Annotated in this window: 51 protein-coding genes and 1 pseudogene (2 of these 52 running past the window's edge); 41 read left to right on the top strand and 11 right to left on the bottom strand. The window is 51.5% G+C overall.

Features of this window, described 5'->3' with window-relative positions; translation table 11 throughout:
- Positions 1–57, bottom strand: partial view of an aspartate-semialdehyde dehydrogenase gene (gene asd / locus B5F98_RS00660; protein WP_087369193.1) — the start only. 1,032 nt of this gene lie to the left of the window's left edge; 57 of the gene's 1,089 nt are visible here — the first part of the coding sequence; its start codon is at positions 55–57; its stop codon lies off the left edge, out of view.
- A gap of 314 nt (positions 58–371) precedes the next feature.
- Here asd and queA point away from each other — a divergent pair, with 314 nt between their 5' ends.
- From queA to B5F98_RS00480, 36 genes and pseudogenes are all read left to right on the top strand, one after another.
- A complete protein-coding gene (queA, locus tag B5F98_RS00655) occupies positions 372–1,394 on the top strand; it encodes a tRNA preQ1(34) S-adenosylmethionine ribosyltransferase-isomerase QueA (protein ID WP_087369250.1) in 1,023 nt (340 codons plus the stop codon).
- Between the two features lie 23 nt (positions 1,395–1,417).
- Positions 1,418–2,551 (top strand): tRNA guanosine(34) transglycosylase Tgt, encoded by a 1,134-nt coding sequence (gene tgt, locus B5F98_RS00650; RefSeq protein WP_087369192.1) that lies wholly within the window; start codon positions 1,418–1,420, stop codon positions 2,549–2,551.
- A 101-nt stretch (positions 2,552–2,652) separates the two neighbouring features.
- Positions 2,653–2,970, top strand: coding sequence for a preprotein translocase subunit YajC (gene yajC / locus B5F98_RS00645; protein WP_242961565.1), 318 nt, complete (start codon positions 2,653–2,655; stop codon positions 2,968–2,970).
- 103 nt (positions 2,971–3,073) lie between these two features.
- On the top strand, positions 3,074–3,466 hold the full coding sequence (locus B5F98_RS00640; RefSeq protein WP_158099738.1) for a TIGR04086 family membrane protein: 393 nt from the start codon (positions 3,074–3,076) through the stop codon (positions 3,464–3,466).
- Positions 3,467–3,632: 166 nt separating this feature from the next.
- Positions 3,633–4,109, top strand: coding sequence for a transcription elongation factor GreA (gene greA / locus B5F98_RS00635; protein ID WP_087369190.1), 477 nt, complete (start codon positions 3,633–3,635; stop codon positions 4,107–4,109).
- A 36-nt stretch (positions 4,110–4,145) separates the two neighbouring features.
- The gene (lysS, locus tag B5F98_RS00630; protein WP_087369189.1) at positions 4,146–6,098 is read left to right on the top strand and encodes a lysine--tRNA ligase; all 1,953 of its coding nucleotides are present in this window, start codon (positions 4,146–4,148) and stop codon (positions 6,096–6,098) included.
- A gap of 682 nt (positions 6,099–6,780) precedes the next feature.
- A complete protein-coding gene (locus B5F98_RS00625) occupies positions 6,781–7,608 on the top strand; it encodes an AAA family ATPase (protein ID WP_087369188.1) in 828 nt (275 codons plus the stop codon).
- Positions 7,562–8,500, top strand: coding sequence for a ParB/RepB/Spo0J family partition protein (locus B5F98_RS00620; protein WP_242961564.1), 939 nt, complete (start codon positions 7,562–7,564; stop codon positions 8,498–8,500). The genes B5F98_RS00625 and B5F98_RS00620 overlap by 47 nt, the downstream gene beginning before the upstream one ends.
- Positions 8,501–8,842: 342 nt before the next feature.
- Positions 8,843–10,300 carry a SpaA isopeptide-forming pilin-related protein gene (locus B5F98_RS00615; protein WP_087369187.1) on the top strand — a complete coding sequence of 486 codons (1,458 nt, stop codon included), beginning with the start codon at positions 8,843–8,845 and terminating at the stop codon, positions 10,298–10,300.
- Positions 10,301–10,315: 15 nt separating this feature from the next.
- On the top strand, positions 10,316–12,256 hold the full coding sequence (locus B5F98_RS00610; RefSeq protein ID WP_087369186.1) for a SpaH/EbpB family LPXTG-anchored major pilin: 1,941 nt from the start codon (positions 10,316–10,318) through the stop codon (positions 12,254–12,256).
- A complete protein-coding gene (locus B5F98_RS00605) occupies positions 12,243–13,124 on the top strand; it encodes a class C sortase (protein WP_087369185.1) in 882 nt (293 codons plus the stop codon). Before B5F98_RS00610 ends, B5F98_RS00605 begins: the two co-directional genes overlap by 14 nt.
- 43 nt (positions 13,125–13,167) lie before the next feature.
- The gene (locus tag B5F98_RS00600) at positions 13,168–13,800 is read left to right on the top strand and encodes a DUF3267 domain-containing protein (RefSeq protein ID WP_087369184.1); all 633 of its coding nucleotides are present in this window, start codon (positions 13,168–13,170) and stop codon (positions 13,798–13,800) included.
- A gap of 393 nt (positions 13,801–14,193) precedes the next feature.
- On the top strand, positions 14,194–15,078 hold the full coding sequence (locus B5F98_RS00590; RefSeq protein WP_087369182.1) for a class C sortase: 885 nt from the start codon (positions 14,194–14,196) through the stop codon (positions 15,076–15,078).
- A gap of 79 nt (positions 15,079–15,157) precedes the next feature.
- Positions 15,158–15,712, top strand: a complete 555-nt coding sequence (locus tag B5F98_RS00585) for a hypothetical protein (protein ID WP_242961563.1) — start codon at positions 15,158–15,160, stop codon at positions 15,710–15,712.
- Positions 15,702–16,130, top strand: coding sequence for a hypothetical protein (locus B5F98_RS00580; protein ID WP_087369180.1), 429 nt, complete (start codon positions 15,702–15,704; stop codon positions 16,128–16,130). Before B5F98_RS00585 ends, B5F98_RS00580 begins: the two co-directional genes overlap by 11 nt.
- A 63-nt stretch (positions 16,131–16,193) precedes the next feature.
- Positions 16,194–17,201 (top strand): zincin-like metallopeptidase domain-containing protein, encoded by a 1,008-nt coding sequence (locus B5F98_RS00575; RefSeq protein ID WP_087369179.1) that lies wholly within the window; start codon positions 16,194–16,196, stop codon positions 17,199–17,201.
- 117 nt (positions 17,202–17,318) lie between these two features.
- Entirely contained in the window at positions 17,319–18,260 is a 942-nt protein-coding gene (locus B5F98_RS00570) for a DUF3991 and TOPRIM domain-containing protein (protein WP_087369178.1), read from the top strand.
- On the top strand, positions 18,257–19,006 hold the full coding sequence (locus B5F98_RS00565) for a DUF3846 domain-containing protein (RefSeq protein WP_087369177.1): 750 nt from the start codon (positions 18,257–18,259) through the stop codon (positions 19,004–19,006). Before B5F98_RS00570 ends, B5F98_RS00565 begins: the two co-directional genes overlap by 4 nt.
- 128 nt (positions 19,007–19,134) lie before the next feature.
- Complete coding sequence (locus tag B5F98_RS00560; protein ID WP_087369176.1) at positions 19,135–19,446, top strand: hypothetical protein; 312 nt, start codon at positions 19,135–19,137, stop codon at positions 19,444–19,446.
- Between the two features lie 2 nt (positions 19,447–19,448).
- The gene (locus B5F98_RS00555; protein ID WP_087369247.1) at positions 19,449–20,873 is read left to right on the top strand and encodes a relaxase/mobilization nuclease domain-containing protein; all 1,425 of its coding nucleotides are present in this window, start codon (positions 19,449–19,451) and stop codon (positions 20,871–20,873) included.
- Entirely contained in the window at positions 20,815–21,573 is a 759-nt protein-coding gene (locus tag B5F98_RS00550) for a PcfB family protein (protein WP_087369175.1), read from the top strand. Before B5F98_RS00555 ends, B5F98_RS00550 begins: the two co-directional genes overlap by 59 nt.
- 4 nt (positions 21,574–21,577) lie before the next feature.
- Positions 21,578–21,763 (top strand): hypothetical protein, encoded by a 186-nt coding sequence (locus B5F98_RS00545; protein WP_242961562.1) that lies wholly within the window; start codon positions 21,578–21,580, stop codon positions 21,761–21,763.
- Positions 21,750–22,271, top strand: coding sequence for a type IV secretory system conjugative DNA transfer family protein (locus B5F98_RS00540; protein ID WP_087369173.1), 522 nt, complete (start codon positions 21,750–21,752; stop codon positions 22,269–22,271). The genes B5F98_RS00545 and B5F98_RS00540 overlap by 14 nt, the downstream gene beginning before the upstream one ends.
- A 64-nt stretch (positions 22,272–22,335) precedes the next feature.
- Positions 22,336–24,417: a recombinase family protein gene (locus B5F98_RS00535; protein ID WP_242961561.1), complete on the top strand. Its 2,082-nt coding sequence runs from the start codon at positions 22,336–22,338 to the stop codon at positions 24,415–24,417.
- A gap of 23 nt (positions 24,418–24,440) precedes the next feature.
- Positions 24,441–24,815 carry a TnpV protein gene (locus B5F98_RS00530; RefSeq protein WP_087369172.1) on the top strand — a complete coding sequence of 125 codons (375 nt, stop codon included), beginning with the start codon at positions 24,441–24,443 and terminating at the stop codon, positions 24,813–24,815.
- 362 nt (positions 24,816–25,177) lie between these two features.
- Complete coding sequence (locus tag B5F98_RS00525) at positions 25,178–25,798, top strand: helix-turn-helix transcriptional regulator (protein ID WP_087369171.1); 621 nt, start codon at positions 25,178–25,180, stop codon at positions 25,796–25,798.
- A gap of 209 nt (positions 25,799–26,007) precedes the next feature.
- Positions 26,008–26,304: a type II toxin-antitoxin system RelB/DinJ family antitoxin gene (locus B5F98_RS00520; RefSeq protein ID WP_206418047.1), complete on the top strand. Its 297-nt coding sequence runs from the start codon at positions 26,008–26,010 to the stop codon at positions 26,302–26,304.
- Positions 26,305–26,306: 2 nt separating this feature from the next.
- Entirely contained in the window at positions 26,307–26,648 is a 342-nt protein-coding gene (locus tag B5F98_RS00515; protein WP_087369169.1) for a type II toxin-antitoxin system RelE/ParE family toxin, read from the top strand.
- A complete protein-coding gene (locus B5F98_RS00510; protein ID WP_087369168.1) occupies positions 26,638–27,144 on the top strand; it encodes an NUDIX domain-containing protein in 507 nt (168 codons plus the stop codon). Before B5F98_RS00515 ends, B5F98_RS00510 begins: the two co-directional genes overlap by 11 nt.
- A gap of 351 nt (positions 27,145–27,495) precedes the next feature.
- The gene (locus B5F98_RS00505; protein WP_087369167.1) at positions 27,496–27,678 is read left to right on the top strand and encodes a hypothetical protein; all 183 of its coding nucleotides are present in this window, start codon (positions 27,496–27,498) and stop codon (positions 27,676–27,678) included.
- A complete protein-coding gene (locus B5F98_RS00500) occupies positions 27,671–28,726 on the top strand; it encodes an AAA family ATPase (protein WP_242961560.1) in 1,056 nt (351 codons plus the stop codon). The genes B5F98_RS00505 and B5F98_RS00500 overlap by 8 nt, the downstream gene beginning before the upstream one ends.
- A 141-nt stretch (positions 28,727–28,867) precedes the next feature.
- Positions 28,868–30,118, top strand: coding sequence for a plasmid recombination protein (locus B5F98_RS00495; protein WP_087369165.1), 1,251 nt, complete (start codon positions 28,868–28,870; stop codon positions 30,116–30,118).
- Positions 30,119–30,229: 111 nt separating this feature from the next.
- The gene (locus B5F98_RS12615) at positions 30,230–30,388 is read left to right on the top strand and encodes a hypothetical protein (protein WP_275532872.1); all 159 of its coding nucleotides are present in this window, start codon (positions 30,230–30,232) and stop codon (positions 30,386–30,388) included.
- A gap of 62 nt (positions 30,389–30,450) precedes the next feature.
- Positions 30,451–31,779: pseudogene (locus tag B5F98_RS00490) on the top strand (type IV secretory system conjugative DNA transfer family protein); the annotation flags it as partial.
- On the top strand, positions 31,757–32,116 hold the full coding sequence (locus B5F98_RS00485; protein WP_087369164.1) for a TrbC/VirB2 family protein: 360 nt from the start codon (positions 31,757–31,759) through the stop codon (positions 32,114–32,116). The pseudogene B5F98_RS00490 and the gene B5F98_RS00485, both read left to right, overlap by 23 nt.
- Positions 32,117–32,164: 48 nt before the next feature.
- Positions 32,165–33,001 (top strand): hypothetical protein, encoded by an 837-nt coding sequence (locus B5F98_RS00480; RefSeq protein ID WP_087369163.1) that lies wholly within the window; start codon positions 32,165–32,167, stop codon positions 32,999–33,001.
- A 17-nt stretch (positions 33,002–33,018) separates the two neighbouring features.
- Here B5F98_RS00480 and B5F98_RS00475 read toward each other — a convergent pair whose 3' ends face one another.
- Positions 33,019–33,411 carry a hypothetical protein gene (locus B5F98_RS00475; RefSeq protein ID WP_087369162.1) on the bottom strand — a complete coding sequence of 131 codons (393 nt, stop codon included), beginning with the start codon at positions 33,409–33,411 and terminating at the stop codon, positions 33,019–33,021.
- Positions 33,412–33,498: 87 nt separating this feature from the next.
- Here B5F98_RS00475 and B5F98_RS00470 point away from each other — a divergent pair, with 87 nt between their 5' ends.
- From B5F98_RS00470 to B5F98_RS00460, 3 genes are read left to right on the top strand one after another with little or no spacing between them, the layout of a single operon-like run.
- A complete protein-coding gene (locus tag B5F98_RS00470) occupies positions 33,499–33,861 on the top strand; it encodes a PrgI family protein (RefSeq protein ID WP_087369161.1) in 363 nt (120 codons plus the stop codon).
- On the top strand, positions 33,858–36,194 hold the full coding sequence (locus tag B5F98_RS00465; RefSeq protein WP_087369160.1) for a DUF87 domain-containing protein: 2,337 nt from the start codon (positions 33,858–33,860) through the stop codon (positions 36,192–36,194). The genes B5F98_RS00470 and B5F98_RS00465 overlap by 4 nt, the downstream gene beginning before the upstream one ends.
- Positions 36,195–36,248: 54 nt before the next feature.
- Positions 36,249–37,985 (top strand): CHAP domain-containing protein, encoded by a 1,737-nt coding sequence (locus B5F98_RS00460; protein ID WP_164488790.1) that lies wholly within the window; start codon positions 36,249–36,251, stop codon positions 37,983–37,985.
- 95 nt (positions 37,986–38,080) lie between these two features.
- Here the strand turns inward: B5F98_RS00460 and brxL are convergent, their stop codons facing one another.
- The 9 genes from brxL to B5F98_RS00410 form a co-directional block, all read right to left on the bottom strand.
- Positions 38,081–40,150: a protease Lon-related BREX system protein BrxL gene (gene brxL / locus B5F98_RS00455; RefSeq protein WP_087369159.1), complete on the bottom strand. Its 2,070-nt coding sequence runs from the start codon at positions 40,148–40,150 to the stop codon at positions 38,081–38,083.
- 12 nt (positions 40,151–40,162) lie between these two features.
- A complete protein-coding gene (gene pglZ / locus B5F98_RS00450) occupies positions 40,163–42,751 on the bottom strand; it encodes a BREX-1 system phosphatase PglZ type A (protein ID WP_087369158.1) in 2,589 nt (862 codons plus the stop codon).
- A gap of 15 nt (positions 42,752–42,766) precedes the next feature.
- Positions 42,767–43,672, bottom strand: a complete 906-nt coding sequence (locus B5F98_RS00445) for a hypothetical protein (protein ID WP_087369157.1) — start codon at positions 43,670–43,672, stop codon at positions 42,767–42,769.
- A 9-nt stretch (positions 43,673–43,681) separates the two neighbouring features.
- A complete protein-coding gene (locus tag B5F98_RS12610; protein WP_143482701.1) occupies positions 43,682–44,755 on the bottom strand; it encodes a hypothetical protein in 1,074 nt (357 codons plus the stop codon).
- Between the two features lie 11 nt (positions 44,756–44,766).
- Positions 44,767–45,579, bottom strand: a complete 813-nt coding sequence (locus B5F98_RS00430; RefSeq protein WP_087369156.1) for a hypothetical protein — start codon at positions 45,577–45,579, stop codon at positions 44,767–44,769.
- A 9-nt stretch (positions 45,580–45,588) separates the two neighbouring features.
- Positions 45,589–47,982, bottom strand: a complete 2,394-nt coding sequence (locus B5F98_RS00425; RefSeq protein ID WP_158099737.1) for a BREX-1 system adenine-specific DNA-methyltransferase PglX — start codon at positions 47,980–47,982, stop codon at positions 45,589–45,591.
- Positions 47,983–48,047: 65 nt separating this feature from the next.
- Positions 48,048–51,584, bottom strand: coding sequence for a BREX system P-loop protein BrxC (gene brxC / locus B5F98_RS00420; RefSeq protein ID WP_087369154.1), 3,537 nt, complete (start codon positions 51,582–51,584; stop codon positions 48,048–48,050).
- Between the two features lie 15 nt (positions 51,585–51,599).
- Positions 51,600–52,154 (bottom strand): DUF1788 domain-containing protein, encoded by a 555-nt coding sequence (locus tag B5F98_RS00415; protein ID WP_087369153.1) that lies wholly within the window; start codon positions 52,152–52,154, stop codon positions 51,600–51,602.
- Positions 52,155–52,168: 14 nt separating this feature from the next.
- Positions 52,169–52,771 carry a DUF1819 family protein gene (locus B5F98_RS00410; RefSeq protein ID WP_087369152.1) on the bottom strand — a complete coding sequence of 201 codons (603 nt, stop codon included), beginning with the start codon at positions 52,769–52,771 and terminating at the stop codon, positions 52,169–52,171.
- Positions 52,772–53,435: 664 nt separating this feature from the next.
- On the opposite strand from B5F98_RS00410, the gene B5F98_RS00405 reads away from it, so the two are divergent.
- Positions 53,436–55,412 carry a hypothetical protein gene (locus tag B5F98_RS00405; protein WP_143482700.1) on the top strand — a complete coding sequence of 659 codons (1,977 nt, stop codon included), beginning with the start codon at positions 53,436–53,438 and terminating at the stop codon, positions 55,410–55,412.
- Positions 55,405–57,671: the 5' portion of a hypothetical protein gene (locus tag B5F98_RS12605; protein ID WP_143482699.1), read on the top strand. 1,660 nt of this gene lie beyond the right edge of the window; the window shows 2,267 of its 3,927 coding nt (coding positions 1–2,267); its start codon is at positions 55,405–55,407; its stop codon lies beyond the right edge, outside the window. The genes B5F98_RS00405 and B5F98_RS12605 overlap by 8 nt, the downstream gene beginning before the upstream one ends.

Raw genomic sequence — 57,671 nt, 5'->3', positions numbered from 1 at the left:
GAAACGCTGGCCCACCATGCCGGTGGCGCCGATGATACCTACTTTGTATTCATGCACGGAAATGACCTCCTCCTGCCCACGGGAAAGAAGTGGTTGAAACGTGGGCGGATGTTGTATTATAATAGAACAGTGTATGCGTCAAGGTAGAGGGACATCCGCTGTCCACCCAGTTCGACGAAATACTTACTAGACATCATAACATTATCGCATTAAAGTGTCAATTTATCATTTCCATATCCGGCGAAAAAAAGGAAATTTTTTTCGTGTCCCCCGGCCCGCCCCAAGGTGGAAGCGGGGAGGGGACAGAGCATTGTATGTGTGCGCTCAAGAAGGTATGCCGGGGAAATGATGGCGAGAACGGTGGGAAAATTGTGAAAACATCTGATTTTTATTTTGATTTGCCGGAAGAACTCATTGCCCAGACGCCCCTGGAGCGGCGGGATGCCTCCCGGCTGCTGACCTTGGACAAGGTGACGGGCCAAACCCAGCACATGCACTTCTACGACCTGCCCCGTCTGCTGCGGCCAGGGGACTGCCTGGTGCTCAACGACAGCCGGGTGCTGCCCGCCCGTCTGCTGGGCCACCGCAGCACCGGCGGGGCCTGTGAGGTGCTGCTGCTCATTGACCGGGGGGAGAAGGTCTGGGAGTGCCTGGTGCGCCCGGGTAAGAAGCTGCACACTGGGGCCAAAATCACCTTCGGCAACGGAGAACTCACCGCCGAGGTGGTGGGGGAAGTGGAGGGCGGCAACCGCCTGGTCCGCTTCGACTACGAGGGCATCTTTTTGGAGACTTTGGAGAAGCTGGGCAAAATGCCCCTGCCTCCCTACATCAAGGAGGAATTGGAGGACTCTGAGCGATACCAGACCGTGTACTCCAAGGTGGTGGGCTCTGCCGCAGCCCCCACCGCTGGTCTGCACTTTACCCCGGAGCTATTGCAGCAGGTCCAGGATATGGGGGTGAAGGTGTGCTATGTTACCCTCCACGTGGGCCTGGGCACCTTCCGCCCGGTGAAGGCGGAGGAGGTCACCGACCACGAGATGCACTCGGAGTACTGCGTCATCTCCCAGGAGACGGCGGACGTCATCAATGAGACCCGCGCCGCCGGGGGCCGGGTCATCTGTGTGGGCACCACCTCTTGCCGCACCATTGAGAGCTGGGCCAACCAGGACGGCACCATGGAGGCCAAGGCGGGGTGGACCAACATCTTCATCTACCCCGGCTACCGCTTCAAGGTGCTGGATGGCCTCATCACCAACTTCCACCTGCCCGAGTCCACCCTCATCATGCTGGTGTCCGCCCTGGCGGGCCGGGAGCATGTGTTGGCGGCTTACAAGGAGGCGGTGGAGAACCGATACCGATTCTTCAGCTTTGGAGATGCCATGTTCATCTCTTGACATGCAGCGAAAAGGAGACACACATGTTTGAATTGTTGAAAACCGAGGGAAAGGCCCGCCGGGGCCAGTTCACCACTCCCCACGGCACCGTCCAGACCCCGGTGTTCATGAATGTGGGCACCCAGGGGGCCATCAAGGGTGGCCTGTCCGCCTTTGACCTCAAGGACATCGGCTGCCAGGTGGAGCTGTCCAACACCTACCACCTCCACCTGCGGCCCGGCGACGACGTGGTGCGCCAGATGGGCGGCCTGCACAAGTTTATGCGCTGGGACGGTCCCATGCTCACCGACTCCGGTGGCTTCCAGGTATTCTCCCTGTCCGGGCTGCGCAAGATCACCGAAGAAGGGGTGACCTTTGCCTCCCACCTGGACGGGCGCAAGATCTTCATGGGTCCCGAGGAGTCCATGCGCATCCAGTCCAACCTGGGCAGCGACATTGCCATGGCCTTTGACGAGTGCGTGGAGAACCCCGCCACCTACGAGTATGCCAAGGCCTCCTGTGAGCGCACCCTGCGGTGGCTGAAGCGGTGCAAGGACGAGCACGACAAGCTCAACGGCCAGCCCGACTGCGTCAACCCCGGCCAGATGCTCTTTGGCATCAACCAGGGTGCCACCTTCCCGGACCTGCGCATCTGGCACATGCAGGAGACGGCCAAGGTGGAGTGCGACGGCTACGCCATCGGCGGCCTGGCGGTGGGCGAGCCCACCCAGGTGATGTACGACATCATCGACGCGGTGGAGCCCTATATGCCCCAGGACAAGCCCCGCTACCTCATGGGGGTGGGCACCCCCTCCAACATCATCGAGGCGGTGGCCCGGGGCGTGGATTTCTTCGACTGCGTCATGCCCGCCCGCAACGCCCGCCACGCCAAGCTGTTTACCTGGAGCGGGTGGATGAATATGAAAAATGAGCGGTATAAGACCGACGAGTTACCCATCGACCCCGAGTGTGACTGCCCTGTGTGCCGCAACTTCTCTCGGGCCTATGTGCGCCACCTGTTTACTGCCGGGGAGATGCTGGGGCTGCGCCTGGCTGTCATGCACAACCTGTACTTCTACAATAAGCTCATGGAGCGCATCCGTCAGGCCCTGGACGAGGGCACCTTCCAGCAGTTCCGGGCGGAATACTCGGAGAAACTGGCTCAGCGGATGCCCTGACGTCTGGAGCGGAAAATAGGGCTTGTGTTTCAGGGATAATCCGGGTATAATGACACGTGATGTATCTTTTTACAATCCACACATAGAAGGAGAATCGTTGTATGCCTGCCGAAGCAATGTCTAGCGTTCTTATGATCCTCATCATGATCGCCGTGTTCTACTTCCTGCTCATCCGTCCCGAGAGCAAGAAGAAGAAGGAAGCGGCCGCCATGCGCGCCAGCCTGAAGGTGGGGGACCAGATCACCACCATCGGCGGTATCGTGGGTACCATCTGTGCCATCAAGGAGGAGACCATCGTCATGGAGACCGGCGCCGACCGTGTGCGCATCGAGTTCACCAAGTGGGCCATCTCCAGCAAGGGCACCCAGGCTGAGCAGGATGTCACCGCTCAGGAGAAGAAGGACAAGAAGGATAAGTAAGGTCCGCATGAGAAGCAACCCCTTTGCATATGGTGAAATAACCATGTGGAAAGGGGTGCTTTTTTTGCGCAAAGACGATGTAAAACCGGGAGGCCCGACCCAGATGGTTTTGGGCGTGGCTTTGGGGGGCGTGGTGGCCATTGTGGTGGAGCTGCTGGTGCTATTGGCCGGGGCGGCGGCCATTTCCTCCGGGCTGCTGCGGGAGAATGCCCAGTTGCAGCTGGTGGCCATGGCCTGTGTGCTGGGCGGCCTGGTGGGCGGTGTGGTGTGCGCCTGCCGCTGGCCGGCCCGGAAGCTGTTGGGCGGCCTGGCTGCGGGCCTGACCTGTGGGGTGCTGCTGTGGGTCATCAGTGCGGCCCGGGGCGGGGGACAGGTGCTGGAGGTGCGTGGGATGGTGGTGCTTACCTCCTGCCTGTGCGGCGGAGCCCTGGCCGGGCTGCTGTGCCTGCGGTTTGGGCGAAAGAAGCCTTCCAGCGTCCGGCGCAGTCGTGTGTGAGGGAGTGGAGAATTTGGCAGAGGGAGCCATTTCCCTCTGCCAAAACCCTTGACATTTGGGGAGAAACTCTCTATAATTCGTAGGAACAACTATAATAATATAATGGACTTTTTGTGGGCTGCCATCTGTTGCGGCTTCTATTTTTATCGTTGAAAGGATGAACATCATGGCCAAGGAATACAAGCTCAGCGCAGAGCGTTTGGAAGAGTTGAAGCAGGAACTGAACTACCTCAAGACCGTTCGTGAGAAGGAAGTGGCCGACCAGATCAAGGAGGCCCGCTCCTTCGGCGACCTGTCTGAGAACAGCGAGTACGACGAGGCAAAGAACGAGCAGGGTAAGCTCTACTCCCGCATTGCCGAGATCGAGAACATTCTGGCCAACTGCTCCGTCATCGAGGAGGAGGCCGACAGCGACCCCGACACCGTGCGTCTGGGCAGCAAGATCACCGTCATGGACACCATGCTGGACGAGGAGGAGACCTACCAGGTGGTGGGCTCTCAGGAGGCCGACCCCATGAATGGCCGCATCTCCGAGGAGTCTCCCTTCGGCAAGGCCCTGCTGGGCAAGCGCATCGGGGACACCGTGATTGTGGACGCCCCCGCCGGAAACATTGAATACAAGGTCGTCAGCATCCAGCGCTAAGCGGAAGACGGACAGATAGAAGGAGAGAAGACAAGTATGTCGGAACACAACAACCAGAACCAGCAGAACGCCCAGGCCGAGCCCTCTCTGTCTGAGCTGCTGCAAATTCGCCGGGACAAGCTCTCTGCCCTCCAGGCAGCGGGCAAGGACCCCTTTCAGGTGACCAAGTACGATGTCACCCACCACAGCAACGAAGTGAAGGACAACTTCGAGGCCATGGAGGGCCAGGTGGTGCGCCTGGCCGGACGTCTCATGAGCAAGCGCGGCATGGGCAAGGCCATTTTTGCCGACCTCCAGGACGGCGGCGGCCGCATCCAGCTCTACGTGCGTGTGGATGACGTGGGCGAGGAGGCCCTGGCTGCCTTCAAGAAGTATGACATCGGCGACATTGTGGGTGTGGAGGGTGATGTGTTCCGCACCAAGCGGGGCGAGATCTCCATCAAGGCCCACACCATCACCCTGCTGTCCAAGTCCCTGCTGCCTCTGCCGGAGAAGTTCCACGGCCTCACCGACGTGGAGACCCGTTGCCGTCAGCGGTATGTGGACCTGATTATCAACCCCGAGGTGCGCCGCACCTTTGAGATTCGTTCCGCTTTCGTCCGCCACGTCCGGGACTTCCTGGACAACCGGGGCTATATGGAAGTGGAGACTCCGGTGCTCAACACCATCTCCGGCGGTGCCACCGCTCGCCCCTTCATCACCCACCACAATACCCTGGACATTGATATGTACATGCGTATTGCCACTGAGCTGCACCTCAAGCGCCTGGTGGTGGGCGGTCTGGAGCGTGTGTACGAGATTGGCCGTATCTTCCGCAACGAGGGTATGGACACCAAGCACAACCCCGAGTTCACCACCGTGGAGCTGTACCAGGCCTATGCCGACTTCCACGACATGATGGACCTGTTCGAGGACCTGCTCAGCTCTGCCGCGCAGAAGATTCTGGGCACCTATCAGATTCAGTGGCAGGGCAACGACATTGACCTGACCCCCGGCTGGCCCCGTCTGACCATGGCTGAGGCCGTCAAGCAGTACACTGGCCTGGACTTCATGGCCATCACCGACGACGCTGAGGCTGTGGCTCTGGCCGCCTCCATCGGTGTGGAGCTGCCCGAGGCCGCTCCTGCCACCTGGGGCAACGCCCTGTACGAGGTGTTCGACCAGAAGGTGGAGGAGAAGCTCATTCAGCCCACCTTCATCACCATGCACCCCGTGGATGTGTCCCCCCTGGCCAAGCGCTCTCCCGCCGATCCCCGGCTCACCGAGCGCTTCGAGCTGTTCATCTGCCGCAGTGAGATGGGCAACGCCTTCTCCGAGCTCAACGACCCCATCGACCAGAAGCAGCGCTTCCAGCGTCAGGTGGAGCTGCGGGAAAACGGCGACGAGGAAGCCGGCATGATGGACGAGGACTATATCACTGCTCTGGAGTACGGTCTGCCTCCCACGGGCGGCCTGGGCATCGGCATCGACCGCTGCGTCATGATGCTCACCAACAACGACTCCATCCGTGAGGTGCTGCTCTTCCCCACAATGAAACCCTTGGACATGCCCAAGAAGTCCGAGAGCGCCCCTGTGGCCGCTGCTGCTGCCCCTGAGAAGGTGGAGGAGAAGATTGATTTCTCCAAGGTGGAGATCGAGCCTCTGTTCTCCGATTTTGTGGACTTTGAGACCTTCTCCAAGTCCGATTTCCGTGCCGTGAAGGTGCTGGCCTGTGAGGCCGTGAAGAAGTCCAAGAAGCTTCTGAAGTTCACTCTGGATGACGGAACCGGCACCGATCGGGTGATTTTGAGCGGAATTCATGAGTATTATGAGCCCGAGGAGCTGGTGGGCAAGACCTGCATTGCCATCACCAACCTGCCTCCCCGTCCCATGATGGGCATCGACTCCTGCGGCATGCTGATTTCCGCTGTCCACCACGAGGAGGGCGTGGAGAAGCTACATCTGCTGATGGTGGATAACCACATCCCCGCCGGTGCTAAGCTGTACTAAGAATCCCGATTTAACCCGGATTCTCCAATTAATTCTCCAATCTTCTCCACGGTTTCTCCAGGACATGTGTAAGAAATCTGCAAATTCTTGCGCACCGTGAAGGAATACGAAGAATGGCTCAGGGCCCCGTGAACGTTTGGTTCACGGGGCTCTATTTTTTTTGCCCGAATAGCCATAAGTGAATCTGTCTTTGGGTTTCGAATCCCGCCGAGCGATCGGCGGGATTTTTTCTTTTCAAAAATTTTCTGCGTTTAGCTTTCGTTTTGTAAGTCAAACCGTGCGGTAGGTAAGTGAAGGGCAAAAGGCCCTCATGTACCTTGAAAATTGAAGACACATTCAACAGGTACGTTCCCTGTGTGGAAGGAATCTTCCAGCCTGGTCCGCCGGTGCGCCAAAACGGTCGAAAGACACGAGCGATGAAACCGAAGCGGAGGGAAGCCGGATTGCCTCCGGTGGTGGCGATGACAAGCACAGGGCATTATGATACTTCTCTACGGAGCTGGCGGAGGACCCGGCAGAGGTGATGAGCCTATGAGTTCGGTAGCAGCCGAGCGCCTGTTGATTTCCTTTTGTGCATTTTGGGGGCGTGGCCGAATGAAATGCACCTACCGAAGCGCAAAGAAATGTTCTTTGCGTTTCGGTGGGTCAAGAGACCTAATATGAATGGAAAGGGGGGAAAGAAATGGAACAGTGTAAGGTAATTGCTATTACCAATCAAAAGGGCGGTGTGGGGAAAACCACCACCACCGTCAATCTGGGTGTAGGGCTGGCCCGTCAGGGGTATCGAGTCCTTTTGCTGGATGCGGATCCCCAGGGCAGCTTATCCGTGAGCCTTGGCCTCAAGCAGCCGGACGACTTGCCGGTATCTCTGGCAACGATTTTGCAGAAGGTCATGGAGGAAGAGTCGGTTCCCGTGGAGTGCGGGGTGCATCACCATGCCGAAGGTGTGGACTTTATTCCCGCTAACATTGAGTTGTCTGGTATTGAGGTCAACCTGGTAAACACCATGAGCCGAGAGTATGTGTTGAAAAGTCATGTCAGCCACCTACGCAAGCACTACGATTATATTTTGATCGATTGTATGCCGTCTCTTGGGATGATGACCATCAATGCACTGGTGGCTGCGGACAGCGTGCTCATACCGTCCCAGCCGAATTTCCTGTCCACCAAGGGCCTGAATCTGCTGATGCGGTCTATTGCCCGGGTGAAACGGCAGATCAATCCGGGGCTGACCATGGATGGCATTCTGTTGACCATGGTGGACAGCCGTACCAACAACGCAAAATCCATCATTGCATCTCTGCGATCCACGGTGGGGCAGAACCTCCGGGTATTTCAGTCGGAAATTCCGTACTCTGTCCGGGCCGCTGAGTGCAGCAACGAAGGGAAGAGTATTTTTGCCCATGACAAAACCAGCAAAGTGGCCCAGAGTTATGACGCGCTGACCAAGGAGGTGATAGAGCTTGAGCGCAAGGAAACACATCGATCTCGGTCTGACTGGGTACGATGAACTTTTCATGACCGACGACAGTCGGAAGGAGGCGCGTCTGCCCCATATCTATGAAATTCCACTGGAGCAGATTGACGACTTTCCCAACCATCCCTTCCAGGTGCGCCTGGATGAGGATATGGATCAGCTGGTGCAGAGCGTTAAGGAACGAGGCGTCATTACGCCGGTGACTCTGCGCCAGAAGGAAGATGGGCGGTATGAGCTGGTGTCCGGCCACCGGAGGCGAAAGGCCTGCGAACTGGCTGGTATCACCACCATTCCAGCTGAAATCAAGGAACTGGACCGGGATTCAGCGATCATTCTGATGGTAGAGTCCAATCTTCAGCGCTCCACCATCCTGCCCAGTGAAAAGGCATTCTCGTACAAAATGCGGCTGGAGGCTATGAAGCGGCAGGCGGGAAGACCACCCAAAGAAAATGTGTCCCCAGTGGGGACGAATTTACGTTCTGATTCAGAACTTGCTCAGCAAACAGGAGACAGTAGAAATCAAATTCATCGCTATATCCGCTTGACCGAGCTGATTCCCACCATCCTCCAAATGGTGGACGAAGGCAAGATTGCCTTCCGTCCTGCGGTGGAGCTGTCCTATCTGACGGCAGGGGAACAGAAGGTGTTGGCAGATGCCATGGCGTGTGCGGACGCAACGCCGTCCCTGGCACAAGCCATCAAGATGAAGGAGTTTTCCAAAAACGGCAAGCTGAGCCCGGAGGTCATCGAGTCCATCATGGGGGAAGAAAAGCCTAATCAGAAGGAAAAGTACACCTTCCGGGCGGAGCGACTGCGGCCACTGATTCCCAAGTCGGTGCCGTACAGTCAGACAGAGGATTTCATCTGCAAGGCCCTTGAGCACTACAACCGCTTTTTGGAGTGGCAGAAGGACCGGGGAAGATGAGTCATTCAGGACGCCAGGGGGGAGGTGCGTCCTTTTCGGAGGGGCATTGTTTCCCCCTCTCACACTCTCCCCCTTCAGCTAGGCTGAAAGGTAGAAGTACCTGGCTGAACAAGTAAGAAGAGAAGACCAAGAGTCTTGTTCAGCCAGGTGATCTTAAAATTTCGAAGGGATGTGAAAGAAGTGACACGTATTCGACGTCTATTCGCGGTTGTCCTCTGCAGTGCCCTGTGCCTTGCGGTACTGCCTGGAGCAGCGGCACCACCAGAAGTACAGCCGTCCCAAGAGGTAGTGACAGAGGCGGACGAACCCACCGTTGAGGCTATCACAGAGGAAGAAATGCCTTTGCTGGCCACCATGTCTGCCTGGTCTCCCGGCCAGGTGGTCAACACCTGGGAGGGAGAGCCATACACCTCTATTACCGGCCATAAGTACGCTCTGATGAAGTTCAGCTTCATGCGCTACTACAGCGACGGCACCAAAATAATTATCACCAGCACACAGGCCAGTGGCTACACCAACAACAAGTACTATGTGGGAAACACCCTGGCCTACTGCATTGAGTCCGGTAAGGCCTTTGACGGAGGAGACTATACCTCTGGAGAAGCTGGCACATCGGACTATCTCAAACTATTGTCTCCCACGGCCCGTGAAGGCATTATGCTTGCCATGCTCTACGGCTATAACCCGGCGAACCCCAGCTATATGCCCGCCGAAAGTGAGGTGGGATGCGCCTTTAACGTGGACGACTTTGCCTTTGCCACCCAGATCATCATCTGGGAGGCCCAGAGCGGCATCCGCACCAGCCCCACCTCTATTTCCGCTCTATCCTATGGAGGAAAAACCATCGAGGCAGACAACTATGTGAAGTGGATTGAGGGACATCCGGCCAAGAACTGCTATGACTGGATTCTGGCACAAATGGCCCAGCACCGCACTGTTCCCAGTTTTGCATCCACTGATGCCGGGAGCGTGACCGCCCATGCCATGCAGTATGATGCCATCAGCGGTAAATACACAGTGACCCTCACAGATACCAACAACACCGGCTGTGACATCGCCTTCCCCTCCACCAGCGGGATTACCGTTTCCCGTCAGGGAAACACCTACACCTTTTCCACCACCCAGAGCATCACTGACCCTGTTACCCTAACGGTACAGAAAGATGTTCCCCAAAATACAGGAGCCCTGCTCATCTGGTCCAACGGTGTGGGCCAGACCTTAGCCACCGGAGTGCAAGACCCGGTGGTTTTTTATTTGCAGCTGCGCACCCAGCCGTTGGGGATGCTCACCATTCACAAGTCCGGTCAAAGAGACCAGGACCTGTCTGGAGTGAAGCTCCAACTGCTGGATAACCAGGGAAATGTGGTGACCTGGAGCCAGCAGGCAGATGGACGCTATGCCGCTCTGGTGGTGCAGAACGGTCAGTTTGTGGAGGGACAGGACACCGACACGCTGATCACAGACCCGCAGGGCCGGGTGGAGCTGGTCAACATTCCCTTTGGAACTTACACCTTGCGGGAAATCCAGACAGAGGAAGGCTATCAGCTTTTGCCCCAGCCCGTCACCATCACCCTGCCCTATGGGGCAGCCGGAGCTAAGGATACCACCAGTGATGAGGTGTACTACAGCAATGGCACCAACTACTATTACCATCTCACCTACGACCTGCGCAACACCTTGGTGTACCGTCTGCCTGCCACAGGAGGCTATGCCGTCTGGCTGATGAGTGCCGGACTGGCCCTGGCTTTCCTGTGCGCCACGGGGCTGGCCGTGCATCAGAAGAGACAATTACACAAATGAGGAGGACAATGAATTATGAAACAGAAGATGCATCGCTTTGCCGCCATGGGTCTGGCCCTGTGTGCCGCCCTTGGCCTGTCCGGAACGGCCCTGGCCTATACCCCCCAGGATGCCACCATCAACAATGGACGCACTGCCAGTCTCACTGTCACCAAGTATGACCTCACCGCCGCCACTCAGGCGGGGGTGAGCACCGGCGGGCTGGTGTCCACCGGCAAGGGAAACCACGAGGCAGAGACCATGCTTCAGGACTACACCCTGGGCGGTGTGGAGTTTACCTACCTGCGCCTGGGGGGTATCGACATGTACTCGGATCAGAATGCCGCCAATGCCACCGTCCAGGTCATCTACGGGGTGGACAACCAGGCCGTGCGGGACACCCTGGGCCTCACGGAGAAGAACGTGGTGAAAACCGAGGATGGCATCCCCTGGTATACCTCTGATACCCTGATCGATGCCCTGGAGGGGCAGCTCACAGCCAACCGCCGGTCCGCCAAGGATGCTCTGGAGGCGGAGGCCAACCACAGCGGCACCGCTATGCCCCTCACCGATGACATTACCGGCACCACTTCCGTGGACAGCCTGGAACTTGGCCTCTATCTGGTGGTGGAAACCAAGGTGCCTGAGAATGTCACCTCCACCGTCAACCCCTTCCTGGTGTCCCTGCCCATGACAGACACCCAGACAGCCGACGGCTGGTTCTACGATGTCCATGTCTACCCCAAGAACGAGAGCGGGAACCCCACCCTGGAGAAAGAGGTGGCAGACCTGGCCCACGGCATCGGCTTCTCCGGAGACATGGACGGGCTGGGCTACCGGGATGTGGCCACCGGCAGCACCGGAGATGTGATGGGCTACCGCTACCTGTCCACCCTGCCCACCATCACCTCCAACGCCACCCAGCTCACCCAGTACCGCTTCGAGGATGTGTTGTCTCCTGGACTGGAATACAACCGGAACGACGTGATGGTGTGTTGGTATGAGAGCTATGAGGCGGCCAAGAAGGACTACACCGTGGCCACGTCCGGTGCCGCCGCTACCCAGGGGGCCAACGCTGTGGAGACCTGGGAGTGCAACGAAAAGGGACAGGGCACCTATTTTGATGTGTCCTACTCCGATACTGATGGTGGCGCCACCAGGATGACCCTTCAGTTCAATGAAGCGGGCCTGAAACGCATCAACACCCCCGTGGACAACAGCCAGCAGGAAGGGTGGTACTCCGACTGGACCTGTGTGGTGTACTACACTGCCAAGATCAACAGTACCAAGGACATGATCCTGGGCGACAAGGGCAACCCCAACACCGTTACCCTCACCTGGAAGCGCACCAGCCAGGACTATATGGACACCCTCACCGATGAAGCCAAGGTGTACAGCTATGGCATCCACCTCACCAAGAAGTTCTCCGCCGGAGGCACCAACTTTGACGCCGTCCGGTTCATTGCCCAGAACGTGACCAACGTCACCGGAAACTACTATGTGGTGGCAGAGGCCAACCCTGCCAAGGGTGTGTACTACGCCACCGGAACCACCACCAACGTGGACGAGGCCACCCGCATGACCCCTGATGAGAGCGGCCACCTGTATCTGTATGGCCTGGAGGAGGACACCTATCAGCTCACGGAGACCCAGACCGATGCTGGCTACACCCTGCTGGAAGATGTGATCACCGTGGACATCCACACCAAGTACACCCCCGGTGTGCAGGTGGGGACCCTCACTGCCACCGCCACCGTGGACGGCTATTCCGCCACCATGGAGGCCATGGGGGACAGTGGCAATGCCCTGGTTCCCCTGACTGTGCTCAACACCCGTGGATTTGACCTGCCGAAGACTGGCGGCAAGGGCACCATGGTGACCACTGTGGTGGGCATCGTGCTGGTCAGCGGGATGCTCACCGGGTGCATCGCCCTTCGCTTCTGGAAGCGGAAGGGTGAGCTGGATGAAAAGAAGTAAAGTGTCCCTTTTGTTGGGGCTGGGCTGTGTGCTGGCTGTGGGGATGATGCTCTACCCCATGGCCAGCAACTGGCTTTCGGGGCAAAGCCGCTCCCAGGTCATCACGGAATATGAGACGGCGGTGGAGGTGTTGGACAACCAGGCCACCCAACAAGCCCTGGGGCTGGCCCAAGCCTATAACCGGGATCTGCTGGAGCAGAGCTGTTCCATTGCCGGATTCTCTGTCTCCGGAGCCCCAGCCCCGGACGAGGATATTCTCACCGCCCTAGACCCCACCGGAGGCGGGATGCTGGCCACCTTGGAGATTCCCGCCATCGACGTGATTCTCCCCGTGTACTACGGAACTCAGTCCACCACCCTCACCGCCGGTGTGGGGGTGGTGGAGGGCAGTTCCCTGCCGGTGGGAGGTACAGGAAGCCATGCAGTTCTAGCTGGTCACAGCGGACTGGCCTCATCCCGTCTCCTCTCCGACCTAGATCAGCTCACACAAGGTGATGTGTTCTTCCTGCGGGTGCTGGACGAAACTCTGGCCTATGAGGTGGACCAGATTTCTGTGGTGCTTCCCGACGATGTGAGTCAGATTGAAATTGATCCGCAGGGCGACTATGTGACCCTGCTCACCTGCACTCCTTACGGCGTGAACTCCCACCGTCTGCTGGTGCGTGGCACCCGGACGGAGTGGACAGCGGAGGACTCAGCGATTCCAGCCGCAGAGACTAAGAACCACGAAAGCAGTTGGTGGAGCGAATACCGCACAGCTCTGTGCATCGGATTTGGCATTTACCTTGCCATGCTGGCGGTGGTTGTGCCGGTGGGGCTCTGGTGGGTTAAGCGGAGAAAAGCAGTTTACAGCAAGAGTAGTCTGTGATATTCTGAGGCAAACATCAAGCTCCAATTAGGAGGAACGGTTCATGCAAAAACAGGAACGAAAACTAACGCGTAAAGAGCAGGAACGAAAAGCACGATTGGAACAGATTTCTCAAAAAATGAGTGCAGAAGGTTATCGTAGGCAGGACCTGACTGTGGGGGTTGTTTTCGCCAATGTTGTGGGGCCTCTGGTTATGCTGCCATTCTGTGTGATTGTTGGAGTGATATATCTCTGCACTAAATTTTCGGGAGATATTTTGTCCTTTCATATCGGATGGAGTTTCCTTCCTCTGTTGATTGTCCTGATTGTTTTACATGAGGTGATACACGGGCTCACGTGGGGGTTTTTTGCAAAAGACCACCTGAGGTCGATCGCATTCGGGGTGATTTGGAGTGCTCTTACCCCATACTGTACCTGCGGGGAACCGTTGAAAAGATGGCAATATGTTCTTGGGGGATTGATGCCAACATTCATTCTAGGATTTGGAATGGCTGTTGCTTCTGTTGTTTTGAAGTCCGACCTGCTATTTCTTCTGTCTGAAGTTATGCTCTTTGCAGGCTGTGGAGATTTCCTGATTGTCTGGAAACTTTTGACGTACAAAACAGGTGGAAAAGATGTCATGATTTATGACCACCCCTACGAATGCGGCACGGTGGTATTTGAACGTGAGAAATGAACTCTGATTTTCCAATAAAGGAGCAATGTGCGTATGGAGTGTCTAAGGTGTAAGGCAGAAATGTTTACAGCGAAATTCTGTGCAGATGCTGTGCGGACAGGCGCATATCTTTCGAATAAGAAAAAGGGCATCTTTGAAAGCGAGCGAATCAGTGGTGTGACATGCTATGTGTGTCCGGTATGTGGACATATTGAGCTGATCGCAAATGAACCACAAAAGGTAAAGCTGGACAGATAGTCCACCACATTTGAAAAATCATTGGATAAATGAATATAATTTTATAATTATGCCGAACGCAGGGAATCTTTCGAGATTTCCTGCGTTTTCTTTGCAACAGAAAAGGAGTGAATGAAATGAATTACAAAACAAACTGTCCCCAGAAGCAGTTGCGGCATGGCTAGATGGCTGCTGGGGCTGGCCCTGGCGGTGGATTTGGCGCTGATGGTGATTCTGTGCCAGCCCATCGCTGCCCCCATGGTGTATGAGCAGGGGGTGAAAGAGGAGATTGCCGTGGTGGAGCAGAAACAGAAAGACCCGGGTATTCACCAAGACCTGAGAGAAGTCATGGAGAAGTACAATCTCCAGCTGGCCCAGGACCAGTCCGGCCTGGACAGCGTGGACAGCTATGAAGCGCCGGGGCTGAACCTGGAGGACTACGGAATGAGGGCTGATGATGCAGTAGGCTATGTAGAAATCCCCGCCATGGATGTCATTTTACCCCTCTACCTGGGCGCCTCCAGAGCGCACATGAGCGACGGGGCGGCGGTGCTGGGTCAGACCAGCATGCCCATCGGGGGAAACTCCACCAACTGTGTCATTGCCGCCCACCGGGGCTGGAATGGCAAGGCCATGTTCCGGGATGTGGAGCTGCTTCAGGAGGGGGACTTGGTGTACCTCACAAACCTCTGGGAGACCCTGACCTATCAGGTGACGGGAATCTCCATCATCTGGCCCGACGAAGTGGAGGCTGTGGCCGTTGAGCCGGGCCAGGACATGGTGACCTTGCTCACCTGTCACCCCTATATTGTGGGCACCTATCGGTACCTGGTGTACTGCCAGAGGGTGGAGGAGGAGCCTTCTGTCCGGGAGCCTGCTGGGGACAAACCAGACGTCCAGGAGACACCGGCAGAGACCTCCCAACCAGAGATTGTTCTGGAATCCAGGCTGCAAGTTGTGGCGTTTGGACTGAGCGCCTGCACGGCGGTGGTGCTGATGTTAACCATTGCCGCTGAGCAGAGAAAAAGAAGGGAGATAACAAATGGAAAATTACATCTGTGAGCTGGCAGAGCGAGGCCGGAATGGAAGCGATGGAAGGCCGTATACTGGGGCGCAGTCAAAAGAAATGGAGGGAGGAAGGATGAGAATGGAACCCGTATTTGTCATCTGGTCCAATGAGGAGCTGGACTGGGAGAAGTGGAAAGATGCCTTTGCAGACTGCGGCCCCGTACCGGAGGACAAGCTGTATGAAATGATGAGCGAGCTCAACGACCAATACCTGGGGGATGAGCGCATGAATCTGGATGTGAATGTGGGGGCGCCCATCCTTCTGATTGCAGATCTGGGATTGTGGGATGGGCGGCACACGGGCTACCGGGAGATTCCAAGCGGGAATCTTCGGGACTGCCTGTATAGTGAGCTGGACGGGGTCACCTGGTATGTGGACCGCCAAGGGGACTTCCGCATGGATGGGTACCACCACGACGGGCACAACCACTACTTGTACCGCAAGTTCCGCCCCGGGATCAGCGATGAGGCCCGGGAAGTATTTCTGGAAACGATTATGGGCCATACCATGAACCGGGATGACCTGGAACGGGTCACCTGCAGGCTGGGGGATGACATTGCCAGAATCTACGGATTTCAGTTGCCGGAAACCACAAAGACACACAGGAGGTGTGGGCATGAGCGATAACTGTGTATGCTGTGGGCGCTATGTGCCGGAGGGGCGCATGGTGTGTCCCATCTGTGAAGCCAAAGGGTTGGAAGGCCCGGGGAAACGAGCCGCCATCTGCGCCTATCTGAGGGAATATCATACGGGAAAAGAACGAGCCGTATCCAGCCGAGAACTGGAACGGCTTTTTTCTGTGGATGGAAGAGGCTTACGCCGGAAAATCAGTGTTCTGCGCCAGCAGGGACACCCCATCTGCAGTGATGACTCCGGCTACTACTATGCGGACAGTCAGAAGGAAATCAACCAAACGGTGTGCAGGCTCAACGGCCTGGTGACAGGGGTGTCCAATGCCCGGACGGGGCTGTTGTTTGCGTCCCTGTTTCCGGCCAAGGTGGATCTGGATATCGTCATTCGAATGGCAGAGGAGGACAAGCAGTGAAAAAGGAACTGGTGTTTGTGGATGAAGACACCCTGACGGCAGAGGAATGGGAGGCTGGAAACCATGGCCAGACCAATGAACAAGGATGAGTACCGGGCCCAGCTGGCCGAGGCCTTTGCCCACGTGCTGGAGGAACACGGCCTGGAGTGGAAAAAGGAGTGGAGCGGCCGGGGCGGAGAGGCCCCCCACAACGGTGTCACCCGAGCCTGCTACCGGGGCACCAACGCCTTCTGGCTGTCCCTGATTTCCATGGTCAAAGGGTATGACGATCCCCGCTGGGTGACCATGGTGCAGATCATGGACCAGGGCGGGAAGTACCACCCCAAGGAGAAGTGGCACCTGAAAAAGGGGAGCAAAGCCACCTATGTGGAGTACTGGTATCCCTATGATACAAAGAATCGGAAGGCTCTGACCTGGGAGCAGTACCGGGACGAGCTGAGCCATGGAAGAAAGGACACAGAGTTCCGGCTCTCCACCCGGTATACTCCAGTGTTCAACGCCAGGGATGTGGAGGGAATGCCCCCGTGGGAACGCCCTGAGGCGGGAGATATTTCGGCGGATGAACTGATTGGAAAGCTGAGTCGAGGAATGGGAGTGCCGGTTTTCACGGATGGGGGAGACCGGGCCTACTACTCTCCCGCTCACGATCAGATCCACCTGCCTGCGCCGGAGTCCTTCCTCAGTGCGTACGCCTTCAACGCCACTGCGCTCCACGAGCTGGCCCATGCCACCGGCCACCCCAGCCGTCTGGGCCGGGAGCAGGGCGGGGGCTTTGGCAGCGCCGCATATGCCTATGAGGAGCTGGTGGCGGAGATGTGTTCCTGCTTTGTGGGGGTGAACCTCACAGCGGAGGCCACACCGGCGCACATCGACAACCACAAGGCCTATGTGCAGGCCTGGGTGCAGTCCATCCGGGAGAAGCCGGAGACGCTGGTGAAAGCCATTCGGGATGCCCAGGCGGCGGCCAGTTTCATGGACTGGAAGGCGGGGCTGATTACGGACAAGGAGTATGAAAGGGCCCGGGGCTCTGTGCTGGAGGTCCAGCAGAAGCGCCGGGAACGAGAGCGATGAATCCAGACAGCCGCCTGCCTGCGTTAGGCGGCTGTCGCACATGATGGGGAGGAATTCAAATGAAAATACAAACGCTGTGCCAGCGCCTCGCCCTGAGCGGGAAAGGGGCGTGAGGGCATGGCATACTTCACGGCAGAAGAGATTGCCCGGGCCAGAGAGGTGGATCTGCTGTCCTATCTGCAAAGCTGTGAGCCGCATCAGCTGGTGCGCCTCTCTGGGGGCACCTATTGCACCCGGGAACATGACAGCCTGAAAATCAGCAACGGGAAATGGCACTGGTTCTCCCGAGGGGTGGGAGGAAAAACGGCGCTGGATTACCTGATCAAGGTCCAGGGCTATACCTTTATCCAGGCCATGGAGGCGGTTCAGGGCCAGCGGGCCAGAAATGACCCAGCTCCGGTGTGTGCCCAACAGAAGCAGGAGCGGAAACTGCTGCTGCCTCCGGCCAATGAGACCAGCCTCTGCGTCCAGCGGTATTTGAAGGGGCGCGGCATCCATTCTGTGGTCATCCGCCACTGTCTGGAGAACGGTTCCCTGTATGAATCCAAGCCCTATCACAGCGCGGTTTTCGTGGGCAGAGACCGCTCCGGAGTCCCGCGCTACGCCGCAATACGGGGCACGTCAGGAGCCTATAAGGGCGAGGCCACAGGCAGTGACAAACGATTCTCTTTTTCCCTGGCAGAGTGCCCGGACAGCACTCGGGTGCATGTGTTTGAGTCGGCCATTGATGCCATGAGCCACGCCACCCTGGAGCTGCTGAAGGGAAGACCCTGGCAGGAGGATGCCCTGCTGTCACTGGCCGGGGTGTTTGTCACCAAACGGGAGAAGGTAGTGCCTGTGGCGCTGGAACAGTTTTTGAAAGACCATCCCAACATCCGGAGCCTGCATCTGCATCTGGACAATGACCAGGTGGGACGCGGTGCTGTGAAAGGAATCATGGAGGGACTGCAGGATCAATACGAGATATACGATGAACCACCTGCACGGGGCAAAGATGTCAACGAGATGCTGATGCTGCGTGTGGGGCTGATAAAAGGAAAGGGGACACTTCAGCGATGATGAATATCAAGATCTATCAGATTAACTACACTCGGGATACAGACCGGATCAAATTTCTGGGCCTGGACAGCCTTGCGGATCTCCAGGGCACTCCGGACATCAACAGCAGAATCTATGACAGGGTATACCAGGGGAACGTGGAAGCGGCATCCCTGGAAGATGTCTACCGCGTGTTCAACACGGAGTGTCCCCTGAATTTCAAGGGACACTCTCTTTCTGTGTCGGACGTGGTGGAGGTTGTGGAGGGAGCTGGGATGACACCCGGGTTCTATTTCTGCGACTGTGTCGGGTTTCAGCCTGTGGAGTTCCGTCCGGAGCTGACCACAGAACATGAAAAGACCCTCCACGTGGTGCTGCTGGAGCCTGGCAAGATGGCACGAGCTGCAGAAATTGACGGCAGCCTGGAGGGCCTGCAGAAGGTGGTGGGCGGCTACATCGAGGCCTGTTACCCCTTCGAGGAACAGGTGTGCATCGTCTGCAATGAAGAGGGAAAGCTCAACGGCATGCCTCTCAACCGGGCTGTGTATGTCCAGAGAGAGGACGAGCAGGGCGGACGGGAGCTGGTGGATATCATTGCCGGCCCCTTCTTGATCTGCGACTGCAGCGGGGAAAACTTCGGGAGCCTGTCGCCCAGGCAGACGCAGGAATACCTGGACATGTTCCGGTTCCCGGAGCGGTTTGCCAGCCTCAACGGAGAGATCCTTGCCATCCCGTATGTGCCGGACCGGAAGGAGCGGGAGAGATAACGGAAGTGCCCATGAGCCGTGCCGCCATGCGCGGCACTGGCTCCGCAAGCAACGAATTGGCTTGCGCAATTCAGAATTTTCAGGGGCTCAGCCCCTAAGACCCCAGTGTAAGAAAGGAAGCTCGCATCATGAGAAAACGAAATTGCCGCATTGAGATCTACTTCACCCGCAGTGAGCTGGAGACCCTCACCAAGAAGGTGCGCAAGTCCGGGCTTTCCCGGGAAGGGTATTGCCGCCGTGTCCTCAATGACTCGGAGGTGCGTCAGGCTCCTTCTGCAGATATCCCTGTCCTCATTCGGGAACTGCGCCAGATTGAACTCAGCCTCGATCAGCTTCTGAAGTCCAGAGGCCTGCCGGACCAGACCGGCGTGAGCAGGACCATGGAGGAGCTTCATAGGGTGGAGCGCATGATTGCCCAAGCGTATGCCAGAGAGGATTGACCGTGGCAGTCACCTCCATTTGGCCCATCAAAGGGCGGTTTGACCAGGTCATCACCTATGTGCGAAATCCGGAAAAGACCAGTGAGGCCTTTCTGCCGGATATGACGGCGCTCCATGCCATCCGTGACGTGATGGAGTACACCATGGATGAAGTCAAGACAGAGAAGCGGAGCTATGTCAGCGGGATTGGATGTACGGAGGAGACAGCCGCTGAGAAGTTCATGCAGACCAAGCGGTTTTGGGGCAAGGAGGATGGGCGGGTCTGCTATCACGGGTATCAGTCTTTCCGGGAGGGAGAGGTCACCGCAGAGCAGGCCCATCAAATCGGAGTGGCCTTGGCAAAGGAATTGTGGGGAGATCGATTTGAGGTGGTAGTGGCCACCCACTGCAACACCAACCACTATCACAACCACTTTGTCATCAACTCTGTCTCCTACATGGATGGCCGCAAATTCTATAACTCCAGAGAGGACTACCGGCGTATGCGGGAGGTGTCCGACCGGCTGTGCCGGGAGGCAAAACTCTCGGTGATTGACCAGGCCGGAGCCAGGTCCAAGCACTATGGAGAGTGGCGGGCGGAGAAAAACGGGCTTCCCACCCGGAGAGGGAGCATTCGGGCGGACATTGACCGGGCCATTGCATCGGCCACCACGGAACGGGGATTTATCCAGACCATGCAGGCCATGGGGTACGTGTTCAAGACCCGGACGTCTACCGGGGAGCGGCTGAAATACCCGGCGCTGAAGCCGCCGGGCGCCAAAGGGTTCTTCCGCTTCCACCGCCTGGGGGAGGGCTACACATTGGACGAGGTGATGGATCGGATTTATCAGAATTCGAGAAGACAGGTCCCCTTCCCGGAGGCAGAACAGGAGGCGGCTGAGCGGCTGCGCAAGGAGATGCGGGCTCATCCCATGATGAAATGCAAGGGACTGCGGGCGCTGTACTTTCGCTACTGCTATGAACTGCACATCATTGTCAAGCATCCGGCATCCGTCAAACGGGTGTCTTTTTTGCTGCGTGAGGATGTGTCCAAGATGGAGCGCTATATTGCCCAGACTCGACTCCTGGCCCGGGAGGGAATTGATACAGAAATAGAGCTGAAAGAGTTCCGGAGGTCCCTAAAGGAGAGGATGAAAAGCCTGGCAGAGGAGCGGAGCAAACTGCGCAACAGTTTGAAATCCGCCGTTCGAGCGGGAAGTGATTCAGAAGTTTCAGCCTTGAAGGCTCAGATTGCCCAGATCTCCGGTCAAATCAAAACCACACGAAGGGAGGTGAAATTATGTGATGACATAGCGCAGCGCTCCAGTCAGGTGTCTGCAAACCTGGAGCATTTGGATGCCCAAATCAACGAAAAGGAGAATGTACAGAATGAACACATCTGGAGAAGCAGTGGATCAAGTCGTGAGGATGTCACTCAACGGCGTTGAAGTTGCCGCAAGAATTACGGGCGCAGCGGCCAAAGAGCTGGCTGTGCTGCTCTATGCAATCCTGAGGGATCAGAAGAAGACCAAGGGAAAGACCCGCTTGGCAAATATGCTGCGCTCGGGAAAAGAACTGAAGGTCTTTGCTGTGAAGGATCAGGACCTGAAACTCTTTTGTCAGGAGGCAAAGGCATACGGGGCCCTCTACTGTGTGCTGAAAAACAAACACGCAAAAGACGGGGTCACGGATGTGATGATACGGGCAGAGGACGCCTCAAAGATCAACCGCATCTATGAGCGGTTTCATCTGGCCACCGTGGATATGGGGACCATCAAAAGTGAAATCGAGCGGGCGGTGGAACGGCCCACGGCAGAGCGAAGTGGAGATGAGAAAGCCGGTGGGGCGGCTTCCCAGAAAGAGAAGTCTGATCACCGTAAGGAGGAACAGCAGGGAAACCCCACCGAGGGGCGGACGGGACTGTCCCGTCCGTCCGAGCTTACCTCAAAGCCCAGAGAGAGCACCGCAGGGGGTATCTCTGATGTGGAGCGGTCTCCCCGTCCGTCTGTGAGGCAGGACCTGCGGAATATCCGGGCAGAACAGGCAAAGGCTGCGGCGGCGAAGAGCCGGGATCAGAGTAGACGGCAATATGCCGGGCACAACGCGCCTGCCAAGAAGCCGAAGGTTCCAAAAGGGAGGGGGCAGTGATCGGATGGACGAGAAGATTTTGACGCTTACCGATTTTGAACAGCGGGTCCTGGTGCGGGGGATGAACGAGTTCCGCAACGACTTGATTCAGGATGGGAAACCTACAGAGGATGTGGACCATGTGATCCTGAAGGTCATTGACGCCCCCACAAAGAAGGGGAGGAGATGGCCGGGCCGTGAGACAAGATAAGCTTTCCAAGCCCTATTTGGCGCTCTATCTCTGTGGATTGATTGTGGTGATCTGGGAGGCGCTGCTTCTGGCCCCCTATCTCAGAGACGGCCTGCCAGGGCTGGTGACCCACGCAGGGGAGGCATTTCAGCATCCGTTTCAGGTGACATTATGCGAGGACAGCGGAAAAGCTGTCCTCGCTTTTCTGACGTTATACGGGGTGGCATTAGGGGTATTTCTATCCAGCGAGCGGAATTACCGCAGACGGGAGGAGCACGGCTCCGCTCGGTGGGGAAATCCCAAAGCCATCAACAGCAAATATGCAGATAAGGTCAAGACGGAAAACAAGATTCTGACCCAGCATGTGGCCATCGGCTTGGATGGAAGAAAACACAGAAGAAATCTCAATATTCTGTGCTGTGGCGGCTCCGGAGCGGGTAAAACCAGGTTTTTTGCCAAGGACAATATCATGAACTGTAATACCAGCTTTGTGGTATTGGACCCGAACGGAAAAAAAGTATTACTCTAATTCTTGCAAGCGGTTCATACCGCAGGGATACGGCAATAATATACGATAGAAAGGAGGTCGGAAAATGCCTAAAATCCGAGACTTGAACAGGATTACTGCTCTCTACGAAAGACTTTCAAAAGACGATGAACAGCAGGGCGAGTCGAACAGCATACTCAATCAAAAAAAGTATCTGCAAGACTACGCACATAAAAGCGGCTTTACGAATATTCAGCATTTCACGGACGATGGCTTCACAGGTCGCAATTTCAGCCGTCCCGGATTTCAGGCAATGCTTGCCGACATTCAGGCGGGGAAAATCGGAACGGTCATCGTCAAGGATATGAGCCGTTTCGGAAGAAACTATCTGCAAGTAGGCTTTTATACGGAAATCCTTTTCCCGCAAAAAGGCGTGCGCTTCATCGCCGTGAACAACAGCGTTGACAGCGAAAACCCGCAGGACAATGATTTCACGCCGTTCCTTAACATTATGAACGAGTGGTATGCCAAAGACACAAGCAACAAAATCAAGTCCATTTTCCTATCCCGTATGAACGACGGAAAGCGTTGTTCGGGCAGTATTCCATACGGCTATAATCGACTGCCCGGAGACAAGCAGACATTGGTGGTAGACCCTGTTGCGTCCAAAGTGATAAAGCACATCTTTGAACTTGCGGCGCAGAGCGTTTCCCCTCCTGCTATCGCACGACAACTGACCGAAGAAAAGGTCTTGATACCGTCCGCTTATACGCTTCAATACCACCCCGAACAATGCAACAGGAAAGCGGAAATCGGCAACACGAAGTGGAATGCGAACACCGTGCGAGAGATACTGAACAGGCAGGAATATCTCGGTCATACCGTGCTGAGAAAAACCATAGGCGTCAATTTCAAGACCGACGCCCGCCGTTTCGCAACCGACGAGGAAAGACTTGTGTTTGAAAACACGCACGAGCCTATCATTGACGGAGAGCTTTGGGACAAGGCGCAGAAAGGTCTGAAACACACTATGCGCCGACTGAAAGACGGCACTCATCAGACGGATTGCCTTTTGCCGGGGCTTGTGTTCTGCGCTGACTGCGGCAGTCGAATGGCGTATGAAGCGCATTACTACAAAAGCGGAGAAGTTTATCACAGCTTCCGTTGCGGCAAATATTCAACCGATACTTCAAGCTGCACCGTTCACTATATCAGCGAAAAGACGCTTCATCAGATTGTTCTGCGCTCCATTCAGCGAATATCGAACCGAGTGATTGCAGACGAGCAGGCTTTTGCCGAGGAACTGCGTAAGCGTTGGCAGGCGAAAGCCGACGACAAGCCGAAAAAGGAGCAGGAAGAACTACTCACGGTGAAGCGCAGGCTTGACGAACTTGACCGACTGATTGGAGGGTTGTACGAAAACTATATCTCTGATTTGCTTCCCGAAAAGCAGTATAAATCGCTTATGCAGAAGTATTCTGCGGAGCAGACGGAACTTGAAAGCAAGGCGGCTTCACTTGAAAAAGGACTTTCTGAAACGGCGGTATCGCCTATACAGACGGAGCGTTTTATCAAGCTCATCAAGAAATACAAAGAGCCGACCGAACTGACAAGAGAAATGGCTTGCGAACTGATTGATAAAATCGTCGTTCACGAAGCGGAGGGCAAAAAGCCGAACAGACAGCAGCAGGTAGACATCTACTATAACTTCATTGGCGAGTTTGATTTACCACTCACCGCAGAAGAAATCGCACAGGCAAAAGCGAACGCCGAGCGAAAAACTGCGGAAGCGCAACTCCGCAAGCGGGAACGACAAAAAGAACGCAGCGCCGCTTTTCGAGCGAAAGCGAAAGCAGAGCGTTGGTCTGCGAACGAGGGACACAAATTCCCGAAGCGTGTTTGCGAGTATTGCGGCAAGGAATTTTGGCCTAACGGGAACAAACAACGCTTTTGCACGAAGGAGTGTACTACGGCGTATCAACAGGCGGAAAAGCAAAGAAAACGCTATGCCGAAAAAGGCGATCACACCTTCCGCCAAAAGAACTGCATACTCTGCGGCAAACCATTTTGGCCTGTAAATGGACAAGAGGTACTATGCTCCGAAGAATGCAAGGCAGAGAACCGCAGGCGCAGGCAACTTGAATACTACCACCGTAAAAAAAATCCGAGCGTGAAGCCGGAAATTTAGCTTAAATCAAGGAGGCAAACACAATGGAAAAATTCATCACGGACGAGAAAACTGGCTTGAAGTACGAGCTTGTCGGGGACTACTACCTTATCGCAGGCGAGGACGAGCCGGAGGGAAAGCCCATCGGCATTTGGGGGCAAAGACGGTTACGGTATATCCGAGAACACAAGAAAATCCTCTATTCCGAGCTTCTGACAAGCGGCAGGCTGAACGATTATCTTGCCGAGTTGGACGAGAGCGCCGAAGCAATGTTTTCTCGGCTGGTAAAGGAACTTGCCGAAAAAGAAGGCGTGACCGAAACCCTCAAAGCGAAAGACCAAATGGCTTGGGTGCAGGCTATGAACAACATCCGCAACCGAGCCGCAGAGGTCGTTTACAACGACTTGATTTACAACTGACGCTCGACCACATAGGGAAATGCCGCTGTCAACCGATGGCGGCTTTTCCTTTTCAGCAGGTGTTCAAGAAGTCATAAAGTCGGCAGTATAGTCGAAGGAAGTGTTCTTGCCGAGAAAATAGCTGTTTGCGGTAGATTTCTTCACATTTGAGTGCTATAATGATTGGCGTTGAGTGTGCAACCGTTCGATAAACGCGAATTTATATTGCTTTATTCATAGCATCATACTATACAGGATTACCCGACAAATGATAATGCCACAGAGCGTTGCATCGTAGCCACAGGACATTTCTTGAATGCCACATAGTCTGCTACTACAATGAAAACGACGGGAAACCGAAAAACAAATTGGAGGTATACGCTATGACATTTGGCGAAAAATTAAAAGAAGCCCGCAAAGCGGAAAAAATGACACAGGAGCAATTAGCAGATATCTTGTCCGTGTCAAGACAGGCAATCACAAAATGGGAAAGCGATAAAGGCATACCCGATGTGGAAAATCTCAAACTGATTTCACAGGCGCTTTCCGTGAGTATTGACTATCTTCTGGATGACGGAAACAAACTGGATATGTCCGTTATCCGAGAACCTATCAATTTGGATGATTACAAAAGCCTGAACGCGACGGGCAAAAACCGATGGTTCAAATGGGATAAGCTACGGGACGAAGTAGTCAGAAAAAGGTTTCCGAAAGCCGAAATCTATATGCTCATGCACAAGCAAATAATGACGAAGAAAGAAAAGAAAATAGGGGTATTTTTGTGGTTGACCACGCCGTTTGCCAATATGATGGAATTTATTCAGTCGCTGCAAAACACCGACAAATGGTTTTATCTTGTGGAGGAAAACGAAAAGCAGTATTTAGCGACGGTAACAAAGGATTTTATCGAGGTAAGGCGGTTGGCGAGGCAGGCGAGTCATAAGCAGGGAGACAAATTTGATGTAGGCAACTTTGAATTTACAGTACAAACCCTTTTGCGATAAGGGCAAATAAATAATTATAGTCATATAAAAGCGAGATGGCGTCCAAGCGAAAACTTGGACGCTTTTTTCTTCCCCAAACGCTTCATTTTTGCGTGTGAAGGAATGCCCTGCGAAAACACATCTGCGAATTTTTAATGAACTTCTGAATAATGTATTGCAATTCGCCATACAATATGGTATAATCAGAAACAGAAAGGCAGGTGCTTATGATGGCAACAAAAAGCGCAAATGTAACGGCTCGTGTTCAGCCGGAAATCAAACGGCAGGCGGAGGCGGTTTTGGACAGAATCGGCTTGCCTGTTTCGGTTCTGATCGATACCTTATACAGACAAATTATTATGACGGGCGGCGTTCCGTATTCTCTTACCGTCCCCAAACTGCCAACAAGAGACAGCTTGACCGATGAGCAGTTTAATGCCATGATGGAAAAAGGCTACAATCAAGCGAAATCCGGCGAGGGACTGTCCGTAGACGAAGCCTTTGCCAAAATCCGTGAGGGCATTTGAGTATGCGGTATGAAGTGAAGTTGACTCCGCAGGCTTTTGGGCAAATCGAGGAAACGGTACAGTATATTTCCAAAATTCTCTTGGAACCGGAAATCGCACGGAAGTGGGCGGATACGCTGCAAAGTGAAATTCAAAAGCTGGATTCTATGCCGTCAAGATATCCTCTTACTGAGGAAGAACCGTGGCACACGAAGGGAATCCGCAGAATGCCCGTTAAAAACTTTCTCGTTTACTATCTTGTTGATGAGGAAAAGAAAACCGTATGGGTCACGGCGGTGATCTACGGGCGGAGGGATCAAATTTCAGCGTTGCGTGATATGCCACCGGATAACAATGAACGATAAACTGGGATTTGGAGGTTTTATGAATAAAGATTGGTTATTTACCAGTGATGGATATGTGTGTGGTCTTAGAGCCGCCGGAGTTCTGATTCGGAATAATACGATTTTAGTGCAGAGAGAAATAGACGGAAATGAATATGCTTTGCCGGGTGGTCATATAAAAGTAGGTGAGACACTGGAGGATGGTTTAATTCGTGAAACAATGGAAGAATTGGGGGTTGGAATACGATGCGTTCGTCTTTTGTGGAGCGAAGAATCTTTTTGGGAATGGAATGGCAAGCAAGCTCACACAATTGCTTTTTATTATCAGATCAATCTTTGTGATGAATTGGATATTCCCGAATGCAACGAGTTTGTTTCACAGAAAGATAATTGCAATGTGATTCTTGGTTGGATGCCTATTGAAGAACTCCAAAAAGTAACGATATATCCTGCGTTTTTGAAAGAAGAAATCTATCATCTAAACGAACCAACGAAACATTTTGTTTCAAGGGGATAATCATATTCCCGCTTGCCGAACTGAACGCAACAACTGAATACCGAAAGACAGACCGTTGACACATCGGCTCCCCGGTGAAAAAGTCAACGGTCTTTTTCTCCCCCAAACGCTCCATTATGGCGTATGGCTACGACTGAATAAGAATACATAGCCCTTGCTTTCAAAGGCGATTACAGAGCGAAAAAAGCTCGAAAATCGCCCCGAGAATTTACAGAAAGCAAGGGCTTGTTCTATTTCGGGTGTAAAACACACCCGAAACAAGGTTCTGTCAAGGGCGTAAGCCGCAAAGCGGTCAAAGACCCTTGACAGGTTCTTATTCTCTGGCAGAAACGGAAAGGAGGTGGTGTCTGTGTGCCGAGAATGAGCAAAAAACGGAAACAGGAATGGGCGCTGTTTCTCAATGAGCGAAACCGTATCACCTACAACGAGCTTTGCAGGAGGTGTCAACACGACTGCAAGCAGAGTTTTCGGGTGACGGTTATCGAATGCCCGAACTATCTATCAAAACGAAAAGGAGAAAATCAAAGTGACTGACAATCAAACAAGCGAAGGCGTGGAGCTTGAAATCATCAAGGCAAGCGAGGTCACGCCGAAAGAGGTCAAATGGCTATGGTATCCGTATATCCCATTCGGGAAAGTCACGCTTCTGCAAGGCGATCCCGGCGACGGCAAGAGTAAGTTAATGCTTTCTCTTGCCGCTTTACTTTCCAAAGGCGAAGATCTGCCCTTTTCCGATGAAGAACAGACCGAGCCGCTGACCGTCATCTATCAGACTACGGAGGACGATGCGGACGATACCGTTGTGCCGAGGTTCAACGCCGCAGGGGGCGACGGTGAAAGGCTCATCTTTATCCGAGAGGAAAAGAAAAATCTGACCTTTGGCGATAGTCGTATTCGCAAGGCTGTGGAACAGTACGGCGCAAAGCTGCTGATACTTGACCCTATGAGTTCGTATATCGGCGGCGAGTGTTCTCTGAACAACGCCAACGAAACGAGAGCCGAGTTTAACCACTTGATTACGGTGGCGAGGGACACGGGCTGTGCTATCGTTATTATCGCCCACATGAACAAGATGAAAGATACAAGCCCGCTATACCGCACCAACGGTTCGGTGGATATTGCGGGGGCGGCGAGAAGTATTCTTGCCGTTACGAGGACGGCGAACAAATCCAATCCCGCAGAGCGTTATCTTGTGCAGGTAAAATCAAACCTTGCGCCGACCGGCTCGGCAATTCTCTTTGAGGTTGCCGACAAAGGCGTAAACTTTTTGGACGAGGTGGAGCTGACGGCGGAGGACGCTTTCAAGGAAATCGCTCCGAGAATTGGCAGACCGAACGAGCGTGAAGAAGCGGCGGCGGAATTTATCCGTGAGCTTCTCTCGGACGGCTACCGTTCCGCTGTTGAATGCGAAGCAAAACTTGAAGCCGCAGGCTTCAAGAAGTCAACCTACAAAAAGGCCAAAAAGAAAATCGGCGTTCATTCTGTGAAGGACGGATTTTCTTGGTACTGGTCTTTGCGAGAGGTTGACGAAGCGAACGATAAAAGGCAGGCTGTCGCAGACAATGACGGACTGCCTTTTTGAGCGAGCCGTAAAGGGAGTCGAGGGGGAACGCCTCGCCCACGACATCTTTCAGCTTGCTGAAAGTGTCATAGTGGGTTACGCACTTTGAAAAAGTTGCGTAACCGTTCCCCCGCCCTTTCTGCAGAACTGGAGGTGATGTGATTGGCGGAAGGAAATTTCAGCGTTGTCCGGGTGGATAAAATCACCGCTTCGGGAGCGCAGAAAGTCGAAAGGCACAACGAGCGCAAGAACGAAAGTTACGGAAATATCAATGTAGATTTGGAGCGTTCGCCCCTCAATGTCCACTTCAAGGACACGGGCGGTCTGACCTACAACGAGCTTTTTCAGAAGCTCATCGACGAGGGCAAAATCTCCACCAGAGGACAGAAAGAAGGAGCGACAATCTTCAATGAACTGGTCGTTGACGTGAACACAAGGTACTTTGAGGAACGGGGCGGCTATGAGTATGCCAGGTCGTTCTATGAAGAAGCCTACCGTTTCGCCTGCGGGATTTACGGCGAGGAAAATATCGTCTCGGCGGTCATGCACGCCGATGAAATCAACAAGGCGGTATCGGAGCAGATGGGGAAACCCGTCTACCATTACCACCTCCATATCGTGGCGATACCCACCGTCCGAAAAGAGATACGCTGGTCGAAACGATGTAAGGACGAGGCGTTGAGGGGTACGGTCAAGGAGGTCATCAATCAAGTCTCCCACTCCAAAAAGTGGAAGAACAACGTCCCTGTCCTCGATGAAAACGGAAAGCAGGAAGTGAACAAATACGGAAAGCCTGTGTTCCGCAAGTCCTATTCCGTCCTGCAAGACCAGCTTTTTGAGCATATGACGGCGGCGGGCTTTACGGGCTTTGAGCGTGGCGAATTGGGAAGTACGGCGGAGCATTTGGAAGGTCTGGACTTCCAGATTGAGAAAGACAAGGAACGGCTTGCCGACATTCAGCGGCGCATAGAAGCCGAACAAACGAAATACGAGCCTGCCCACGAAGTCTTTAAGACGGTAAATGAAATCGAGGAAATGGGACAGAAAACCATAACAGGAAAGGTGGCTGTGACAAAAGAAGATTATCAGAAGCTCACGGCTCTTGCAAAGGAGGGCATAACGAGCCGAGGAGAAATCCGACAACTGAACGACAGCGTTTCCTACTATCGACAGAGATACTTCAACGCTTCAAGTTCTTTGGAACGAATGCAGGCGAGGTATGAGGAACTGAAAGAAAAATGCCGTCCGTTTTTGGAGGCAATGGAGCATTTCCCGCAGCTTGTCAAGGCGTTTGTAGACAAGGTAAAGGAACTGTTTGGAGCAAAGGAAGCGCAGGAGCGAAAGGAACGGGAGGACAGGAACGCCGCCCGATCTGAACGCCGCAGAAAAGGCAAAGACGGTTTGGAAAGATAACTCCTTCGACTGTATTGCCGACTTTATAACTTCATCAACACTTAAATATCGGTCTTTGACGGGACATTCGGGAACGGGTGTCCCGTTTTTCTATGAAGGGAGGTGATGACCGTGAAAGAAAAGGAAACCTGCTTTGTCGAGAAAATCGGCGGCACGACATTCATTGTCAATGCGCTACCGTCGGAAAGCGCAAAGCGAACGCAGGAAGAAGTCGTAAAGGCTTTGATTGAGAAAGAAGCGATGGCTTTGGAAGTCGAAACCGCCGCTTGAATTTTTCTACCCGAAGCTGATTTATGAACTTTTTGAAAATTTATCGGAAAACCACTTGACAGAAAGGCGAGCTCTTACGAGACACCGGGAATCTGCTCAAAGCACAGGGCTATGTGATTAAGGTCGTGGATCTCATTAACATGGATCGGAGTCATTGCTACAATCCCTTTGTCTATCTGCGCAGTGACAACGACATCCAGCGCCTGGTGACAAACCTCTTTAAGAACACCACCCCCAAAGGGACGCAAAGTCAGGACCCATTTTGGGACCAGGCTGCCACCATGCTTTTGCTGGCGCTGGTGTTCTATCTTCACTACGAAGCGCCGGAAGATGAGCAGAACTTTCCCATGGTGATGGAGATGATTCGAGCAGGCGAGGTTCGGGAGGAAGATGAGAGCTACCAATCTCCCTTGGATGAGCTCTTTGACCGGCTGGAACGCCGCAATCCGGAGCACATCGCCTTGAAGTACTACCGCAGTTACCACTCGGGCTCGGCGAAGACCTTGAAGTCCATCCAGATTACCCTGATTTCCCGCCTGGAGAAGTTTAATCTGGAGTCACTGGCGGGAATTACCCAAACTGATGAGATGGAGCTGGGAGACCTGGGGGAGCGTAAGACTGCGGTTTTTGCGGTGATCCCGGACAATGACAGCTCCTTTAATTTCATCGTTGGAATGCTGTATACCCAGCTGTTCCAGCAGCTTTACTACCAGGCAGATGTGGTGCATGGAGGACGGCTTCCAGTCCATGTGCACTTTGTCATGGACGAGTTTGCCAATGTGGCACTGCCGGATGAATTTGACAAGCTGCTGGCCACCATGAGAAGCCGTGAGATCTCTGTATCCATCATCATTCAGAACCTGGCCCAGCTGAAGGCTCTGTTTGAAAAGCAGTGGGAAAGTATCGTGGGAAACTGCGATGAGTTTCTCTATCTGGGAGGGAATGAACAGTCCACCCATGAGTATGTGTCCAAACTGCTGGGCAAGGAGACCATTGACACCAACACCTATGGGCAGTCCAGAGGCCGAAATGGCAGTTACTCCACCAACTGGCAGCTGGCAGGCCGAGAGCTTATGACCCCGGATGAAGTGCGCATGTTGGATAACCGATATGCGCTTTTATTTATTCGAGGCGAGCGCCCCATTATGGACCTGAAATATGACATAATGAGGCATCCCAACCTGGCCCTTACTGCAGACGGAGGGTCACCTGCCTATATCCACGGAGCGGACACCCATAGCTATGCCAGCATCACATTTGACCCGGAACTGTTGAGCAACGCCTTGGAATATGCAGAGGCTGAGACACAATTTGAGCTTCTCTCTGAAGAGGAGCTGGAAGAATATTTGAATCATTTGGAGGAAGAACATGAAAAACAACATCAAGAATAAGCAGAGCGCTCATCGAAAGCTGACAACCCATGATGAGGTCAAGAAAGGGTTCCGCCGCTATGCCATGACAGTGCTCTCTGCGGCCATTGTCTGTGGACTGGCCAGTCCCGCCTTCGCCGCAGGGAATGATCCCCTCACTGTGGTCAATAACCTGTCGGAGTTTATCTTCGGCCTCATCCGGGCGATTGGCTTAATCCTTTTGGGGTGGGGCATTGTCCAGGTGGGCCTGTCGTTCCATGCCCATGACCCCTCTCAGCGGGCCAATGGATTTCTGACTGTGGCTGGCGGAATTGTCGTCACTTTTGCCAAAGAGATCCTGAACTTGATTGTGGGTTGATGGCTGGAAGAAGAATCACACGTAACTGTCGGGAAAGGAGGTGCTGGAATGTCGGATAACTGGGTGGTTCAAAATTTGCAGAATGCTCTGGACACCTGGAACGGAAAGCTGGGCGAAATATGGACCCTCATTACACAGTCTCCGGAGAGCTTTAAGGGTGGTGAGATTTGGCAGGTTGTGGTCAATATCCACGGAGCTTTGCAGGCCATTGGATATGCACTGCTGGTGCTGTTTTTCCTCACGGGGCTGGTCAGAACCTGCGGGTCGTTTGCCGAAGCAAAACGGCCGGAGCAAGTGGTCAGACTGTTCGTTCGGTTTGCCATCGCCAAAGGGGCGATCACGTACGGAATGGAACTGATGCTGGCGCTGCTGGCCGTTGTCCAGGGAACAATCTCCACTATCATGAATGCCGCAGGACTGGGCGTGATACAGGAGACTGTTCTTCCCTCAGAGATTGTTGATGCCATCGAAGCGTGCAGTTTTGTGGACAGCATACCACTCTGGGCCATTACCTTGATTGGAGGCCTGTTTGTGTGGGTGCTGTCCTTTGTCATGATTCTCAGTGTATATGGCCGCTTCTTTCGGATGTATATGTACACAGCCATTGCGCCCATTCCGCTGTCCACGTTTGCAGGTGCGCCCAGCCAGAGCGTAGGAATCAGTTTTTTAAAGAGCTACGCCGCTGTCTGCCTTGAAGGGGCCATCATTGTGCTGGCTTGTATTATTTTCTCTGTGTTTGCCGCATCACCGCCGGTGGTCAACCCGGATGCAGAAGCGGCAACCATGGTGTGGAGCTATGTGGGAGAGCTGATCTTCAACATGCTGATCCTGGTAGGCGCTGTAAAGATGGCTGACCGGGTGGTGCGGGAGATGATGGGGCTGTAAGAAAAAACGGCACCGACTCAGCGGTCGGTGCCGTAAATGACTGGTTTCCCAGTCCTGGGGTCAATGAGATTTCCGTTTTCATCAAAAGTAATACCGTCCATGGGCACGCCCTGTTCCCGGGCGCGATGGATCTGCCAGAGCATATCTTCTTCCATGAAGCGTCTGTGCCGAATGGTTCGGGCCAGAGTGACAATCCAGGAGAGTATCACAGCGGCCAGCAGGAAATAGAACACGGCCATCACCAGCGCTTCATGCCGGGAGACCCAGCTGTTGAATGGGGTGGTGAAGGAAGCGATGAGCAGATACAGCACGGGAATGGTCAGGCGGAGTTTGCCGGCGACTTTGAGGATTAGAGAGAGAACGGCCAGCCCAATGGAGATACAAAGAGACAGAAGAAGCATTGCGGTCATAATCGTACACCTCTTTTTTGTTGGATGGCCCCATCATACCAGACAAGCAAGTGAATGTAAAATGTGCAAATACAAGGAGGCAGAACTTTGGAAGTAAAAATCAATCGGGAAATTCGGGATTACACCGAGTCGCTGTTCTTCGGGCTGTCCATGCGACAGTCCTTTTTTTCAATCTTGGCCATTGCAGTCGCAGTCGGCTTTTATTTTTGGCTCAAACCCTATGTGGGGACACAGGGGGTGAGCTGGCTATGCGTGCTCAGTGCGCTTCCTTTTGGCGCGATGGGGTTTGTCCGTTACCACGGTATGACGGCAGAGAAGTTTTTCTGGGCATGGATTCGTTCCGAGATCCTGGAGCCGAAACAGCTGGTATTCCGAGGCAATAACATCTATTACGAAGCATGGAAGAGCATCAAGACAGAGCGGAAGAAGAGAGGAGAGAAACATAGATGATTAAGACGATCAGAAGACTGATGCATCAGGAAAAAGAACGGTATCGACTGCCTGGCAAGGTACAGGACGTGATTCCCATTCAGACCATGTGGGAGGATGGAATCTTCCAGTCTGGAAGCAAGTTTTCCAAGACTTTTCGCTTCCAGGACATCAACTACCTGGTAGCATCCAAAGAAGATAAAGAGGCTATGTTCCTGGACTATTCTGAATTGCTGAATAGCTTGGACAGCGGAGCCAGCACTAAAATTACGATTTTTAACCATGTGGTCAACCGAGGAGAGTTCGAGGAGTCCATTCTCATGCCGCTTCGAGGAAATGAGCTGGACGAATACTGTATGGAGTGCAACCAGATGCTCCTGGATAAAGCTACCGGCGGAACCAGGATGGTGCAGGAAAAATTCATTACAACTTCTGTGCCAAAGAAAGATATTCAGGAAGCCCGCACCTACTTTGCACGGGTTGGAGCGGATTTTTCCAGCCACTTTGCCGTTCTGGGCTCCAAGTGTGCGGAACTGAGTGCCGTAGACCGCCTGAAAATCTTCCACACGTTCTTCCATCCCGGTGACACCGCAGAGTTTCATCTGGACCTCAAGGATATGATGAAGAAAGGACATGATTTCCGGGACTATATCTGTCCGGACTCCCTGGAAAAACACAGTGACTATTTGAGAATTGGGGGACGATATGCTCGGGTGCTATATCTCAAGGACTACGCCTCCTATATCAAGGACTCTATGGTGACCGAGTTGACCGATTTGAACCGGAGCCTGATGCTCTCCATTGACATCAACCCGGTGCCCACCGATGAGGCCATTCGCGGTATCGAGAATACCCTGCTGGGTGTGGAGAAGAACATCACCGATTGGCAGAGGCGCCAGAACGCCAACAACAATTTTTCTGCTGTGGTCCCCTATGACATGGAGATGCAGAGAAAGGAGACCAAGGAATATCTCAATGACATGACGGTACGAGACCAGAGAATGATGTTTGCCGTTATCACAATGGTTCATGTGGCGAACACCAAGGAGCAGTTGGACAGCGACACGGAGGCCATCCTGGCCATTGCCCGTAAGCATATGTGCCAAATGGCGGTGCTCCGGTATCAGCAGTTGGATGGATTGAAGACGGTTTTGCCGTTTGGAGTACGTAAGATCCATGCCTTTCGCACCCTTACAACCGAGTCCGTCGCGGTGTTCATGCCCTTCAAGGTCCAGGAAATTATGGACAAGGGCGGTATCTACTTCGGAGAAAACGCCATCTCCCACAATCCCATCATGTGCAACCGGGAAAATTTGATGAACCAGTCCACCTTTATGTTGGGCGTGTCTGGGTCCGGAAAATCGTTTTCGGCCAAGATGCTGATTTTCTCTCTGCTTCTGAGCACAGAAGACGACATTTTGATCTGCGATCCAGAAGGCGAGTATGCAACCATGCTGCGTGGCCTTCAGGACGTCTCCACCATCCATGTTTCTGCCAGTGGAGGGGACAGGCTGAATGCCATGTATATGGTGGAGGGGTATGGAGCGAACAATCCCATTGTGGTGAAATCTCAATTCATTATGTCCCTGGTAGAGCAGATCGATAAGAAAGGCGTGGGGCCTCAGCACAAGTCTATCATCGACCGCTGTACTGCTGCGGTGTACCATGAAGCAGAACAGAGCGGGATCGTGCCCACTCTGAATACCCTGCGGCTGAAGCTGTTGGAGCAGCCGGAACCGGAGGCAAAGCAAGTTGCACTGTCCCTGGAGCTGTATACCACAGGTTCGCTGGATATCTTCGGACATCACAGCAATGTGGACCTGGATAAGAGGGTGGTGGTATTCGACATTCACGGGCTGGGGGAGCAGCTGAAGCCTGCGGGACTTCTGGTGATTACCGATACCATGCTCAACCGTGTGACTCTGAACTGGAAGAAGGGAAAGCGGACGCATGTGTTTATCGATGAGTTCCATGTGGTGTTTGAGAATGAATTTTCAGCTGCATTCTTCAATTCCGCCTGGCGTCAGTTCCGCAAGCGCAATGCCTACCCCACGGCCATTACCCAGAATGTAGAGTACCTGTTGGACTCTGTGCAGGCCAGTACCATGCTTTCCAACAGTGAATTCATTGTGATGTTCAACCAGGCGGCTCAGGACCGGGAGAAGCTGGCCAAGCTTTTGAATATCTCCAATGAACAGATGAGCTATGTGACCAATGCAGAGCCTGGATGCGGACTGATCAAATATGGCGGTGCCTTGGTGCCGTTTGTCAACCATTTTCCCAAGGATACAAAAATGTATCAGCGGATGACGACCCGACCCGGCGAGGGTGATTTTGCAGGAGGACAGGCGTGATGCCTGTCCTCCTTTTGCGCTTTATGGGCGGAACAGAGAAAGGAAAGTGATACTGTGGCAGATATCAAAACCAGGGAAAAGATGCAAAACATTAAGATACTGGACAGAGCAGCCGCAGCAGGGCAGCACATGCGGGGGGCGGCCGATCGCATCCGTGCGCGAGCAGACCGTTTATCTGGTGGTGAACAGAACTCCCCTTCAGAGTATGCATCCGACAATCTGCAAAGTGCCTTAGAGGATGGCATCGCCGATGCCGGTCATGCTGGATGGTCCACAGGAGTAAAGGCGGTGGAGAAGGGCAGGACAGCTTATATGCACCGGAAACGACGCAAGCAGGCAGAAAAGATGGAAATAGCAAGGGGAGAGTGGACGCCTGAGACGGAAGACAGAGGTGGAGCATGCCCCCAACCAGACCGGCAGGACAGTAAGCGGACCAAGACCAAGAGAATCAAGACGAGAACCGAAACATCACAACCGACTGGTGTCGGGAAATCGGTAAAGACTACACCGAAATCCACGAAAACAACTGCAAAACATGCGGCCAGAATTTCACCGGAAGCCCCTGAAAAGGCCGCTCAGGCAGCCAAACAATCTGCTGTTACCACCTGGAAAGCATCTCGAATGGCACTGCAGCGGGCGGGAGGTACGGTGAAACAGTCTCCTGTGACGCTCCGTACAGCAGGGCGTGCTGCGGCCTCTGCGGCTAAGGCCGTCATGGCCGGGACAAAGTCTCTGGTGACTGCAATCGCGGCAGGTGGATGGGTGGTAGTGGCCATCGTAGTCGTAATCTGTGTCATCGCATGGGTTGTCGCCTCTTGCTTTGGCATCTTCTTTTCCAATGAGGGCAGAGGTGACGAATTGACCATGAGACAGGTGGTGCAGACAATCAATGAGAAGTATCAGAATAAATTAGATGACATCAAGGCATCGGTGAGCTACGATGTGCTGGAAATGTCGGGCTCTCGTGCGGTGTGGCCGGAAGTGCTTGCTGTTTATGCGGTCAAGACCACCATGGACCCAGAGCGGCCCCAGGAAGTGGCCACTATGACAGAAGAAAAGCAGCAGCTGCTGGAGGAAATCTTCTGGGCAATGAATCGAATTGATTACGATTTGGAGGACAAGGTAGAGAAGAAACTTGTGGAGACAGATGATGGGAACGGAACGATTATAGAGGAAGAGGTGAGTGTGACCAATACCTATCTCCGAATCACCGTCAGTCACAAGACGGCCCAGGAGATGGCGGAAGAATACGGATTTCACCAGGAACAGAAGGAGATGCTGGGGGAATTGCTGGCTGATGAAAATTCTGTTCTCTGGTCATCGGTTCTGTACGGCATCACAGCGTCCGATGGACAGATTGTCGCCGTTGCACTCTCCCAAGTGGGGAACTTGGGGGGTGAACCGTACTGGTCCTGGTATGGATTCCACTCCCATGTGGAGTGGTGCGCTTGTTTTGTGTCCTGGTGCGCCAATGAGTGCGGATATATTGAGAACGGTGTGATTCCCAAGTTTGCGGGCTGCGTTACCGGTGTCAGATGGTTTAAGGAACGAGGGCAGTGGGCGGACAACAGCATGGAACCATCGCCTGGTACACTGATTTTCTTCGATTGGGATGATCCTAGCGGCATCTCTGGCTCGCAGGACGGTGTCCCTGACCATGTTGGCATTGTGGAGAAGGTGGAAGACGGGCGGGTGTACACCATTGAAGGAAACTCCGGAGACGCCTGCAGACAGCGAAGCTATCCTGTTGGGTATTATGAGATTATGGGGTACGGGGTGCCTATGTGCTAAAAGTGCTCTTTTGGCAGAGCTGCAATGTCTGTAGACAATATGAGAGAACGGCCCAGCCAATGGAGGCTGGGCCGTTTGCAATCACATCCATTTTTCTATTCCACACCCAGTGCCTTAAATACGGCTTCCTGCGCAGTTGTATAGAAGATGATACTAAAAGATCCCATCAAATCTGGAGGAACACTGCCCAGATCTACAGCTGAGGTAATTGGGAGCAGAATCTTTTTTGCACCGCTGTCCAGACAAACTTGGAGGACATTGGCCAACTCATCCACTTTGGTGATGGCCCCGCTGATGCTGATCTCGCCCAAAACCGCAAGACTGCTGAGGGTTGGCTTGTTTAAGGCTGCGGAAGCAATGGCAATCACTGTGGGAAGAGCGAGAGACTTGGTCATGCCAATCCCATTGAGATCCTGATAATTGGTGATATAGTCCTTTTGGGTGGTGCTGATGGAACGGGATATGCCACTGCCATTGGCCTTGAGAAAGTTGAAGGCGGTATTGGCAGCTTCTTTGGCTTCTCGATCACTGCCTAGCCCAGTGCGTTCGAATTTACCATTCCCGGGCAACATTTGGGTTTCTAGACGGAAAACACCAACCATGCCAGATTTTCCATGGGATACCGTATAGACGGTGCCAGGGTTGGCCATGCCTTCCGGAATTAACTTGCCTCCGCCTTGTTCTGGCACAGATACAAAACGCTCTTCGAAGGACTCATTATCGATGTAAGAGAAGTTCACATCATAGAACTCCATGCCGCCAATTTTTTTGAGTTGTTCCTTTACTCTCCGGCGCATTTCCAAGGCATAGGTCAGGATTTCCTCCATGTCTTCCCGTGAAAAGATGCCATCAGGGTAGAGAAGCTTGGTAAAGCCAGAGACCATTTTGCGAACGGCAATGGTATCTCGTTGGTTGAGGTTGCGGCCAAAGCGGAAGTACCGGTCGCAGGCATCGCCCCAGGGCTCTTTGCGCATTTCCCGCATAAATTCGGCCAGATAATCAGTGATAAACCCGTAGTCATTGGTGAAAAAGTCGGGGCGATACTTTGGAATTTCCCAACCTGGTATGTAACAATGCATGCGATCCAAAAAGGCAGTATCATATGCCATGGCGTAGGGAAAGGGTTCGAAAAGATGTGAAGTCTTGAGCAACACATCCACACTTTGGTTGATATTGCCCACAAAGACCATGGAGGCACTGGCGGATTTTTCTTCTTTTCCACGGGCAAAGGAGCCAGAGGCCATATAGTCCTTCATGATCTGTACGCCGTCTTTATCTTTGAACGTGATACCAGCCACTTCGTCGAAGGCCACACAATCCCAAAGTCCAACCAATCCAACTGTTTTGGTGCTCATGTTGTAAAAGAGATTGGCCACCGTGGTTTGACCGCCGGATACCAGAATACTGTTGGGGGAGATCTCCTTGTAGAGGTGGGACTTGCCGGTACTTCGAGGACCAAGCTCGCAGAGATTGAAGTTGTTTTCCACCAGGGGAAGCATACGGGCCAGGAGAAGCCACTTTTCACGCTGGGTGAATTTATCAGCTTCCATGCCGGTGGAGCGGAGAAGCAGAGACAACCACTCCTCTTTGGTAAAATATTTCCTGGCATTTTTGATTTCGGACAGGTCGATATGGGGCATCTGAATAGGGGTGACTTTGCGAATCTGAATGGGGGAGTTGTGTTTGTCCTCCTCGCAGAATTCATAATCTAGCTGCACGATGCACCAGATACCGCCACAGAGCAGTCGGTCATATTGAGATACATACTCTGCTGCAATGGGAATATTTTTAATGCCCAAATTGGAGAAGTCTGCCTCATAACGGTCCAGCTTGATGTTGAGTTTGACGGTGAGCCGGTCGATGACAGTATAGCTGCCTCGTTCTCGCAGGAGAGAGAGTACCTTTTGGGCCTCATCGGGCCGAACGAAATTGTCTGAGAGAATGTGTTTTACATTTTGCACACCCTTCTCAATCACTTCTTCATCGTCTGAGCTGCAATACTGTCCCAACAGGAACTCCAGCACATAGACAGGGACATTTGCACCCTCTTTGATGGACTTGGTCAGATCTTTACGGACGATGCGTCCGTCAAAGTATTGCCGTAGCTTTTGGTTTAAAACAGCATTGGCGTCATCTGTTTGATTTTCTGTTTTCCAGTCATCCATATCGGTTTCTCCTTATAAGTCAAACCCAAAATCATCTGCCAGGGCAATGTCGATGTGAAATTCAGCCTCTTCTGGCACATCCACGTTATTGCTGATGACCAGGCGGTAAATCTCGTTTCGGTCGTAGCTGCCAGCCTTCAGATTAAACCGGACCCGGAAGACTCGTTCCGAGGCGTTGCTGCTGGTGCGATCGGCGATGATGCTCTGGCGATCGCTGACTAAGACGCCCTGGTCATCCGTCATATAGATGGTGTAGGTACAGGGCTGAACCTTATCGCTGATGGGCTGGCGCTGGAAAAAGTCCAGAGAGAAGATCAGGTTGGTGATCTTTCGGCTTTCACTGAGCAGACCCAACTGTGCATTAGAGAGCTCCACAAATTGCTTGCTGCTGGTGCGCAGATTCTTAAAGACGATCACTGGGACTACCATCTCTTGCAAGCTGATTCCGCCGTGGACGTAATTTTCTCCGCCGCCCTTCACCTTGATACGGGTGGTGTCCTGAGGGGCATATCCCTGGACAGGGGTGCCCCTCAACTGCCCATCCAACTGAATGGGCAACAGATAGTTGGCAGTGGTATCTGGTGTGGTCAGAGCATAGCGTCTGCCCAGCTCCAGAACGCTCCCCTCAAAGGCATCCTTGCTCAGCTTGTCACGCTCCAAAAGAGGGCTGTAAGTGTAGAGAAAACCGTGGTCTGACGTGATGAAAATGTCGGTTCCTTGCATATCGTTGATGATGATGCGCAGCAGGTTGGAAAGCTCCTGGACGGTGTCTTCGCAGGCTTCAAAGACCTTTTGCTCTGTGGCGGACTTGTCCCCGATGGCGTCGATGGTGTTGTGGTAGATGTAGACCACATCCATCCCGGTGACCAATTCCCGCCGCTCTGCGCGCTTCATGCTCAAAACATCGCTGTACTGGACGGCCACGCTCTTGGGATTGGCAGCACAGAGAACTTTCTGGCGTTCCGCAGTGGAGCGGGTGGGCATTCCATCGGCCAATACCTCCATGTCGTCGGTAATGGACAGTTCCTTACCAGACAGCAATGCTGCCATACCAAACTTGGTAATAGAGGGGAAGGTGGCCTGTACTGACTCCAGTTTGGCGTTGCCTTTTGTGGTGCGCACCACCGTCTCACACAGCTCTGAGGCCACCTCGTAGCGGAGGGCGTCAGAGATGATGACAAAGGCGCGGGCCTTTTTACTGGCCAGAGGCCGAATATAGCGGCTGTAAAAATCCCGTTGCCTGCGGATCTCTGACACATAGCCCAGAGCGGCCCAGTCGTCCGCACTTGCGTTGGTCCAGCTGGCAGTCAGTTCCCGAAGGAACCAGTTCTGATATAGTCCCTCCACATACTGAGAGGTATGCTTCAGCTTATCCTCCAAAACAGCATTGCTATCCTTGAGGGAGGTACCAAAGTGAAGATGGAAATGGCGGTAATCAGAATCCATTTGGTAGGCGCTTTCGGTGTAGAGCTTCCAGATGGACTGTGGCTCCACGATGTGGAATCCGCCTGCGTTGTCCTGGTAGTAATGCTGCATTCGAGCCACATAATAGAGACACTCGTAATAGGGGGCAAACAGTTCATACCAACCGGAGGTGCGGCGGTTTTCCACAACTTTTAAAATCAGCTCTGTCCGAACGACCTGGTTGGAAATCTCGTCAAAGAAGCGTTTTAGAATGCTCTCGTGAAGAGCGGGGAAAATGTCACCGGTGAGCAGCGCCTCCACCTCCTGCTTGTCAAAGCGGGTTGGGAGCTGCAACGCTTGCTCCACATTGCGGCAGAGCTCCAATAAAATGGCGTTGTCCTCTCGATTTTGCCATTCGTGGATCATGCTGTAACAATAGGCACGGTTGGAGTCAGAGAGAAAACGTTCCAGACCGTTGAACACACTGGCGCTCATGGTCTGAGACAGTGCGGTCAACAGCACATGAGCGGCAAAGCCGTCCAGGGAACGGCCTTCTTCATACTGGTATCCGGTGTATTTGCGCACCAGCTGCCAGAAGGCGTCTATGTTGCCAAACTTGCCGATGTTGACCAAGGGCATGTTTTCCGATGCATCCATCCCGTGGGAGAGGACGGCAATGAAGACATCTTGAGCAGATCCGCCGGGGACGCCTGCCAAGACGGCCATCACATCAATGTGAAACTGGATGGGGGCCTCATAGCTGCGTCCGATCTTTTGCAGCTTGGCCTTGCGCTCTTTGCTATCCAGAAATTTAGTGTAGAGCTTCACCGTTTTGCGCATGGCAGGCCCAGAGGCAACGTTCAGCTCGCTCATGAGCATGGATATATAGTCTGCCCGGTACTCCTCGCTGAATAGCTCAATATCTCTCAGCCAGTTCTCTTTGGAGTTTTCGTAGGCAAAGGGGTTGTAGATGAGAAAATGGCTGGTGAGATCGTCGTGGAGCAGCAGCTTCTTGACTGCAAAGTTGTTGGAGCCAGTGAGCTTGATGATCTGCACACCTGGCAGATCCAGCTCGTCCACCATGGCCTCGAACTCCCGGTCCTCATCCTGCCAGAAGATGATGTGACGTTGATGAAATTCGGGCAGGGGAGCGGCAAAACGCTCGCTCAGGTTAGATTGTATGGATTCGATGGACATGGTGGACTCCTCCTATTATTCTTTCACTTTCTCCGCAATCTTTGCTATTTTTGATGCAATGGCCTTTGTGGACTCAAGTTCCTCTCGCTTTTGCTTCCACTGTCGCAGGATCATAAAAATTGCTTCTTGCATGATAGGAAAATATTCAATGCAATCTTCCTCTGCAAGTTCGTGGATTCCCTTGCTGATTATACCATAGATCCCTTTGTTCTCTGTGAGTATAGCGGGGAGGTAGCCACGAAGCATATGAATTCTTTGATCCATTTTTGCTTTTTGATAGTTATCAAGATTAAACTTTTGGTCCCCGATAGCATAATCTTTCGCTTTATCAATGATGCGTTCAAAGACCCGGCGAAGATAAACATAGGATCCTACTCCAATACCTTGGGCATACAGACCAATCGCTCTACGTAGTTCCTTTCGATCTTCACTTGAAATATCTTTTTTGTAGACATCAAGTTCGGGAAATGTCAAGTCTGCTACCGATGGGTATTGGCCAATTTTGCGCATTTTGTTAGAACGCGTAGTCACAATATAGTCTAAATGATGTTCTGGATGCAGAGTGCATACAAATTGAAATGAAATTACACCCGTATAGTAATCAGTGACCAATGTGTTCCAGACCCATTCCGTACCATATCGAGGTACTAATGAAAACGCTTTATCAGTTGCTTGATTATTTTGGATTTGTTGTAGAACATTAGAGAGTTTTTCGGCAGTATAGGTGTTCTCTTCTGCGCCAAGAAAACATGGGAGGGGTGCCATTGTAAAAATGCGATTTGCACCACATTCTTTGCAATAGACATCCAGCCGAACATCTCCAGCAATCAGTGAAATTAAATCCTGAATATTTTCTTGTGTTATAGCTATTTCATCATATAAGCCACTGTTTTGCAAAAAATCCGCAAAGACATTACCCATAACAATCCCTCACTTAATCTTTGCCAGCACATCGCCAAATTTGGCGTAGTTCACCTTTACCCCATCATCCAGGTCAATTTCAATGTTCTGATCCGCCAGGTGGTGAATCTTTTCCTCGTAGGCTTGCAGCTCTAGGCTTTGTTCCTGGAGCTTTTTCTGCTGCTTGGTCAGGCGGACACGGTCGGATCCGGAGACGTGCTCCAGGGAATCGGCCAGATGGGAGAGCTGGGTGCGGTAGCGCTCTTGCTGCTCATGGACATAGTCGGTGCGCATCCGGGCCAGCAAATCCCGCTGATAGCGGTGCAGGTAGATGAGGGCCTTGAAACCATTCTTTTTGCCGCTGTCAAACAGCCAGTAGATGGGCCGCTTTTGATAGGTCTTGCAGTGGCCTTTGAAAAAGTCACTCAGGAAATAGGACCGAATGACTTCCCGGGGAGAGCCTTTCCCGCCCAGAGCATCGGCAATGAATCTCAGGTTTTCCTCCAGAGTGTCCTCACCGTACACGGCCTTGACCCACTTCACAAACCGCCCGGTGATGTCATCGTCAAAGTAGTCGTCGTCGCAGATGGGGATGATGTTGTCACGGTCTGGCTCAAACGTCAGCGTGGTGGCTTTGTCGGGATCGTCGTTGTCACGCAGCTTGTAGTAATGCGCTTGGGCCAGACTCACGCCTGCATAGCCAGCACCTGGGAGGAGAGAGCCGTCTTTGTTGCAGGGGGCAGGGCCTTTGAACAGCCAGTACACATCGTCAAAGTTCCCGCCGGCAAAGACCAGCCCATCCTTGTCCAGGCAGTAGCGGCCAAACATGCAGCCCACTGCATAGGAGAGAAGGGACACAATCTCATCCCGGAGGGTGCGGACGTAGTTGCTCCCCTTCATGGACTCGGGGACATCGTCCTTGGTGTTGAAAATCCGATGTACGGTGACATCCTTGTCGGCCACCTCGGGGGTCAGCTCGTCCTGGAGACCGTAGATGTCAATGAAAATGCGGTTCAGCTCCTCCTCATTGGCTTTGAGCTGCTGAAACCGGGCTTCACATTCCGCCTGCCAGGCGGTGAATTTGTTGGAAATTAATTGTCCCATGGTTTAGAGCCTCACTTTTTCTTGCTTACGAATGTAAATGAGATTTCGTACACTGGTTTATCCATGCAATCTGTGATTCCAATCTGCATATCATATGAATCCGTTCGTAATTTACCAAGTACATCCTGTGAGCAAATCCGGATTTCTGCTATTTTGTGGGTTTTGCGCAAAAAGTGATCCCAACGTCCTGCTTTACATTTGGGGGCTGCAGTTGGTTCATATAATCTGTAACTTATTCCTTTTGTGATGTATTCTACATTAATAGGGATTACTAGCTTTCTGGTTGAATTTGCATTAAAAACACCTTGGTTGAAATATTTATCATCTTCAAACGAAGAGTTCAAAATCTCATCAGGGGCGCCACCGATTAGATTGCAGATTGAACGATACCATTCGCCGTTATGATAGCGAATCACGATGTCAAATGCTATTGCAGGACTGTTTGAAGCGTTCTCTAAAACGAAATATTGTAGTATTTGCGGACTAAAATTAGGGGGCTGTTTCTCCATATCCGGCGTATCCTGGAATGCATATTTTCTGTCGAAATTTTGGTAATAGTAGATGATTTTATTTTGTGGAATAATAATTGGACACTTTTCAATGGAGAATTGTCGTACAGCAATTGCTACGGCAACTAAAGCACATAGTCCTCCAAAAACAGCCCCAACATACCCGATCACATCGTGAGCATTAACAACTGTTAAAGCAGTAAAATCACAGACATAAATGCTGAATAACCAATCCACTATCTTTGGCATGAATATAAGGATGGCTGCTATTGCTACTATAACTATCCATTTGAGCTTTAGTTTTTGCTTCAGCATGGTGTCACCTCACACCAATGGATGCCGCTTGAAATCCCAGGAGGTTTCGTTAGAATCCCAATCTATTCTGGAAAAGGTGATATTTTCTGAAACAGAATAAGAAATATCACTTAATTTATCATTGGATATGATTAGCGGAATTTTTGCAATGTCTCCAGATTGTAAATGTAATGTTGGATTTATTATATAGTTTATTTTATCAGTAATTGGAGAATTCAAAAATCCGAGTAGATAGTTCAGCAACTCTTGATCTATAAAGCAAACAGATCCTGTGCTCTCAAAGAAAAATCCTTCTGGCATATAGCGAAAAGATGATTTTCCAGATGTAATATTTGACCATGTGATTCCTTCACGGAAAAGCATATTTTCACTACGAATAGTCGCTCTTCCAGTAGATTTAATATGGGCACCATTATTTTCCCAGTCTAAAACATATAAGATATTCCCGTACCATCGACGATATTCCCCTCCTTTCATGCAATTAAACCACTTTGTTCCTTTTTCTCTAATTTCAAACCAAAATCTCAAGAAGGATGCGTTGTCACCTAAAGTAGAACCTTGCCTCGGTTGTGAAAGCTGCCCGACGTTTTTATTTTCGGAGAATATGGATAGGAGTGTCCTACTTATCCAGTACGCAATCGGAGAACCAGGAATTTTGAAGAAATTAGTCTGTACTGCTATATGCCGACTCTCGCCACCCAGGAACATATCTTCCTTGCCCTGCTGAGTAGTGGGCTCCACCAAGCGGCAGTAAGTTCCTCTGTAGCCTTCGTGATAGCCCATGCGCAGCACAAAACTGGTGGTTTGTACCACTTCACCGCCGATCTCCTCGAAGGCTCTGGCTCCCAGGTGAGCCATGTTGACAATGTCAGTGGAGAGGAGTAACTTGGTGCGCAGCTTCTCAAAGCTGGACAAGAACATCCAACTGTGTTGGGTAATCATGGCCAGGTATTGAGAGGAGTACTTCCAGCAGCGTTCGATAAATGCTGCAAACAAATCGCCTTTGCTGTCTGGATAATTTTTTTTAATGTATTTGTTCAGTGCGGCATTTCCATTGCTCACCGCCATGTAGGGCGGGTTGGTCACTACCACATCGTACTCCTGAGAGAGAAGGCGGCGGAAGTTCCAGCTGTTCAACTGATCTTCGTAATCCGCATCAAACAGGGTGAACTCTTCTGGTGCTTCGGGTTTGGGTTCCAGTTCGTCTACCACCAGCAGGGAGCCATACTCCTGTCCATCGGCATAGCTTCCAGGGCTGTATAGGTTTGGCTGAATGCCACGGGTGAGAAATCGACGGTCATATTGCCGGGCTTTCATCATCACGGCAAAATAGGCCAGCTGGGCCGCACGCTTGTCAATATCCAAGCCGTACAGATTTTTTTCTACAATCCGCTGGGCGGCGTCCCGGGGATTCCACCCCTGGGAGGTGTAGATGTCCATGAACACATCAAAGGCGTAGACCAGAACGTGGCCGCTGCCCATACAGGGATCAAAAAATGTGGTGTCTACAAAGGGCAGTTTGTCCCCTCTGGCGTATTTGTTGTGTGAAAAAATACGTAGCTCTGTATCCACGTCCGGGTCTTGTTCGGCCTCTTCCACATAGTAGTTCCATTTGGCTTTTAAAAGATCAATCTTTGCCTTTTCACTCTCTGCCCAGATGTCATAGTTCAAATTGTCAATGACCAGTCTGCCCAGAGAGTTCTCCACCATGTAGCGCACGATCCAGTCGGGGGTAAAGAGCTGGGTGGCAGAGGGGATGCGCTCCTTGGTGATTTTTACATTCTTCTTCAGTAGATCGAAGGTTTCAGCCTTCAACTGGGTGTTGTAATACTGGTACAGCCACCCGATGATCTGTACCTGATCGGTCCAGTCCTCCTCGGGAATGTCGGACACCATATGCCCCAGTACACTATCTGGGCGGAGAATGTTGTTGGGAAAGAGCAGCTCGGTATAGCCGCCCATCTTCTCAAACATCTTGGGCAGGCCCTCGTTGAGGGCGTTGCACTGGGTGAGAAGCAGGTAGCGGTACAGAGCCTCGGTTTCGTTCTTCTCGATGTGCTCCGCCACCTGGCTTTGGTCCAGCCCCGGCAGGTCCATGTGGAGGGCCTCCTTCAAAATTTCTGGGTCAAACTCCCCCTGGGCATTGGAGAACACCCGGATGTGGCTGGGCAGGTAGTTGTTGACCTCCATGTACCGCAGGGCGATGAAGCGGTTGAACCAGGTATAGGCCACTTCTTCTATCACTTGGTCATAGCCCTTGGACTGAATCTCCCGCACCAGCTCCCGGCGTTGGCCCTGCTCCTGGGTGGAGAGGGCCTTGCCGTTGACAGTGACGGCGTTTGCATCGCCATAGCCGTCTTTGATGATGCCGTATTGGTAGGCCCGCTGGGCCACCTGCTCCATGAGCGTGGTGCGGGCCCATACGGCAAATTTTTGTATCGCAGATTTGTTCATCCCAGGTACCTCCTTTAGTTGACCTGCACGCCGTCACAGCTCTCCAGGGTCTGATACAGCTTTTGCCGGATGCCCTCCACATAGGCGTCAATGTCCTCCTTGGATTGCAGCCGCTTCACGGAACACAGGTCATAGCGGCGCACGGTTGTAATTTTCTTGGGAGTAGGGGAGGGATCTTTGTCTTCTTTGTTCTGAGGGTTCGGGACAGGTGCTGCCAGAACTTCCATGCGCCTGCAGACGCTGTCCTTGTAGTTGAGCAGCTGGGTAATCATGGCGTCCAGCTCGGTGAGAGAGCACGCTGCTTGGGCGGCGTCTCGCTTTTCGGCAAAGTGGTGGTCGGCCTGTTGCAGCAGGCTTTCTGTATTCCGGGCTTCTCCGGCCAACTGGTGAACGTCCTGCATGCACTGGCGGATGGTCTCGGCAACCTCCGCTTGTTTCAACTCCAGCAGAGACTGATAGGCTGCCTTCAATTTGCCGATGAGTTCCGGCAGTTCCCCAATGCGGCGATAGGGCTTTGGCATGGCCAGAATGGTGGAAATGGTGTGGATGATCTCCTGGGTGGCCGGGTCGGTGGCGAAGTAGTCTTGCTCCCGGCTGACACGGCGCATCTGGCTGACGGCCTCGTCAAAGACACCACGTTGGCTTTTGAAAAACAGCTCCACATCTTCCAAATCCTCTTTGGCGTCCAGCAGATCATCTTGCTTTTGCACCATGCGGGTGAGGAGAGCTACATTGTCCTTGCGCTGGCTGAGTACATCTTGGGCCAAATCTCGGGCAGCGGAGACGATGGCCTGTTCCGGATACTGGTTCTGTTCGTAATGCTCCAGCAGGTCTTGATAGTGGGCCAGTTTATACTCGAAGGTGTCCAGGACATAGCGCACCAGACCGTCTTCGTCTGAGGGGATGTCCATGGCGCCCAGATACTCCCGGAGGAATGCAACGCTCTTGCGCATGAGCTGTTCCGAGGGAGCGATTCGACGGGTCACTACTGCTTTGTCAATTTCACTCTTTTTGCGGAGATAATCCACAAGCTTTCGGTCGTCCTTGGACACCACTGCACCGCCGTATTTGATGGAGATCTTCTGGCGGGCCACCAGGCGAGCCATCAGGGCGGCGATGTCAATTTCTCGCCAGCCGTAGGGAATGGCCTGATAGCGGCGCTGCACATCCCCCATGGAGATGGTAGGGCCTACGGATTTCAACTCCAGCCACTGGCTGATCTCGTTGAGAGCGTCCTCGTTGTTGGCACCAGAACCGGCCAAGCTGATGTCCGCCTCAGCAGGGGCGTTGAGAATGGACAAAATATCGGCGTCGCTGTCCACAAAGTGATTGACCATGTTCAGCTTGGAGTAGACGCTCTCTACCAGGCCCCGCAGAGCGGCGTCCAGCTTGTCCTTGGCGTTGGAGAGCTTAATGGTCATGAGCTCCCCGTGGACAAACACCTTGGCGTCCACAATGGCTTTCTCCAAATAGCCCTTGGCCCGCTTCTCCATGGCCAGTTTTTCCGTGTTTTTCTTGCGGATGATGTCTTGCACACTCTCGGGAAGCTGAGAGACGTTTTTCTTTTTCCGGTACTCCTCAATTTTCTTGGCCTGCTCCAGCTCTTCATAATACTGAGTATCGCCGGAGAGAACCAAAATAGCTTCGTTGTTCACCTGGGACTCCAGCATCAGTTTCTGGTCAGCGTCCCGATAGTGGTCGCTGGCCACGGTGATGATACGCAGACGAATGCCGCCGCTGGAAGAGCCGACGAGGGTTTCGTCAATGTACTGGTCCACAGGAATGCTGGTATAGTGCTCGTTGTAGCGGAACTTTTTGCTGGGGTAGATTTCGCCAAACACGGCCTGAGCAATGCTCTGGGTGATCTGGTTGGAGTCCACCACGGTGTTTTTGATGTCGTTGGCTACGTCTTGTTCCTCATCGGTGAGGAACGTGTAGGTGTCTCCATTGCGGGAAATATAGTTCTGAGAATGCAGCCGCTCCAGGGAGGCGGTGACGGAGGCACGCAGGTTGATTTTGTCGGTGTGGATGTCATCTACCATCAGGGTGGCAATGTTATCGATGGTGGACTTGATATCATCAATGTAGCGGATCAGGTAGAGCAATTTGAGCACGTCTACATCATGAGGTTCAATGCCATCGTGGTTGTCTGCCGCGTTTTGGCAGCGATCGATGACCCGACGAATGGAGCTCTCCAAGAAGGTGTGAACAGTGTCGTAGAACAGATGGAAGGGGAGCAGCGCATTTTCGTCCTTGTCCTGCACCTTTTGAGCGGCTTCCTGGAAGCCGGAGAGCATGGAACGCTCGCCTCCAGACAAGTGCTTGCCGGAATTTCCGTGTTTGCGAATTTCTGCCAGCACCTTTTGGATGATGATGAACTGGTAGGGGACAAATGGAAACGTGGCGGCAAATTCTGCGCCATCGGCAAAACCTTTGATGTCCAAGACGGAATCTTGGAAAGAAAACAGGTTTTTCAAAACGGCCTGTTCCTTGTCGTACACCATATGCAGGAGTTGGTCGGCCTCCGGTGTTTTTGCCAGCACACGTTTTTGAATGACTTCGTCCACCGAGGAGGAGGACAGGCTTAGACGGGTGTTAAACCGCCCTTGAATTTTGGAAAAATCGTCTCCGGCAATTTTGACGACAGAGTCAATGGCCTCTTGACTGGTGACCATGACCCAGACCTGGCCCATGCACTTGGAACCCAGCTCTTCCACCAGGGACTGGAGGTTAATCATCAAATCCCCATCATCTCCAATGTACTGGCCCACCTCGTCCACCATGAACAGCAGACGGAACTTGTCGCCCTTGCTGTCCACATATTCCTTGATGTCGGACACCAGCTGAGCGATGCTCAATTCGTTGGTCTCTTCACCGTTGAACCAATTGCGGGCTGCCTGTTCGCTCATGCCCAGGACAGACTGGAGCACCTCCACCACGTCATCCTCGAAAAAAGCAAAGGAGTCTCGCGTCTCTGCCCATGGGGCGCCGTTGACTTGTTCAAACTTCTGGCGGAATTCCTCCGTTTTGCCTTGTCGGTCGATGAACCGCTCCAGCTTGGCGATTTTTAAGTCGTCGCCATAAAATCCACAGTGATTGTAGAACATTTTTGCGAAAGTACGAAGAACGGCGGTTTTATCCTTGTTGATGGGGCCCTCGATGTCGATGTTGAACAGGATGGACTCCGTGGGGACAGAGACGCACTTGACCGCCTGGGCATACATCATGGGGTCATCAAACTTGCCCTGAAAGTAATCAATGGCTGGGGCTCCGCTGACCACCTGATTGGAGAGCAGGTAGGAGAGCATCTTCAGAAAGTGAGATTTACCGCTGCCAAAAAAGCCGGAGATCCAAACGCCCATCTTGTCGGTGGGCTGATCGATGGCCTTGGTGTAGTTATCAAAAAAGGTGCGGAAATGACGGCGCAGTTCCTTGGTGATGATATACTCGCTGAGTTCTTGCTTTAGGCTCCGCTCGTCGTCTTGAGCCACCTTGACCACGCCGTTAATATCTCGATTAATGTCCTTTTGAAACATCGATTGTATTTTCATAGCTCTCTGTCTCCCTTACAGCAGATTAAACGCCCGGTAGTAGTTTCCGTCCACAAACTCGCCAAACAAGCTTAGTGTTTGTCCATTAAAGGTCCCGGGATAAAACATGACAACAGGGATGTCCGCAAACAAATGCTGCATACTGTCCAGCATTTTGTGGGAACGCATGAACGGATGAATTTTGCCAATACCGGTCATGAACAGGACATCCTGACCTTTCACATGGGGGGTATAGTCCATTTTGGCTAAGAGAGCCTCAGCAGTGGCGATTTTTTGCAGTTGTTGCAAGAGATAGTCTTTGCCACGTTTTTCCTCCAGCCCTGGTGTGGATTTAAGGACTCGTTTTTCCTCCAACAGTTGAAGAAAGATTTCGTATAGGTCGCACTCAATGATACGGTAGGGGGCAAGGGCATCTTCCTTTAACCGCCGAATATAGTCCTGAACCATCAGTTCTTCGGATGGATCATAACAAAAAACATGGATCCCTACCTCATTGCTCAAACCTTTGTTATTGAGAAAACTGGGGTCAGAGATCCGCTCTCGAATACGGTCTAATTCTGCTTTTAACACGGTTTGTGTCCTCCTCAACGAAAACAATTGAACGCAGGGAGTGCGTCCAAATCGTTGTTCTCTCGAATGCCTTGCTCAAGTTCCTCACAGAGATAAACAGGATTCAAAGTGGTGGCTCTGGAGTTGTCCAGAAACTTTGCCTCTACCAGACAACGTACCAATACACTTTTGATTTTCCCAATGGTACTGTCACTCCAGCTGGCCACAGTGTCATTTTGCGCCTGAAGTCGGGAGAAAAATATATTTAACTCTTTGCGCTGAAAAGAAAAGTCCTGAATGCGAAACTTTTCACCGACTATTTGAACCATAAAGTCCCACACAAGACGATTATATCGCATGAGGGCATACAGGTTGATCTGCTTGGCCATTTCCAATGGTGCATTTACAAGTGCTTCCACCAAATTTTGATTCTCCAAAGCATCCAAACGACGGTAGCAGGCCCGAGCCATGCGCGAAACCTCCCGTTCTGTGGGATATTGGAAGAGATTACCCGCTTTGATAGCGGAAATTGCATCTTCTAAGGGGATATTTTGCAGGTAAAATTTGGCTGAAATCTGCATTTCATAGAACAGAAATTGCTCTGCGGTTAATGCGCCGTTGTAAGTTATCACATTCATATGCCATGCCCTCAATGTTAAAAGTGTATTTTACATCAATTTATAGAATACCATAAAACTACAGCCTCTGCCACAGAAATATCCTGTGATAGAGACTGTGCGATGTGCGGAGCGATACTGTCCCCTGTACTTTAAGGCCACATTATCTGAGACAATCGTAAGCAAATGTCTCCTCAAATCTTAGAAGTATATTCATGTACAGCCACATGAATATTACGCAGTTCGTATAACGATGATACATTGGCTTAGAGTAGTTTAATAGATTTCCGCGCATCGATTTCAACAAAAAAGACGCGTATTTCTATGCGGAACTAGACATTATGCTGATCCTGTGTTATAATATGGAAAATTAATTTGATGGTGTTTGCTCAAATTCTACACTCTAGATACTGTTGTCTTGCGAAAAACAATGAGAGAAGGGATTGTCATGACACGGGTATGTCTTTGCCGTCTTCAATGCCGACGAAATTCCATTGGGTTGTTGTTGAAATTGGCGTATTCTGGGTTTTCGCAAGTAGACACAGTCGATTCCAACCTTTTATTTTGTAGGTTTTATATCTGCGCTCTAAACCCAAGAACGGGTTCAGAGTGGAGTAGGATTTTTCAACGTCAAGATAAACGAATATTGCAAGAATATGATTCGATGGGAGTTGTGCAGACAAACTTGCAAAAAGTAGTCCTGGAATTGGTGATTGGGCAAAATGAGGATATTACTGATATTCAATATTTGCTCTTGGTCATGCAGAAAATGTTTCATGATGGGTTAGATTGTACAGTTTTGGTTTCTGCAGGGAAAGGGGAAACTAAACGATATACGCCAGTTACGACTAGTGACTATTTCCGGCTGGCCCACAGCTTATATTTTTATCGTAATCGTAATGAAGACAACGGCGATAATACAGACCATATTTTTGAAAAAATCTATGAATGCTTTTTTGTATACCATAAAAAAACACAAAAAGGTGAAAAGGCTAATTGGGCGAGTTTACCAAGACAATATAAGATAGAGGCCAAAGAAAATAGAACTATGCCTTTGGGTAGGGTTTTTCCGCAAATACCAATCACAAAGCAGATTTATAGTGCGCTTACGGCATCGTATTCTTCAGACTCAGAGATAAATAGTTGGATAAGACCATTAAAAGACTTGTGTAATGGTTATTTTGAGCGCTTAAAAAAAGGTGTTTATGCAAATCGGAGTGAAGAAATACTAAAATATTTAGCAAGTGATAGCTGTTTTGAGACGCTGCTTTTTTTAGGTTTGTGTAACTATATTGAGGTGCAAAATGGAATTACAACATTAGGACAGGCATCTCTAGATCTGGAGTTTTTGCACGAAACGTGTATGAACTTCGCCCAAGGAGTATTACAGCTGGTTGAGAATGTAGTGACACATGTACTGGGAGATGATGGTCAATCTGGATGTGGTATATTGACCATCAGGTATCGTAAGATTAGGGATGCAGAAAAAATTTATTTGGACCCACTGATGCCCGATGAAGCTCACAGTTTGGTAGAGAACGTAGAACACTTTATGGAATTGTATTTAACAGATATACAATATGAGAACTTTCAGGGCATTGTAGATAAATTCAAGGCAAATGTAGAACAACGATGTGAGGACTATAAAAATTCTCCTGAGCAGCGTTTGGTACACATGAAATTCCACCTCTCACAAAGTTTGGAAAATGCGAGCGAACTGATAAAAAAAGAAGATGCAGAAACTCAAGAAGAATTAAATAGTTATATCCAGGATTTGAAATCTGACCCTGACCATTGTCATATGTCTTTGTCGGATTTTCTTGGACAAGGAAGCTGCAAACCATTTGTTGATTATCTATCAACTCCGGACAATATTGCGTTTCATTATGGACTCCCAATTCTAAATAGTGTAGTCATGTCTATGAATGGATATTTTTATGTCCAAAGCGGGGCAGGAGACAATAATTGCTTTGAAAACTCATCGGTAGGCGGTTTATATAAGCATACCTGTGGTTTCCTATGGGAGTATGGGACTAGTTATACTATTTATGTTCCATTAAGATCTAAAAATCTTGAGGAAGAGACAGACTATTTGGACTTAATCTCGTGGAGACATGATACAGTCCCGAACTGTCGGCGAATAGATTTCAAGTTCTCAGGGCCTATTTCAGTTGGATTAGAGAGAGAAGACTTAACACGAAAGCTTTGGAAAGAGTTGGGTGAACAATTCAAAGCTTCACCGGAGGAAATAGCATCGACGCATCTGTATATTGGAGTGATTGATTGTGAGAAGGTGGTCAACAATTTAAGTGTGGATAGGCTAGAGGCATATGAGGTTATGGTAAAAGCTATTTTCTTATATCTGGCCGATAAATGTTCTACACTCGATAACCTTGCACTTGTTAATGTTACCAGACCGTATGATGTCATCAAACTCTTTCGGCTGTTTGCACTATTTTTTGATCGAGCTGGAAATAATAGAATTTTGACTCAAAAGAAAAGCCTTTTTTTGGTGGACTCCAATGGAAAACTTGATATTTTATTTCATGGAAATAATTTGAAAAGCATTAAAGAAAGCCTATCTGTCAGTTGCCTATATGGGGGAATGACAGACACTGCAATTAAAATTGCAGCTCATCTTCTAGGAGGACGAAATGGATAGATCACACGATGAACTATATAGATTAAGGGAGTCCTGCTATTCATTAAAAATTGGGGATGGTCTGGATGAACAAAAGGAAGAAGTATGGGTAAAAAAACTAAGAAATATTTTAGAGAATGATATCCACCAAAAATCACTAGGGTGTCATATTCAAGATACACATATTAAAATTGGTACTGGAATTGTTCATATGAATTCCTTTTTTGAGGCTCAGATTCTCTTTTCACATGCGAAGTGGATATCACGTTTTACAATTTGGTTGGAGCAGCAACTAAAAGGAAGACTGGGAAGAAATTGTCTTGTAATTGGTTATGATACATATATTGAGCCTTTATTAGCAAACCTAAAATATAGCAATCCACACTTTCAATACTGCATTTATGAAGAACCAGGTGATTTACAGAACGGGCATGTAAGCAAGGCTAGACTTCGGTATTTTCCAGATAACTTACAAAAATTAGAACGTATTGGCCAAGTAATATTCCTTTGTGGAATATCTTCGACACTTAGCACATTTGCTAAAATGAGAAACGCGTTTGAGTGCCAGTTGCAACAAGACAAAGCAACCGATGTTCTACTGGAGAAAATAGAGTGGGACTACTTTAGTATTGTTCAAGTCCTTGCTCAACAAAAAGATGGATTTGCGTTTGGGCAAATGGATTATTTGAAATGGGATCGTCATCAGAAAGTAATTGACCGGATAACCCCAGATGAAAAGAATTTTCGAGTGCATTATTTAGTCGATGTAGAGGCGGAGTGGGAGTTGGCAACAAAATGTCAATGGTGTTTTCCTGAGAATTCTTTAGATGAACGGCCGCTTGTAATTACAGACTCCTCTGCCGTTATACCGGTGCAACAGATTGGAACATCATCAGTACCCAAAAAGTTTTCTTCTACAGCAGGAATGAGAAACAGAGAAAATGAGCAAAGCTTAGAGTTGTTCTTCAAAAAAGATCAGAGCAGCAATCTGTTTTTGAATAGAGATTACCTATATTACTCTCATATTGTTCGGGGAGACCACCATTTTCGATATTACATACGAACAAACTCTTTTTTTGGAAATGTCGTGATGAAAAGTCCTCAATTTGATGATTATTGTAAAAGAATCCAACGGCGTGTTCATATGTTTGAAAATAAGCAGAATGCAAATGTACTTCATATTTTAATTTCGCCACTACATTTTAGCAACAATCGTTTTCCTCATGAAATCAATCGACGAGTCTTCAACAATGCTGCACATGAAATATCTTTTGACCCTAGCCGAGAGTATCGTTCCAATTTTGAAACAAAATATTCTAACTATGCATACATTTTGAAACAAGTAGATCAACATTCTGAAGGTAAAATTTTGCCAAGGATTTGCTTTTACTATGTTGACGATGAAATTATTACTGGAGAAACATTCTATCGTGCAAAATCTTTTGTTTTATCGCTTCTCCATCGATACGCTGGAGAGAAAGATGAACTTTTAAGAAGATGTGAGGTGTTTTCTGCTGTATTTACATTGATTGATCGGACCTCAGACAGCACGAGAAGAAGTTATGTTTCATCAATTGAGAATTACTTCTCTTTTCTTCGACTTTCTGTTCCAACACCGGGAAACTATGGAGACACTTGCCCTATTTGTAAAGAGATTGAAGAATGTAAAAGGATAGAAGAAAATTGCTGCTTGAGTAGTACAGAGTATTATTGGAAAGAGAGGGAGGAACATCTCTACCTTCGTACTTTAGAGGGGGCGAGGGAAGCATTTCCCACACACACATATAAAATACGCCAGCGCCATTTTACCAGGTTGTATTGTGAAAATAAATTGTGTCAGGAGACAGAAAATATTTGGGGAGAGCACGAACTTGTCCAGAAATATATTGAGATTATTGCCAATGAATTGAGGACCTTAGAGGTGGAGCAGCAGTATGAAGTTCTAATCTCTTTTTTAAAGTCAATTTCTCGAGCGCCTTTATATTATAAGGAGAACGGGAAGAAGGCTGCTATGCGGATAATGTTGACCATACTGGAATCATATCTGAGTTTGAATCCAGTTGAACGAGTAGGAACTCGTACGGATTGTTCCCTCTGCAAGCTAATTAAAAAAAGCGCAGAGAAGCTCCAAATCTCTCTAAATATGCCGTGGAGGCAGTGGGTAAAAAAGTGGACAGGCTCACAAAGTGGTAAAGAGAAACTTTATGTAAAAATCCATTACCAGTTACTATGTGTCCTGCTTTCATGTCTGTCTAATATTGGCTCAAACTATTTAATTAC

The sequence above is a fragment of the Pseudoflavonifractor sp. An44 genome, assembly GCF_002161675.1.
GTDB classification, from domain to species: Bacteria; Bacillota; Clostridia; order Oscillospirales; family Oscillospiraceae; genus Enterenecus; species Enterenecus faecium.
Note: the sequence above shows the minus strand (reverse complement) of the source record. Positions and strands in the feature narration are given on the sequence as shown.

What these genes read in the sequence shown, in the direction of transcription:
- brxC (WP_087369154.1), bottom strand. Translation starts at nt 51,584, where the DNA reads ATGAAAATACAATCGATGTTTCAAAAGGACATTAATCGAGATATTAAC.
- B5F98_RS00565 (WP_087369177.1), top strand. Translation starts at nt 18,257, where the DNA reads ATGATGAATATCAAGATCTATCAGATTAACTACACTCGGGATACAGAC.
- B5F98_RS00520 (WP_206418047.1), top strand. Translation starts at nt 26,008, where the DNA reads ATGGCAACAAAAAGCGCAAATGTAACGGCTCGTGTTCAGCCGGAAATC.
- B5F98_RS00625 (WP_087369188.1), top strand. Translation starts at nt 6,781, where the DNA reads ATGGAACAGTGTAAGGTAATTGCTATTACCAATCAAAAGGGCGGTGTG.
- lysS (WP_087369189.1), top strand. Translation starts at nt 4,146, where the DNA reads ATGTCGGAACACAACAACCAGAACCAGCAGAACGCCCAGGCCGAGCCC.
- B5F98_RS00640 (WP_158099738.1), top strand. Translation starts at nt 3,074, where the DNA reads ATGGTTTTGGGCGTGGCTTTGGGGGGCGTGGTGGCCATTGTGGTGGAG.
- pglZ (WP_087369158.1), bottom strand. Translation starts at nt 42,751, where the DNA reads ATGTCCATCGAATCCATACAATCTAACCTGAGCGAGCGTTTTGCCGCT.
- B5F98_RS00430 (WP_087369156.1), bottom strand. Translation starts at nt 45,579, where the DNA reads ATGCTGAAGCAAAAACTAAAGCTCAAATGGATAGTTATAGTAGCAATA.
- greA (WP_087369190.1), top strand. Translation starts at nt 3,633, where the DNA reads ATGGCCAAGGAATACAAGCTCAGCGCAGAGCGTTTGGAAGAGTTGAAG.
- B5F98_RS00610 (WP_087369186.1), top strand. Translation starts at nt 10,316, where the DNA reads ATGAAACAGAAGATGCATCGCTTTGCCGCCATGGGTCTGGCCCTGTGT.
- B5F98_RS00410 (WP_087369152.1), bottom strand. Translation starts at nt 52,771, where the DNA reads ATGAATGTGATAACTTACAACGGCGCATTAACCGCAGAGCAATTTCTG.
- B5F98_RS00480 (WP_087369163.1), top strand. Translation starts at nt 32,165, where the DNA reads ATGTCGGATAACTGGGTGGTTCAAAATTTGCAGAATGCTCTGGACACC.
- B5F98_RS00475 (WP_087369162.1), bottom strand. Translation starts at nt 33,411, where the DNA reads ATGACCGCAATGCTTCTTCTGTCTCTTTGTATCTCCATTGGGCTGGCC.
- brxL (WP_087369159.1), bottom strand. Translation starts at nt 40,150, where the DNA reads ATGGATGACTGGAAAACAGAAAATCAAACAGATGACGCCAATGCTGTT.
- B5F98_RS00585 (WP_242961563.1), top strand. Translation starts at nt 15,158, where the DNA reads ATGAGAATGGAACCCGTATTTGTCATCTGGTCCAATGAGGAGCTGGAC.
- B5F98_RS00525 (WP_087369171.1), top strand. Translation starts at nt 25,178, where the DNA reads ATGACATTTGGCGAAAAATTAAAAGAAGCCCGCAAAGCGGAAAAAATG.
- B5F98_RS00550 (WP_087369175.1), top strand. Translation starts at nt 20,815, where the DNA reads ATGAACACATCTGGAGAAGCAGTGGATCAAGTCGTGAGGATGTCACTC.
- B5F98_RS00545 (WP_242961562.1), top strand. Translation starts at nt 21,578, where the DNA reads ATGGACGAGAAGATTTTGACGCTTACCGATTTTGAACAGCGGGTCCTG.
- B5F98_RS00580 (WP_087369180.1), top strand. Translation starts at nt 15,702, where the DNA reads ATGAGCGATAACTGTGTATGCTGTGGGCGCTATGTGCCGGAGGGGCGC.
- B5F98_RS00510 (WP_087369168.1), top strand. Translation starts at nt 26,638, where the DNA reads ATGAACGATAAACTGGGATTTGGAGGTTTTATGAATAAAGATTGGTTA.
- tgt (WP_087369192.1), top strand. Translation starts at nt 1,418, where the DNA reads ATGTTTGAATTGTTGAAAACCGAGGGAAAGGCCCGCCGGGGCCAGTTC.
- B5F98_RS00600 (WP_087369184.1), top strand. Translation starts at nt 13,168, where the DNA reads ATGCAAAAACAGGAACGAAAACTAACGCGTAAAGAGCAGGAACGAAAA.
- B5F98_RS00425 (WP_158099737.1), bottom strand. Translation starts at nt 47,982, where the DNA reads ATGGAGCAGGTGGCCCAGCGGGCCTACCAATACGGCATCATCAAAGAC.
- B5F98_RS00590 (WP_087369182.1), top strand. Translation starts at nt 14,194, where the DNA reads ATGGCTAGATGGCTGCTGGGGCTGGCCCTGGCGGTGGATTTGGCGCTG.
- B5F98_RS00575 (WP_087369179.1), top strand. Translation starts at nt 16,194, where the DNA reads ATGGCCAGACCAATGAACAAGGATGAGTACCGGGCCCAGCTGGCCGAG.
- B5F98_RS00465 (WP_087369160.1), top strand. Translation starts at nt 33,858, where the DNA reads ATGATTAAGACGATCAGAAGACTGATGCATCAGGAAAAAGAACGGTAT.
- B5F98_RS00445 (WP_087369157.1), bottom strand. Translation starts at nt 43,672, where the DNA reads ATGGGTAATGTCTTTGCGGATTTTTTGCAAAACAGTGGCTTATATGAT.
- B5F98_RS00535 (WP_242961561.1), top strand. Translation starts at nt 22,336, where the DNA reads ATGCCTAAAATCCGAGACTTGAACAGGATTACTGCTCTCTACGAAAGA.
- B5F98_RS00605 (WP_087369185.1), top strand. Translation starts at nt 12,243, where the DNA reads ATGAAAAGAAGTAAAGTGTCCCTTTTGTTGGGGCTGGGCTGTGTGCTG.
- B5F98_RS00570 (WP_087369178.1), top strand. Translation starts at nt 17,319, where the DNA reads ATGGCATACTTCACGGCAGAAGAGATTGCCCGGGCCAGAGAGGTGGAT.
- B5F98_RS00530 (WP_087369172.1), top strand. Translation starts at nt 24,441, where the DNA reads ATGGAAAAATTCATCACGGACGAGAAAACTGGCTTGAAGTACGAGCTT.
- B5F98_RS00515 (WP_087369169.1), top strand. Translation starts at nt 26,307, where the DNA reads ATGCGGTATGAAGTGAAGTTGACTCCGCAGGCTTTTGGGCAAATCGAG.
- yajC (WP_242961565.1), top strand. Translation starts at nt 2,653, where the DNA reads ATGCCTGCCGAAGCAATGTCTAGCGTTCTTATGATCCTCATCATGATC.
- B5F98_RS00560 (WP_087369176.1), top strand. Translation starts at nt 19,135, where the DNA reads ATGAGAAAACGAAATTGCCGCATTGAGATCTACTTCACCCGCAGTGAG.
- B5F98_RS00485 (WP_087369164.1), top strand. Translation starts at nt 31,757, where the DNA reads ATGAAAAACAACATCAAGAATAAGCAGAGCGCTCATCGAAAGCTGACA.
- B5F98_RS12610 (WP_143482701.1), bottom strand. Translation starts at nt 44,755, where the DNA reads ATGGGACAATTAATTTCCAACAAATTCACCGCCTGGCAGGCGGAATGT.